This is a genomic window from Planococcus sp. S3-L1 (assembly GCF_030063085.1).
Classification (GTDB): Bacteria; Bacillota; Bacilli; order Bacillales_A; family Planococcaceae; genus Planococcus; species Planococcus kocurii.
On sequence record NZ_JASISN010000015.1, the window covers coordinates 1 to 57,671 of the forward strand.

Below are 57,671 nucleotides of genomic sequence, written 5' to 3' on the forward strand. Positions count from 1 at the left end.
TTTCGTCTAAATGAAAAAGAGTTTCTTCCATTAGTGTCTTCATCTTGTTCAGCGACCTTTCAAGTTTTTGGTATTCCTATACCCGGAAACCAATAAAAAGAAGCATCACCAAAAAAGCGTAAGAACCCTAACAAGTAGACCATTTCACACACAAAACATTGAATAAATTAAAGGTTTCGGGGGTAATCACTGATGAATTTTGTGCTTATATTTGGTCCTCAAGCAGTTGGTAAAATGACTGTTGGCCAAGAGTTAGCAAAAGTAACTGGATTAAAACTATTTCACAACCACATGACCATTGAATTACTTGAGCCATTATTCAACTTCAGTCCTGATATGTGGAGGTTATCAACTTTATTTAGAACGGAAATTTTTAAGACAATAGCTAAGAGTGATTCAGAAGGCTTGATTTTTACTTATGTATGGGCTTTTAACGAACAAGAGGATTGGGATTTTGTAGACGATATATGTGAAATATTTAAATCTAATGGTGCTGATGTTTATTTTGTAGAATTAGAAGCCGATATCGACACAAGACTGCAACGAAATAACAGTCCAAATAGACTTGATAACAAGCCTACTAAGAGAAACGTTGAATGGTCAGAAAACGAACTAAAAGAGTCAATGAAAACCCATAGATTAAACTCCACAGAGGGCGAAATTAGGAATGAAAATTACATTAAAATTAACAACTCCAATTTGAGCGCTTCTGATGTTGCTAGAATGATTTCAGAGAAATTTGAAATATAGTCCTCATGTGAATGATCTTAATCTATTATGGCGACTGTTGAGCGAGCAGTTTCAGAAAAGAATTGCTATTGAGCAAGTGAACACGAAAGAAAGCTTGTATCGAAAATATGAATATTACATAGTGCATCCCAAAAGTTAGAGTTCAAATCTAATTTTCGAGGTGTTATTACATGGAAAAAGTTTCTATAGAGTAAACGAAAATAAATGGTCGGATATGAAAATAGTATCGACAATCCTCTGCTGCTTATACTTACTTTTCCTAAAAAACTGCAGCAATGCTTATTTTTCGACCTTATGAGATATAACGCACTCTAATTGCTATTTTGTTGTGTTTTTCAAATTGATCTTTTTTACTCCGAATCATTCATATTTTCCCTTTATAACAGATTTTTTTGATGAAGTTTTGAAATATAAAGAAAAGAGAAGAAGATTGTCGCCTTCTTCTCTTCATATTAGGAACCATCATTTTTGATAATACAATCTGTACCTGACCACTAATTTTGAAATTCTAGTTGATATTCACGCTTCTCTTGCCTACCAGAATATAAACCAAATATCCGATTATATTAAAAAAAGCAAAAGCAATAATCCAAGCAACATTCAATCGTTTATGATGGTAGGCATTGATCGTTGCCCAAATTGTGAATAGTGTTGCATAGATGGCTAATCCTGAAAATAAAATAATCCCCATCCAGCTGCCGATAAGTCGTGTTTCCATTTCAACGTACCACTTATTTCCCCCACCACTTCCATAAGGATAAAAGTTCGCTAGTAGCCAATCTGGAGACCAAACAGACTTACTGTATTGATACTCAGGTTTTGCATTCTCTACGTAACCAAATACGGAATTTACACCTACACCACTGACATTATAGATTTTAACTTCTGAGATTTGATCTGTTGCATCGATTAAGGCAGCAATTTCTGTTTTCATTGAATCGGTAAGTGAACTTTGGCTTCTTAAAACTTCGTGTACAGCTGTAGCAACTTCGGAATTCTCAGAAGCATTTTCATTTTCGTATGCAGAAATCAATCCAAATGCCACAATACTTAACAGTAGAACTGTTATGGCTAAATATAAAATCCAATTAGCAAATATTCGTTGTGCCTTAAACAATTGACCAACTATCGAACGCATTTCTTGTTCTCCACCAAAACGTTCAATAGCAAGTTGAATTGCTTCTTTCTCTGATTTCCCTTCTTGTTTCAACTCGTGAACTGCTTCTAACAAGTGGCTTTTCATTTCTTTTTTTGATTCATTAATCTCTTTTTTATTCCCACCGACACCCTGATACACTTCCTCAACATATGCTTCTATTTGTTTCATCCCTGTTCTCCCCTTTCTAAAAATAAATCCATAAGTTTTTTAACAAATTCCCACTCTGAACGTTTTTCTTCAAATCCTTTTTCACCTAAAGATGTGAGTTTATAGTATTTTCTTCTTCCTCCTGGTCCTTGTTCGTCGCCCCAGTAAGATGTGATCCATTCCTTTTTTTCTAATCGTTTTAAAGACAAATATAAGGTCCCTTCTTTTAATTCGAATTGATCTTCGCTTTTTTCACGGACGATTTTAGCGATTTCATACCCATACATATCCCTGCCGTGTAAAAGAGAGAGAATTAATGTATCAATATGGCCTTTCAATACTTCTTTATTAATTTCCATTTCCACACCCCTTTACATTATTTTATTTCAAACTACTATATAATACAAGGTATTATTTTTTTCGAGTTTTTTAGTACGTAAGTTTCGAAAATCCTCTGCTTTCATAACCGAATGGTATATTTATAGAAAGCATTCACAAACAGGAATGTTAATGTCATGGCTAACTGGTATGTTGGTTTAACTAACGTTGTGGTTAAGAAAGTTTAAATGACCATTTCCGGACTATATTTGCAACTTGCTTGAGCTTTGAAGGGACACTAAAACGAATGAGGGGCGTGTGAATGGAATGGTCTATCTAGGTGATAAGCCACTACTAGTAGGAAAGACAGTTATTCTTAGACCGTTTAGGGATAAGGACTTTCCTTTTATAGAGGAATGTTTAAAGGACCCAGAAGTATTAAAACTGACAGGGAGCGACTCGGATTTTAATCAGGAAGCGACTCTCCATTGGTACAATACAAGAAATAGACAAACGGATCGCTTGGATCTTGCTATTGTTGATCCATCCCAGGACTTCTTAGTAGGAGAAGTGGTGATCAATGCATACGATGAAAAAAATCATAGTATGAATTTCAGGATTCTCATCGGACCAAGAGGGAGAAATCAAGGGTTGGGAACGGAAGCGACTCGACTGACCATTAATTATGTATTTGAAAATACAACACTCAATCAACTAACTTTAAGCGTTTTTGACTTTAATCCAAGAGCCAGGCATGTATATGAAAAGGTTGGCTTTGTACTATCTAGCATTGATAAAAACGATCTAGAGTTCGAAGGCGATTGGATTGACTCTATTAATATGAAGTTAACAAGAGAGAATTGGCTCAACAGAAAAAAGTGATAACATATTAGCAAAAACTAATTCACTACTCAAGATCTGAAGGAGACGAAAAAATGACAGTATTCCCCAACGATGAAGATGGACAAGTATTAAAAATGTTATCTAAACAAGGCGTTGACTTTACAGAACCACATAATATTGATTTTGTGATTGCAGTTCCAGCTAAAAAGAACGGTAAAGCAATTTTAGAAACTTTAAGAAGTGAAGGATTTAATTGTGAATTAGAACAAGATGAGGAAACTGAAGAATGGACTTGTTACTGTTTTATAACGATGCTTTTGAAATACGAAGAGATAGTTGATATACAAAAACGACTTGACGAATTAAGTAAACCTCATGATGGCTATACAGAGGGATGGGGACTCATGGTTAACTAAACGGCTGTTTAAAAAGAATAGTCGGATAGGTGTGAGCCCTTAAAGCTAAATTTTTAGTTTATGCAGCTAATTGGTTGGCGTGAGCTCGGTATTTCACTGGGATCATACCGGCCAATTTTTGTTGATGCGCTCGGTATTGTAGTAGAAAATGAGATTAGTATCGACAATCCTCTGATTTCTATACTTAAGTGGTATATTTATAGAAAGAAAGTACAAATAGTGTTGTTGACATTATGGATTACTGACATATGAGTTCAAGTAATTATATTATTGCAAAAGTTTAATCTTCAACAAATAAACAAATTTGAGGAGGGAATTTCATCAAAAAGATATATGTAATAAGTTCTTTGATAATTATTGTTCTGGCAAGTACGTTGATTCTCTGGTACAAAAAATATTTCGGGCTAACAAGTGATGCTTATGAAAGTGCATTAAATAGTTTTATAGTGAGTTTAGTAGTTCTTGCTGTTACTGTTATAGTTATTAACTTCTTGTTTAGTCACCATCATGAAAAACTTAATAAAGCAAAAGAAAAAAAAGGATTATCTTCAAGTATTGAAAAGTTCGCATGATAGCTTGGTTAGTCAATTCAAAATTTATATTATTACATTTGTAACTAAAGAAATGGCTGTCACTTCATATGATGAGAATGACAATATAAAGTTCAATATAGAGCTTACTGATTTGAGAAATCAGCTTGATACATATGTATCAAAAGACTTTTTCACAAAAAATATTCTTATTACTACACCAGGTGTAGAGGAGTTATTTACTTTTGATACTCTTAATCAAAGCCATACAGATTGGCTCTCAATTAATAACAAGGTAATTTTAGGTAATATTCATAAGTATTTAATGCTCTATTCTAAATTAATGCCCAATGAAATATTAAAGTTATTAATTGAAATAGAGTTAGCTATAACTCAAAAAGAAGTTTTTATGGTTCCAAATATGGAAAGCCTTCAAAATGAATTAAATACAAGAATGCTTGCGGATAATGCATTAGAAGTAGTCAAAAAACAGCTTGCTGAAATAATTAATAAAATTATTGAATTTGAAAAAAGCGTTTAAAAAAAGAGTGGCCGTGGCTACTCTTTTTGTTTGTGCTATTCCCTTTGCTTTAGGTTTAAGGTGGGGGCAGGTTTCATTTTGTAAATTTATATGGAGTAAGTGAAACCAAACGAAATTTTTGGCGCGGATATGAGAACAGTATCGACAATCCTCTAATACGATTAGCAAAAAGCAGACAGTCAACCCTGTTAGCAGCAGCTTGATTGCTTAATCTAATAAAATAGCGTCAATAAGCGATTTCAATTGATATCATCCAAAATTCAAACTCTCCTTCGGATAGCATTGAAAATCCCACTGCCAGTCTGGCAGTGGGATTGATTTATAGGCTGATAGATCCGGAAGGGGAATTGCTTTGCTGCCCACTCATACGGATGAGAATATCAATCGCGGACAGATCTGGTAAATCAGAAACAAATTTTTTAGCACTTTCGAAGTCACTAAAAGCAAAGGCCTGCAATTCCGTTTCAATCACCCAACCTTCATCTTCCCACGTGATTAAGTAAACACGCACAATGGGCTGGGTAGCCGTTTTTTTATAATTTCCCCCTGCAATAACCACTCCAGTATTTGGTTGCATCGGACTGATCAATGTCTCGATTAACACCAGTCCATCCAGTTCTTTTGGCAATCTCATTTTATTTTTCATAGTGTTCTCCCTTTCTTTGCTGCAGTTGTTTTTAATAGATTACCGAATACAGGGAAAGAGCACAAAAAGTCGTTTTGGATGTTTCAACCGGGCAAACATCACGTTTGAGCGTTTGAATGAGCTTCTTTGCATTGAAAAATAGGTATTACATATGATTTTTCTATCGAAAATACTTTATGAACACAACTAACGAAAGAATAACCGCCTTAAATGATTAATTGTATATGACTAGTTATAGAACCCACCACGCCTCTTCACAATGTGGACCACGGTGGGTCGTTTTATTTCTAGATCTTGGTTTCTATTTTTTTGCATTTACACGTAATTAGTATAAAATTGTAGTATAAACGCAAAAGAAGGTGATCACAGTGTCCTACACAACACAACTCCTTGAATTGATTGATAGGCAAGATGGACTCGTCTTGACAAGAGATGCTGAAACAGCAGGAATTCCGCGGTATTATTTAACGTTATTGGCCCGTGAAGGGATCATTGAGCGCGTAGGTCATGGGGTCTACTTGACCCCTGACACATTCGAAGATGACCTGTATATGCTACAGGCACGAAGTCCACAACTCATTTTTTCTCACGAAACGGCTCTGTATTTACACGATTTGACGGATCGGGACCCTATCTCGTATTCCGTTACTGTGCCAACAGGCTATCATAACCGACTCCTCATGAATAATGACTTACAGGTTTATACGGTAAAAAAAGAATGGCATGAGCTTGGGGTAACAGAATCTTCTACAGTTTATGGCCGGCAGATTCGTCTATACAATGCCGAACGTACCTTATGTGACCTGTTCAGGCAACGGAACAAAGTAGATGCTGACCTATTAAACGACAGCATGAAGCGTTACTTAACGCGGAAAGAAAAAAATATTCCGCAGCTGCTGCGCTATGCTGATCTATTCCGGGTTTCTTCCCCGATTCGAAAGTATGTGGAGATTCTCTTATGAAAAGTTCTAGACAAGTGAAAGACCTCATTAAAAATATGTCCAAACAACGTGGAATTCACGCGCAGCTTCTTTTGCGGAATTACATGTTCGAACGCTTACTGGAGCGTATCGCCCATTCGGATTTCAATCAACATTTTGTACTAAAAGGCGGCGTCTTGGTAGCTTCTATTATTGGTGTTGATTTGCGTTCCACTATGGATATGGATGCAACAATCCAAGGGTATCCCGTGAACCAGGATGCGATTGAGAAAGCCTTCTTGGATATCGTGTCCATTTCCCTCGAGGATGGCGTCATCCTGAGTTTAGAAAAGGTGGAACCGATTCGTGACGAAGCAGATTACAACGGCTTCCGTTTATCTATATTGGCGCAGCTCGATCAAGTTCGGCTTCCCTTAAAGGTTGATTTGACCACTGGAGACAAAATCACACCGAAGGAAATAGAATACCAGTATCAGCTTTTGTTGGAAGATCGGAAAATCGAGGTACTCGCCTATCCAATTGAAACAGTCCTCGCTGAAAAGCTCGAGACGATGATTACAAGAGGCACAACTAATACCCGACTTCGGGATTTTTATGATATTTATGCGCTACTCGAAACCAAAAAAGCCGGCTTCAATAATGACCTGCTGCAAAAAGCATTCCTCTCTACTGCCAACCACCGCGGATCTGAAAGATTGCTAAAAGATGGAGAAGCTATTCTAAACGAAGTCTTTCAGAGCGATTATATGGAACAACTGTGGACTCGGTATCAGCAACAGTATCCGTATGCTACCGATATTAATTGGAAAGCCATCGAAAACGCCGTATTACGGTTGTGGAAAATGAGCATTCAATAAAAATAATGAAAGCTGAATTTCCCTTATTTGAGGAAGAGTTGGCTTTTTTTGAAAATCTTCTTTTGTTCTTTAAGTCATTCCTCTATTTTTATAATCTAATGTTATATTTATGACAAGAATTCGCTGAATTATATAGAAGACTACTAAAATGAAACGACGCTATTTGATGAAGTTGCAATGTGGCTGTTGATGTTATGGATTTCTTAGAAGATAGATAGCTCTAAAACTTACGAAGGTGGAGATTAGTCGTGAAAAAGAAATTCCCAATTATTGAAACAGATAGATTAATCTTACGAGAGGTAATAAAAGAAGATTCAGCTGATATGTTCCTCTATCTATCTGATAAAGAGGTAATGAAACATATGGGGCTAGAACCTTTTCAGACAGAAAAAGAGACACTTGATGAAATTGGCTGGTACCAAAAAATATTCAAAGAAGCCACAGGAATTAGATGGGGAATAACACACAAAGAAAATGGAAGAGTTATTGGAAGTTGTGGTTTTTTTAATACGCATCCCGAGCATTCCCGAACTGAGATTGGTTATGAATTAAGTAAAGAGTATTGGGGTAAAGGCATTGCCAGTGAAGCATTGGAAGCTATCATTCTTTATGGGTTTCAACACTTCCAATTAGAACGAATTGAAGCATTAGTCGAGCCTGCTAATTCAGCTTCATCAAAATTGTTAGAGAAAAACGGATTTAAACGGGAAGGATTACTAAGACACTATGAATTTACTTGTGGTAAATTCGATGATTTGTATATGTACTCTATCTTAAAAGGTGACATCATCAAGACTTACAGTTGAAAAGATATTTTTTCAACTGTAAGAAATAGGGTATTAGATTTGATGAAAAAGTAAATTGAATTACTTCGGTCTCTTTTACATACTTAACACTTGCTAGCCAATGGGTCATCAGCCATCCCCCATCTTCACGAGGAATTTCTACTACTTTAGACAGGAGCTCATCGATAATTTCTTTAAACTGTAAATCACTGTTTAAGCCTTCTAACTCAAGAAACCTATACAATTCATCGATAGGAAGTTCATAGGTTTGATCTTCTTGGTCAGTTTTATTTACCAAACCCGCTACTATGAAAATAATCTTCTTCTCCATTTCAGTCAGCGCATTTCCTTGGTATATTTCCATCATATGTTTTCCTTCACTAGTCATCTGATGTTCCAAAATAAAAACCCCCATTCGTTTCCCCTTTTTTAAAAAACTAAGTTTACCTTGTTTGGTAAAACAAAAAATAATGTACTTCGCTTATCCTACTCTATTTATTCATTTTGAAGTTACTTATAACGTTCAAAAACAAGCTTTAGAGCCGATGTAAGCGACATAGGGGTAACACCCAACAACTCCACCATTTCGTCGAAAGACTTCTCCTGGACCTTATACAAGTCATAAATATAAGCCATCCGAACCTCTTCCGTCTTAAACCGCTCGGGTAGCAGCCTAGTTAAGCCCAAATAAATCTCTTTCATATTGTTCCGCAAATAATCGGGGCCATACTTTTTATCGGATGCAACCAAATAATCGTGTTCTCGAAACAAAGCCCTCTCCATCGCCTGTACAATCACAGCAACTTCCGCGGAATCTTCGAAAATTAGCTGCCAAAAAACATCTTGGGACGTCACAAAATTCATTTCTATTCGATCCCCTAAATCACGAAAATGCCTGCCTTGTAACCGTTCAATCTCCCGCATCCGAAATCCAGCCATCGCAAACAAAAAATAGAGCTTAGCATTCAATGTCAAAGTCGAGTGCTGCAGCACCTTTTTCTTCTCCTTCGCAAAATCTGAATATAAAAGTGTAGCCGGTTGCTTCTCTATCACTAATGCATATTCAAATTTAGGCATAAAATCAACCGGTACTTTCCCTACTTTCCAAAGATAATGAAAATACTGACGAATATGGTACATTTTCCGCTTAACTGTACTCGCCTTTAACCCTTTGTCCTTTTCCTGATCTAAAAATGCCCGAACATCAGCCGGTTTGATTTCATAAGGCTCCAGCTGCTTGTTATTCCGAAGATTAACAAAACGAACAAATGCCTTCAATAATTCCAGTTCAGTCACCAATGTTACAGGAGAAATGCCTTCTTTTAATCGATACGCTTCATAACCACCTAACATCCAGTCTCCCCTGCCTTTCTTTTCATCTAGTTTAACAGGATAAAAGAAAATTCCCCAAATCAATCCTTCAAACGAAAAGAAAATAACAACTGCAAAACAACCCTATAAAATCAAACACGTATACAGATATGTATTGGCAGACTGGACACTTACGAAGAATTGAATTTTTTTCCAGTTAAAGACACGTTCTCAGGGAATTTTGTCAGCAATGTCAACTGATGTTCAAGTTCCCATAAGGCACTAGCATTCTCAGGTGATCCATTTAGTAACGTAAGGGCCTCATAATACAGGGAACGATGTTGTTGGTTGTATTCAAGCGCACACTGAAGAAGCACGGCGACCGAGGTCAATCCGGTCTGTGCACTTCGCCCTTTTCCGATTCGTTTGATGAGAAGTTTCTTGGATTTACGGATAACTTCGTTGAACGTGCTTCGGGACATTCCGATTGCTTCACATACTGTCTTCTGTGTAGTCCATACAATTGGCTGGATCGTACTGGTTTCCGACTGGATATACGCCAGCAGATCATCTTCCCACTCTGCGTAGTGGCTGCGGACCCGATCCTTTCGTTTCTTCTTGAATTTGTGCCAGCCTCCCAGATGATTCGTGACCGGTACTTCCTTTCCTGGAAGCCATGTTTCCAGAAGTTCTTGGATATAGATCTGGCTTGCCCCTTTGAAACGGCCCTTGTAGGCACTCTTAACAATTTTTTGAACCTCACTGTGGCGTACAGGTACTTCCAGGGATGAATTGTATTGATCCAGCAGGTCCAGTGTTTCCCCTACCTCGTTTCCTGCGCTGTAACAGGCCAGAGCAAGCGTATACATAAGGTTGTCACGCCCAATTTGCCCATGACTTCCTTTTACATGACGTGTGGCCACTAATTCCCGGAACCATTCGGTCTGTGTCGGATTCAGCCCCTCCCCTTTCGATTCCACGACAAATAATCCACGGTTTTGGTCATCGTCCTGTCGTTTTGACCAGCCAATCAGGTGGTGCATGGAAAAGACCATGTCTGCGGAAAACCAGCGGACGTTTTCTTCATTGGGCATGCGGAAAAAGCCAAAGTCATTGCAGGATAGATCGACTCCCTGTAGGACCTTCGCCAAACTGCGCCTGATATTCTCAGAAATCCGTTTGGCTACCTTCAGTCCGCGGTAGTCGTTCTGATTGCTGATGAATAGCGGTGTTTCCAGCACAAAATAGACCTGAAAGCCTTTTGGGGTCTCCAGGATGAGTGTGGGGATTCCGACGCTGTGATCGAGCGCAGCGGTTAGAATTTCCGTATACGGTTGTTTTTTCGTATCGATGTCAACAACGAAGGTATTGATTTGCTGTAGGTTCTTTTCTGTGTGTCCCTTGAGGTGCCGTCTTTCAACATCACTGTACCCCAAGTAGTTGTGTACATTGGGAGTCCAATGCGAAAGTTCAACAAAATCCTCCAAGAGAGTCTCTTTCGAGGTAACCACATACCCTCTAACACCTCCTGGTGTCGATAGATCTTCTTTAGATCGGGTCACAGAGATTGCACCTTTTTTATGTTTCTGCGTTTTCTTGTGCTCATTAGTGACTTGAGGAAGGGTTGCGGAAGAATACCTTTGCTTATATGTATGAATTCCTTCATGCAGAAGTAAATCGAAAATATTATTCATCTTTACCACAAAGCATTCCCCTTCCCCATTCAATATCGACTCTACTAAACTTCTCTATAGTTCATAAACTAAAGCAAGGAACCTACTCTGTAAATAGCTTGAAATCAAGTTTTGAGTACATACAAAAGTAGATATTTCTACTTTTCTACCTGTGTGAGAATGAATCCTATTCTCGCATAGGTAGATATTTCTACTTTTCTACCTGTGCGAGAGTGAATCCTATTCTCGCGCAGGTAGATATTTCTACTTCTCTACCTGTGTGAAAATGAACTCTATTCTCGCAGAGGTAGATATTTCTACTTTTCTACCCGTGTGAGAATGAATTTTATTCTCGCACAGGTAGATATTTCTACTTTTCTACCTCTGCATATATAAATTAAAAATAATTTTAAGAAAAATAGATCGAAACATCCATTTAACAGCCTAAAAACAGACCACTTTTTTAAAAGATTATAACAAAAGTAGAAATATCTACTTTTGTTATAATGAATATTAATCTCGCAGAGGTAGATATTTCTACTTTTCTACTTGCGTTAGAACGAACTCCATTCTTGCAGAGGTAGATATTTCTACTTTTCTACTTGCGTTAGAACAAATTCCATTTTCGCAGAGGTAGATATTTCTACTTTTCCACTTTTGTTATAATGAATCTCATTCTCGCAGAGGTAGATATGTCCACTTTTCTACCTGTGTAGGGAACAACCCCTAAATATTACATTTATATTACATTTTATTTTTAATTCTCACAAACTTCTACTTGTGTTATTATCAGAACTATACAGAAGTAGAAGTTTGCTAGGTAGAAGTTTGTAGTAATAAAAAATCTAGGAGGAATAATAATGACAGCTAAAACAATCGTTGTTGGAAATTTTAAAGGGGGAGTGGGTAAAACCAAGGTCTCGGTCATGGTAAGTTGGGAATACGCAACTATACATAAAAAGAAGGTTCTTCTCGTCGATATGGATCCACAAGGGAATGCCAGCACTTTGATTGCTCGTTCAGCAGGAATTGAAGAGATTGGTCAAACCATTTTCGATGGTTTTAAGAACAAAAATCTCCAAGATGTTGTTGTGAATGTTTCTGAAAATCTTGATTTGATTCCCGCAGCCGTATCATTTAAAAACTTTTCAAAGTTTCTATACCAAAACTATCAGAATGATTTAGAACAAATCACTTTATTGAAAACGCTTTTAGAGCCTCTAAAAGCAAACTACGACTATATTTTTATTGATGTGCCACCGACAATTAGTGACTATTCAGACAATGCTATGATGGCTTCTGATTATGTTCTTATAATATTGCAAGCCCAAGAGCTATCATTGGAAGGTGCAGAAACCTATGTATCCTATTTGCAGTTTATGGCAGATGAATACGAAGCCGATATTCAGGTTCTAGGAGTATTGCCAGTTCTTTTGCGAGCTGGGGGACGTGTTGACATAAGTACTGTTGAACGGGCAACTGAACTTTTTGGTGAAGACAATGTTTTTAAGAATGTTATTAAACACTTAGAACGTTTAAAAGCTTGGGATATGACCGGAATTAAAAATGAAGATCACCATGACAGAAAAGCACATCAAACCTTTTTAGATGTCGTCGATGAAATAGAGGAAAAACTCGAAAGGCTAGAGGAGGAAAATATCGATGTCTGAAATCTCAAAGAAAGGTCCTTTAATTAAGAAAAAGACAAGAGCTAATACGCTTGAAAGACCAAAACCAGTAGTAATAAATAGCCAAAACGATTTTAAATTCAATAATACACCATCAACTCCAACCAAACCGGTGGACAAAGAATCTACAACTAAACAAAACATTATATCGGCTCCGTCAATTGAGAATAAGTCGATGATCCCTGTTCCCGAAACAATAGCAAGACAGCCCCGTAAAACAAAGTCCATTGTTGGAAAAAATAATAACGTAAAATCCATTAAAGTTCCACAAGATCTTCACATTCAAATTGGAGTACTTGGAAAGTTCATGGACGAAAATAAAACCTATGCTATTATTTCAGAGCTTGTTGAGTATTATACAAAAAATGAGTTAACTGATCGACAGCAAAAGCAGTTTGAATACATGACAGATTTCTTTAATGAAAATGAAGAGTAATATTATTTAGCAAAAAGAGTTATTCACACACTCATTCTAACAAATATCTACCTAACAAAAGTGGATATTTCTACTTTTGTTAGGTAGATATTTCTACTTCTTTTAGATAATCTTTTAATTAATTAATCTAAAGTATGCTAGCATGCTGATATGCTCGTATATATCTGCTGAATAGTAAAACATATAACTTTGAACTATTAAGTGAACTATTATCTTGGATTAAAAATGAAAAAATTAGAATGAACTTCAAACAAATTTATAACAAACTAAAAGGGCTGAGAATCATTTCTCAGCCCTTTTAGTTTGCTCTATTATTTAACAAATATATATCTGTAAATTTTTACTTAGTCAGCAACGTGTTTAATCTTCAAACATTTTATGATTAAAAAACTCCGATAATGTCATTCCAAAACCATGAGCTATCTTTTTAATGGTACTAATTCGTGGAAACTTAGATCTACCAGCCATGATTTCAGATATGGTTGATTGTTTCACGCCAGAGCGTTTAATCAATTCATTGGTTGTCCATCCTCTTTCAGTCAGTAGCTGCTGGATACGAGTCGTTACGGCCTCATCAATTTGCATACAATACCTCATCTCATTCACATTCTAATCATTATCTTGAATTTTCAGACGCCATAGGATTCGCATGTCATTAAGAAATCTTTAATCCAAGATATTTTACCATCAAACAAGAAGTGCTAACAATGGTAATAGACCTTTTTCAAGAAAAAAGATCAAAAGTTAAAAATGATCAGATGGTCATTGCGAGGGGGGTGTATTCTCCTACTTCCTACACTCGAGAACTTCCTATTTTTAAAAAATTGTTACTTTTAACTCTCTTATCCAATCGTTTCTTTTGCTGAATTCGATAAACAGCTTTCTTCTAAAAATCCTACTAGTATGATTTCCCCCTACTTTTGTATCAGTATACCGATATTATTAACAGTATACTGTTGAAATAATATCGGTATACTGATAGACTCTGACTAATCAACGATGATCCGCATCATACACCAGAAGGGAGGGGGAGTAGATGTCGGTATGGTTTGGCGACTGGATCAAGGAACAGCGGGTGGCACTCGGTATTTCTCAGTCTGAGTTATCTGATAGGACCGGCAATCAGATTCCTCAAAGCACCATCAGCATGTGGGAGCAGCGGAAGAATGAAAACCCGTCCGCTCAAAATGTACGGCTGGTAGTGGAATCACTGGGAATTCCCATAAGGAATTTCCCTTGGGAATCTATCCTCTTCAAGGATAAGAACACGGAAGCGAGGGATCACCAGATGGCAGAGAGGTTTTATCTATACGATTTAGCGTCAGCGTCCAGTTTAAAAACATTCGAGGGAAAAACGTATGAATTGAAGGGGGTAGTCGGTGTGGAGAAAGAATCCGGAGACGTTCGTCATATCACGGATCTCTATTATCGCACGCGCTCAGTGATTTCCGAAAAACGGCTGCTGGCCAAACGAAAGAATCAGCACGATGACTTGATAAAAATAGCAGGCATCAAAAAAATTAAGTAAGTCAGTAGCACACCCTTAAGAACAGTAAGCAACACCCAAACAACTTCATAGTTCGTGTCTGTCGCAGATGGCAACTTGCGGTATGGATATACGACGAAATGGTTTGGCCAAAGTCGCCTAAAATTGGCTGTTGTTCCGTTGCCAGATTATAGTTCTTGGTCACCTAAAAACCTTGTGCGCTGCAGCTATAGGCTGCAGAGAGTTAGCGAATGAACCTGCTATAAATTCGCCGAACATTACTGTTCTTAAGGGTGTGCTACTACCTACCAAATCGAAAGGCGGTTTTAGAAATGGCAGCAACAAAAGAGCAAAAAGAACTGAAGACCAATGCCGAGCACCTTCTTGCTTATAACGGCAAAAATTACGACGATTGGTTAGAGGAGAAACATCAAGAAGTGATTGCTGAAAACATTCCGTTGTTAATGAACCTCTTGAAGAAAGAACGGAAAGCCGCAAGTCCTGGCACAGGTTCACAAAACTAAGAGATAAACGGCAAAGGAGGGGTTCAAATGGATGGATTAATCGAAACGGGTTTAAGTATATTGGAATGGGCCCAACGATTGGGGTTGATTGCTGCAGCTATCGCTTTTTGTATCGGCGGGTTCACGTTGATGCTAGGCGGAGATCGCGGACGTGGGAAAGCCATCGGTTGGTTTATCGGTGCAGCCGTCGGATTGGTCATTGTGATGGGAGCCTACGGACTTGCAGAAGGCATTGACAGTAACATTAAATTTTAATAAATACAGAGGAAGAGCCGCTCCGGAATGAGTGGCTTTTTTCTATTAACTGGCTAAAGGAGAACTGTTCCATGTTAAAGATATTATTTATAGGCGCACCAGCCGACGCCATCGCGAATCATGAAAAGATGGACTTGGGCCAAGCGGTTGCACTGACGCACGAATTGGAATTGACGTACCGCAACGAACAGCGAGAAGCCGCTGCTGAGTTTTTTGTGATTGGGAAAGACGGTCTCGATCTTTATAAGGGCGTGTTCAACTTCGGCTCCTATAATTACCCGAATATTTACCATCAAATCAAAGACAAAACGACAAAAATTCGTGTCGACAAAGAAAAACAGGCGGACAAGCTTTTTTTGCTGGAACAGCTTGAAAAGCTAACGCCAGAAGAATTCAAGAAAGAAGAGAAAATAGATCGCGCACTGATCAACGTCGATAAAGATCGCATTTCTCGATTAAAGAAGTGGCAGCGGGTCACGGTGTATTCACTCACCGCTGTCTTAGGAGTGGGATTGCTGTTCTTCGGAGTTTTGTACTTCCTGCAGAAAGCCCAATATGAGGAGGCTCTAGAGGAAGGGCGTAGCATTGTCAGTCAGCAGGAGGAAACCATTGAAACCTATGAGTACGGTCTTTTAGGAGAAGAGGCGATATTCCTAACATCCCTCGAGGCAAAAGAGGAATTAACCGAAAGTCAAAAACGAATCCTAGCTACTCTTTATTTAAAGAAGAGCGAATTTGAAAAAGCTGTCCAAATCATAGAAGATACCGTGTATGTAGAAACACTCATCCTGAAGAATCTGCAATTGGACAAAGCGGAAAAGATCCAGAAAATCAACGAATTTAACCAACTGTACCCCACAAACGAAGCGCGATTCGATTTGGCTTACTTTGAAGGGGATTACAAACTAATGATGAACCTTCCTTCGATTAACATGACGGTTGAACGTTCTGAAATGAAAACCTACGGTCTCCTGAAGCTCGGGAAAATCGAAGAGGCAAAAGGAGAACTGAATAACAACAACAGCGACGAGTTAAAGCAGAAAATCGATTTACACGAGGTGCTGATTGCCGAAATCAAAACCCTTGAGACCAATTTAGCAGATGCAAAAAAAGCTTCTAAAAAGGATAACAAGGCGATTAAAGCCCTCAGTGCGGAATTGAAAAAGAAAAAAGAGGAACTGGCTGCACTATAACTGAAGAGGGGAGGCAATTAGCGCATGTTCAATAACCGTTTTACCTTTTATCTGAAAAAGATGGGGATTCCATTGTCGATCCTAGCCGGTTCATTCACATTCTTTTTTCTTACACTGAACTTTCTGGTGAATGTGGTGACCGAAGTATTCCAAAAAACACTTGGCACCGGTAATTTACTTGAACCCGAACCGGTCAATCTGGCAACATCCATGATTTACAGCTTTCCGTTCCTGGGTACAACGTCGGTTGTCTATGGCGTGCTTTTCCTGGTTTCATTCACAGCGGCTGCAGTCCTGGTCTTCAAATACATCACAAACTATGGTCAAATTAAGAAAGAACAAAAGGGCAGTGCCCGTTTTACCACGTTTAAGGAAATCCAAGACCAATACCGAGATGTTCCCGAAAAAGAGGAGCGGTTCAACGGGAGTGGCGGGGTGCCCGTAGGTCGCTATAAAAAAAGACTCTTTATCGACGACAGTCCGGTAAACAACATGGTAATTGGGACAACGCGAAGCGGGAAAGGCGAAACATTCGTCTTTTCGGCCATCGACATTTACAGCCGCGCAGAACAACAAGCCAGCATGATTTTGAATGATCCGAAAGGGGAGCTGTATGCTGCATCTAAAGACACCCTCGAAGGGCTTGGCTATCACGCGGAAGTATTGAATTTGATGAATCCGATTCAAAGCATGTCTTACAATTTGCTGCAGCTCACGATCGATGCGTTCATGGAGGGTAATTTTTCGTTATCGCAACAATATGCCCGCTCTGTGGCCTTTATGCTCTATCACGATCCGAAAGCGAAGGATCCCTTCTGGGCGAACTCGGCAACGGATTTATGCACCGCGCTGATTCTGGCGTTATGCGAGCAATGCAAAAAGGAGCAAGAAAAGATCAACATGTACAATGTAGCATTGATGCTCTCGGATTTGGGCACGCGGATGATGAAAAATGAAGACGGGGAGGAAGTCAGTGCCCTGGATGATTTCTTTTCCAAGTTTCCAGAAAATCATCCGGCTAAAATGCAGTACGCCACCATCAACTTCTCCAGCGGACAAACCAGAGCCAGTATTTTGGCCAACGCGAATGCCAAACTTGGTGTTTTTACGCTCGATGGTACGGCTAAACTGACCTCCCGAAATTCATACGACATGTCCAAGATCGGATTTTCGCGCTGGATCAAAGGAAAGGCCGCTCCCGATACACGAATCCATGTGACCTTTTCTGGCAATAAAAGAGCGACGATTCGAACGGATGCGGATGGCATGTTTACGTTATTCCATAAGAACCCGTTACAGGTTGGTGATTCCTTTACGATCACGGCTGAAAAAAAGGTAACCGTGGTGAACATCACCGGATTGATTACGCGAGAACGGAAAGATGAAGTGAAAATTCACGAAGGACTCCTAGAATATGAAGTGAACAATGCGAACGTTGAAATGATGGCCATCATGGACTTCGACAAGCCAACGGCAGTGTTCATGATTGTGCCCGATTACGATGCCACGTTGAATGTCATTGCTTCGCTCTATGTGAAACAAGTCTATACCAACTTGGCCCGCATCGCCTCCAACTCGGAAGGCGGCAAATGCCACCGGGAAGTTATTTTCATCCTCGATGAATTTGGGAACATGCCGGCGATTGAAGGCATGGCCAATATTGTGACCGTCTGTCTCGGTCGGAACATCCGCTTCAACTTGGTTATCCAAGCGTATGCCCAGTTGGAGAACCTGTATGGCGACGATTGGAAGACCATTGACGGAAACTGTGGGAACACGCTCTATTTGTTGACCGCGGATGAATCCACAGCTGAATTGATTTCCAAGAAGCTGGGGGAAGAAACCATCCTCACCAAGTCCCGCTCCGGCCAGACCCTGTCCATGAGTAAATCTAAAACAGAAAGCGTGGATTCTAGAAGACTAATGACGGCTACGGAAGTGATGGGACTGAAAGAAGGAGAGATGATTGTGATCCGCATTATCAAACGGCAAGATAAGGAGCGGAAACGGATCAAGTCTTACCCGATTTTCTTGACGGGCAAAACCGCATTGAAATACCGCTGGGAATACCTGTCGGAGTTCTACAACACCGATAACTCCATTAATGACATCGACATCCCGTGCGAACATTCCATGACCGATCTGAATCAGCTGCGCGCTTCCTTCTACACCAATAACTTTGCTGATAACCTGCAGACGATCAAAACTGGCAAAAAGGATTTACTGAAAAGGCAGGAGGAACAAAAACGGGTGCGAGAAAAACAAAAAACAGTTGAAGCGGAGGTAGCTTCGGCCAAACAGAACAGCAGCTCTTTAAGGCACCAGAAACGAAAAGAAGCCATGCAAAAAGAAGCAGAATTTAATGAGTACGTGAATGAGCATTACAAAGTAGAGCAACTCTTCAATAGCACCTTCCTTCGAAATGTAGACGCTGAACATCCGGAACACTACCTGGACATGGGCATCATCGACTTTCGGGAATTCGTCTTGGCCAATACTCACCAACTCGAAGACAAGTTCTGTTCTGTCATTTTAACGAAGATAAACGGCGTCTTAACGAAACTAAAAGAAGAACAGGAGCGTGTAACCAAATGAATGTGAAACTGGAGCAACTGGACCGCTATTTGTTAACCCGTGAAAATCGGCTCGATGCAGGGGACGTGTTAACTGTTAAACTGATAGATGGAATGTTGACAGTCTATAAAGAAGAGGATCTCGAAAGCGGAAAGAAGAAGCATGTGACATTGGTTGAAAAGTTCGATGATCAATTGGACATGACGATCGAGGACTTACTCGTAAATCAAGTATAGGCAGTGACGCATTCTCATAACTACTATATAGGAGTGATTTTAATGAAAAAAGTTGTTGTTTTACTGGCTATCGTTCTCATATTGGCCGGCTGTGGTGAAAAAGAATACTTCAAGCAGATTTACGTTGAAGATGTAAAAGAATATATGGAAGAAGATAAAGATGGATTTCTTTTGGTCGTCAACAAAAACAATCAAGACTTCCAAGAATATGTGAAGAGTGTAGCAGAAAGTGAAGAAATTGAAATTGGCATGTACAATGCCTACCAATCGGAAAAAGGAGCAGAAGACAATCGTCCTGTATTGCCTTTTGATGGCTTTGATCGTTTCAATGAACTTTATTATATCGAAGACAATAAAGTGAAAGGGAATTTGGATATGGGCAGTTATGAGAATGGAAAGTTAACAGAAGAAATCAAGCACTTTTTAGATCTTCAAAAATGATTTCCTGCGGTTTAATGAGGAGTGAAATTACATGAAAGACGCAGAAATTGTAGAAAAGATTGAAGAATTCAGTGAGTTTTTGAGCATCGGCACCGCAATTAGCGACATGGTTCGCTGGTTGGGGTGGGTGTTTGTTAAAGGACTTGCCTTTATAGTAGATGGACTCGAAAACGTGACAGACGAAGTATTGCTCGTCAAACAATTCTTTCAGAATCCAGAAATTGCGGCGTTCGTTGACACGATACGTCCTTTTTTGTACATTCTTTTAGCGTTCAGCCTGCTTTATACCGGTTACTTGCTAATATTCCAGAAGAAATTTGATCGCGAAGGCATAGCCATGAATTTGTTTATTGCGCTGGCTATTGTGGTGGCGCTGTCTCAAGGGATGGACAAGGCCAACGAATTTACGGATGATGCCATCAACGCCATCAATACGAATGAATTATATGATGAAGGCGAAGGCTCTTTATCTGATAACATCATTTCAAGGCAGCTCACAGATTTATTGGAGTTCGATAAACAAGGATGGGAAACAACCGAACTGGATCCTTCAAACACGTTGCCTCTCTCAATGATCAGACACCTATCCGTTACGGAAAAACTGGATGAAGAACGAACTGAATTAGAACTAACACCACAAGGACAAGACATCGTATCGCATAAACTAACATGGTCTGTAAGTGAAAAAGAGTTAGTGAAGCTGGAAGACAGTACATTGATGCCTTGGACAAACGAATTCTATTACCGCTACAACATCAACTGGCTCACATTATTGACGACCCTAGCTGTTATGGCATTTACGCTTTTCTCAATCGCATACAAACTGGCCAGGCTGTCTTTTGAATTAACGTTTAACTACATCCTGGCCTTACTTGTGGCTCCGGCCGATATACACGATGGACAAAAAACGAAAAAAATCATGCAATCCATTTTGAATACGTTTCTCGTGATTATCTTGATTTTTCTCTCCATGAAGATCTATATGATTGGCACTGCGTACGTAGCTGCTGAATTGGATGGCTTGGCCTCTTTAATTGCCTTAATCGCTTTCTCGGTCGCCGTTATAGATGGACCGAACATTGTGGAGCGCTTATTCGGCATCGATGCCGGTCTTAAAAACGGCTGGGGTGTCTTGGCAGGGGCTTATGCTGGTGGCAAGTTGATTTCCGGTGCAGGCGGAGCGGCAATGAATACCCTGAGCCGATCCCGTGGTTCTGGCAGTTCTGAAGAAGAGAATGGACAGGGCGAGAAACTGGCCGGTCGTCAGAATAAGAATGGAGCAGCTACTGAAAATGCTACATCGCCGAATGACAGTGAAAAAAAAGGGGGGACTCAGATCGAATTGGCTGGTAGTGGAATTTCTGCTGGTTTAGCACATGCTAGTGGGCCAGCTGGTCAAAAAGGGCCCCATATGGAATCAGATGAAAAGAAAGACAGTGAGAAAAAAGGACAGGTACCTTCTCCGAATGATGACAGTGAACTTTCGAAAGAAAATACAACAGGAAGTATGGAATCAAATAAACCTGTTGGAAATGATGGGACTGCTCCTAGAAACACACATTCAGGGAGAGTTATTTTACCAGGCGATGAAAAAGGGCCTCAGGATCCCCCACAAGGTGCGGAAGCAGTTGGAGGACAAATACCTTCGCCAAATGATTTAGAAAGCAGCGATTCTAACGCTTCTGGAGCTAGTCCAAGATTAGTTGGTTCAAGTGGTTCTGCTCCATCGCCAAACGATACAAATCGTACAAGTGGCAAGTCATCACCGGCAAGGGCTGCTGGCAGTATCCAGAACCATCCCATGGAACACCAAACAGCTGGACAAATAGATGACGAACTTGAAAGTATCCATGAACAAAGGGAAGGCAATTTCGCAGTTCGTGACAGCTCAGCAGGGATTTCCACTTCTGGTCCGCGTATGGCAGCAAGTCCGAATCCAAGCAACTCTGCAACGGCTCCAGCGTCAACGGCAGGACCAAACCGCAATGAAACCAGCAGTGGACCTTCTTCGCGTCAGCAAAGCACCACGACCGTCAACCAATCTGGCGGTGATCACACGATGGATGAAAACGTCAAGGTGAACGAAACACAAGGCAACACGACACAAGGCACTAGAAACGTGACCTCGAATACGAGCGGCGCTTCTGGTGGGGGTGGATTCTCTTCCGATACACTTGCTGCGCCAGGTGCTTCGTCCACATCAAGCAGCGGATCTAGCCGGACGATTAATCAAGACAGTGCTTCCCGTGAAACGATCGTGAATGAAACGACGGTCAATCGGAATCATCTGCATGAACCGCAACAAACGGACCAACCAAACGTGAACCATATCCGCAGACCAAGTACGCACAACTTGAACCCAGAAGGTTTAAACACATTGGACCGCATCAAGAATTACCGGAGAGGGAGATAGCTGCTTGCAGCTGTCTCTTTTTTCGTTCCCAAAGGAGCTGACACCATTGAGAATCTACCAAATTCCGAACGAAATCACGACGGAATTGAAAATCAACAAAGCACTGTACCTGTTCGATCTGTTTCTCATCATTGGCTTGATTGTTTTCCGAATGATTGCTTTGCCATTTGTGCATGCATCATTGGTCTGGCCATTCACCGGATTCCTGGTTCTGTTCGGGCTGTTCTTGATCATCCGCCCTACCACGAATCCGCAGAAACGAATGAATCAAGCGATTCTGTATGCCATGGTCCGAAAAAAAGACACGTACAGCGCAATTGACTACGAGGAGGGGAACTAAAGATGGCCCTATTTGATGAAACGACGAAACGCAGGAAAGCCCAAAGCCGAACTGCCTTGCTCGACGAGCGGGACATTGCAGCTGAACGGAAAGCGTACAGCACAAAAAAGAAAGTCTTGTCATCATTTGCGGATATTTCGCCAATCGTTGACATCACCGATTCCGAGTTCTTTGAAATGAGAAACGGTGAATTTATGGAGATTCTTCAAATCACTAGCAAGGACATCTATTCCCTAAACGAAACCGACAAAGACAACGACATCTATTCACTTGCTCACTTTTTCCAAGCGTATTTGCCAGCTGTTAAAGTCATCCCGCTCAATACACCGGTCAATTTGGAGATCCCAAAAAGGCATCTCATGCGGGACATCAGACGAAATCAAAATCCATATTACCTGCCACACTTGGAAAAGAAATTGAGAGACCTAGAATTTCTAGAAAACAATCGGACAGATCGAGAGTTTTTCCTTTTCATCTATGGAAACAATGAAAAAGCCATGTTGGAGAACAAGGTCCATGCGCGGAAGCTAATGGCGCGCAGCAATCCGCTCATTGAATTACAACTGGAAAAGAAGCTAAGCATCCTTTATCAATTGGCCAATTTAAATTCTAAACCACTATCGAACGTATAGGAGGACCCAACATGCTGAACTTTTTAAGTAGCTTACTGAAACCAAAGAATGACGACGAAGTAAAAGCGGAAAAGGGATTCAATCCCTATCTGCTGTCGAAGATCCAACCACAAGGTGGCATCAAATTTGAGAGTGGCTATGTAAAGACAGGGGATGGCTATGTCTCTTGCATTCACGTCTACAAATACCAATCACTGGTCGGCGACTTCTGGCTCGAAGAATTGATGCGGATTGAACATGCGGTCATCACACTGGACGTGGCCACAGCCGACAAAAAAGAGATCATCGAATCGATCAACAAATCCATGGCGGAACAAAATACCCGCTACCAAACGGCAAAAGACAACGTCGACCGCATCGATGCCAGAGCCAGTTACGAAGAGCTCGATGGAGTTTATAAGCAGATTACCAAAGGCGAAATCATGAAACGGATTCACCTTCGGGCTTACGTGAAGGCCAAGACGTTCGAAGAGCTGGAACAGCGCGTGCGGCACGTATTGGATGAACTGGAAAGTCTGAACTTCCGAGGCTCGGTCTTGTTGAATGAGCAGGATTATCTGTGGTCTGGTATCTTTGCCAGTTACGACAATCAATTGCAGTACGTCAACAAGCGAAAAGGAAAAGAGATTCAAGCTTTGTCGATTGCCGGCGGCTATCCATTCCATTACACCAGCCTGACAGACGCGCACGGCACCTATTATGGAACCACTGAGACCAATGGCAGCGTCGTCTTTGACCTCTTCCACAAAGACAAAAACCGCAAGTCCTATAATGCCTTGATGGTTGGAAAAATGGGGTCCGGGAAATCCACGTTATTGAAGAAAACGGTAATGGATCAAGCCAGTAAAGGCAATAAAGTCCGTATCCTAGATGTGACTGGCGAATTCAGAAGCCTCGTGGAAGAGATGGGCGGTAAAGAGATTGCGCTGGACGGATCCTGCGGCATCATTAATCCGCTCCAGGTATTCAAGACCGTGACAAACGAGGAAGATGGCTCCACAAACGAAACGCAATCTTTTACACAACACCTATCGAAAATGAGTGTATTCTATCATTTTATCAACCCGCAGGCCAATGCGACCGAAAGTACGGAGTTTGAAATCCTGCTGCGGAAATTGTACGTGGAACGGAACTTGTGGTCTAAAGATCCGGAGCACATCATTCCGATTACTCAATTCCAAGCGAATGAATACCCAATATTCTCAGACCTCCTTTTTCTAGTCAGAAAGGAACTGTACCAAGACTTTGAACAGCAGATCCGGCATGAGAATTTAGCAAAGGAGCGGGAGCTTCGGCTGTCGAATATCGAGTTGTCCTTAACGAATCTGGTGGACAATTATGGCAGTATCTTTGATGGCACCTCTTCTATTGAAAGTTTCGATGATGAAGGCATTGTGTCGTTCCCTTTGCGGAATTTAACCAACTTAAAACCGGAAATCTACCAGGCGCAGATCTTCAGCATTCTGAACATGCTATGGGACAGCATGATTGCAGAAGGGGCGCCGCAGTTCAATGCCTACAACAAAGGGAAGCTCGCGTTTGAGGACGCGTCAAAGTTTTTGGTTCTGATCGATGAAGGGCATCACCTCATCAACACGCGCGAAGTTTCCCAGCCCGCAGTACTGTACTTAAACAAATTTATGCGAGAGGCTCGGAAGTATTTCGGTGGGCTCTTCTTCGCATCGCATCTCATTTCCGATTTCGTACCGGATGGTTCCAATAATGAATACGCAGAAAACGTCAAAGCCTTATTCGACTTGACGCAATACAAATTCATCGGCCAACAAGACGCCCAATCCTTATCGGCCATCCAGAACGTATTCAAAGGACAATTAACCGAATCAGAGACGCGGGTCATTCCGCACCTTGAAACCGGGAAGGTCGTTCTTTCTATCTCTGGCGATAAAAACATTGTCTTTTCTGTAGATGTATCGAAAAGAGAACTGGCGATGTTTGGTGGGGGTGCCTAAGATGGGACAGTTTCGTTCAAAAGCACAATTCGCCAAGACCGTATTAAAGCTAGCCTTGCTAAAATACAACCCAATCGGCATGCAAGCCAAACTGATCATTGCAGGATCCGCTCTGGCCATCGGTATGCTCCTACTCTTCACAGCCGGCCTCTTTTCCATGTTCTCTAGTTCCGACGATAGCTCTTCGGGAGTGGGGGTAGGCGTTGGACCCGCATTGGTTTCTCCAGAGGTCGCTCAATACCGAGAGCCTATTTCGAATGAGTTGGCTAAATACAATATGGAAGACCAGACCGAATTGTTGCTGGCGTTGATGATGCAGGAATCTGGGGGGAAAGGCAACGACCCCATGCAAGCCAGTGAATCAAAGTGCGGTTCGATTGGCTGCATCACCGATCCAGATGAAAGCATTACTTATGGCGTGAAGCACTTTGTTTCGGTCTTTGAGAGTGCCCAGAAAGACATCCAACTAACCCTGCAAAGCTACAATTTCGGGAGCGGCTTTATTGATTATGTATTGAAAAATGGCGGCTCCTACACCAAAGAGCTCGCCATTTCTTTTTCGCAATTACAGTACCAAAAACTAGCACATACCGGCATCTATAAGTGTCATCGTCCGGAAGCCATTAAGCACAATGCGTGTTATGGAGACATCGGCTATGTGGATGCTGTACTGAAGTATTTGCCGTCTGCCAGCCTGGGGAATTCAGACATGATTGCCGAAGATTTGGCATCGCCCGTCAGCAATGACATGCGCGTCACTTCTCCTTATGGGTGGAGAAATATCGGAGCCGGACCCGAACATCACGACGGTATTGATTTAGGCTGCACCGAAGCCGATTCCATCCATTCCGTTAAAGCAGGAACCATTGTATACGCTGGAACGTATGGCGGTTACGGGAACGTGGTCACCATTCAGCATGCTGCCAATTCGTTCTCTACCTACGCACATTTAAGCCGCATTAGTGTTCAAGTAAACCAAAAAGTAGAGGGCGGCAATCAAGTCGGCATGTGCGGCGATACCGGTCGTTCCTTCGGATCGCATTTGCATTTTGAAATCAAAACACAAATGTGGGGCGGGTACATGGATCCCGCGCCGTTCTTATTTAAGGAGGCCTAACGCATGCAGCTCACTCAAAAGTCATTGGTGATTCTTCTTTCTTTTCTTCTAGTCATTTCATTGGTTGCCAATGTCTATAGCTTTTCTGTCAATGACGAAAAAAGCAATAAAGCGCAAAGTCAGCTAGCGAAATACGAAAGGGGGTTAGTCGAAAAAGAGAACGAACGTGCATCCCTGCAGGAAGAACTCAAGGCAAACGAGGTCACCGCTCCAATACAAGATGAAGAAGTAGAAGCAGTAGCTTCAGAGTCTGAGATCGAACCGGATAAACGCATCAACACCGCTCAACGATTTATCGAATACGCATTTGAAACCCGTCCGGAAACGTATGCTACTCGAAAGAAGTTGGCGCTAAATTACATGACGACAAGTCTTTTTGAAACCTTGTATTCTTCCGACGGTATAGATGAAGAGCAGCAAAAAATAACGGTGACCATCAAAGAAGCCACTGTTTTTCCGAATAACCAAGATGAAAAGGAAGCGATTGTTTTTTACACATACGAAGAAGAAATTCTTTCTTCTGGATACAACGAACAAAAGGAAATGTATGTGAAGCTTTTGTTCACCGTAGAGGGCAACCAATTAAAGGTGGCGGAAATTGAGCCACTTGAAAATGAATACGGGGGGATCTAAATGGCGAAAAAGAAAAAGAAAAACCTAAGACTGAACATGTCGACTCTTTACATCCCGTTGGCCTTACTGTTCATTTTAGGGTTCGGTTTTTTCGGAACGTCGAAGCTGTTCATGGCTGAAGATGTTCCCATCAATCAAACCGAACTGAACGAAGAATTTGATTTGCGGGCGAATGGAACATTCATCGTAAAAGAGTGGACCTACGACAAAGAACAGAGGCTGATGGAAGTCACACTGGTCACGAGCGGTATAGAAGATTACCTCAACAAGCTCGATTTCACTGCCGTCAGTCGGAAGAATCTCTCTGCAGAACTTCCGACAGAAATTGTCTATGACGAAAGCGATATTTACATCATCCACATCAATGAAGTTCCAAAAGACTTCAATCAACTTGCGCTTCGGTTCAACAAGAGCGATAAAAGTTACAACGAAATATTTACGGAAGTTAAGGAAGAAGAAGAGCAAAATAAGGTGATTTCCACCATCTACACGGACCAGCGAATCGTCAAAGAAGAGGCAATCTCTGACCGGAATTTGACGGAATACGCACAAGAAATCACCAGTGAACTGATTGCAGAAGCGGAGCGAGACATCAAATCATTAGAAGACAATAGCCGTATGACAGACGAGGTGATTGCCGAAATCCAACAGGAAATCGAGCAGTTGCAAGCAGACCTTTTGTATCAAACCGTTGATGAACAAGTCGAAACAAACAATGACGTTTTCCAACTGGAGAAGCGCATTGAAGACTACAAACGGGACAAGCAAAAGATCAGTAACGACACCAAAAATATTCGCGCGAAAGTCGAACGCTTGAAACAAAAACAATACGATTTGAACATTTAGAAGGGGCTTCCATATGGAGGCAAATGGCTTTTTTAAAGGCTTCCATATGGAGGCCTTTAGGTGTTTTTCATGATATCACCCAAACCCCAGGCTCCGCCTGGTCTAGCACAGAAAGTGATAGCAGTTTTCCCTTATGCTCTTCGCTACCCATATCCCAGGAACGGCATTCATCAGAATTTTGATACTTACAAACCAAGGAGGTTTTGACATGGATCTATTAATACGGGATATTGATCCCCACGCAGTCAAAAAAATCGATGAATGGGCCAAGAAAAAGAAAATTTCGCGGCAAGTCTACCTAAAAGAATTGATTGAAAAGGCGACGATGCTGGAGATGATTTCGAACGTGGAAGACAGCTTCGAGAAACAGCTTCAAGTCAATACGCTGTTCCTGGAGAAAACATCGGATAGCCTCAATGGCTTGATCGATATCCTGAAGGAGTTGATGGTCGATGACGACTAGACCGGCTGTTGTCATCAAATCAAAATTTATTGTCGGCAGTGGTGGAGGGACTTCATTTAATAACTACTTGAATTATATGGACCGGGCGGAAACACACGACAAGACCAATGATTTTGAGAAGTACCAGGACTACATGAGCAACGAAGAGAAGTCCACCGGGCTCTTTACGATGAACAAAGATAGCCTCAACGATGAGGACAAGGTTTTCTTCAAGGAAGAATTCAAAAAAGCACAGGAGAGTGGCAGCATTTTGTGGCAGGACGTGATTTCTTTTGACAACGAGTGGCTGAAAGAAAGCGGTGTGTTGGAGGAGAAAAACATCGACACGAAGCAGATTCAAGATGCCACCCGCTCTGCCGTACAGGACATGCTGAAGAAGGAAAGCATGATTGATTCAACCATCTGGACAGGTGCTATCCATTACAACACGGATAACATTCATGTCCATGTTGCCATTGTGCAGACAAGGAATTTTAAAGAGCGGGGCAAACGGAAACAAGGTTCTATTGATTCCATGAAATCGAAAGTGGCCAACAACATAATGGACCGCTCCAAGCACAACGAAAAGCTCAATGTGTTTATCCGAGAGCGGGTCATCCATTCTAAGCGAGACGATCCGTTGCTCAGTTTCAAGAATCAGGTCATGAACCGCGAGTTGGTCCGGCAATTTAAGAAAGTTCATCAGTTGCTACCGGAAGACAAACGGATGTGGCGCTATAATATGAACGCCCTTCAAGAAGTCCGGCCGGAGATTGATAAACTGACGACGCTCTACATTGAAAAGAACTTCAAAACAGAATTCAACGACTTCCAGAAGCAACTGGAGAAGGAAGTCGAGATCCATAAACGTATGTACGGAAACTCCGAGAAGTCGAAGAACTATCGTCAGACCAAAATGACCGACTTGTATACGCGGATGGGCAACACCATCCTTAAAGAAGCGAGTGCATATGAAGTGAAACAAAATGAACGCACCAGAAAAAACAACAAAAAGCTAAGCCCGTTTTTTGTTCAGCGCGATCTCAACAAGGCGATCTATCTCGTTAACCGCTACGCCAAAGATGATTTTGAAAATGCTAAAAATCAACGCGCTTATGAAGAACTGCAGAAAGAACAGGAATACGAAAGATAGAAAGAAGGTGACCTCATGGATGAACCTTATCCGCACATTAAGAATCAGCATCGATACCGCATTGATGAGGAGGTGCATCAATACCTCAAAGACTTCGCCATAAAGAATGAGCTGCCACGCGAGAGCAGTTCTCGGGCTTTAGAATTGGTTGTCAACGAACACAAGCAACTGGTCTCTGAAAAGGTCAATGCGAATTTATTGTCACAAGTACTTTCACAGAACATAACGGCCGCTGTCGAAGAAATGATTGGAACGGGCATCGCAAAAGAACTCGAAAAAGTGCGATTGGGAACCAACAACACCGATCGCAATACGCAAAAACTCATTGAATTGGTCCAGGGACTTCTCCAGTTACAGAACATCGACCACATCATGACGACGGATATGAACGCCCCTCCTTTCTTGAAACAGGTGGATGAGTTAATTGAATCTCGGATCACCGAACAGAAGCAGCGAAAAGACAATCAATAGAAAAAGGAGCGGATAATCATGGCAATATTTAGCCACAATTACACACTGGGTTTGATTAAGGAAGTTGGAGAAGAGGATGTATTGATTTCGGTGAACGGGAAAGATTTTGAAGTCGAACTGAAGGAATCTGACCGCGAAGTGCTGCTCCATATGGTGACAGAAAATATTTTCTTAGTGCCCGTGGATTCCGATACAAACGAACTCATCTTGCATAGGGAAGAAGCCGCCGTGCGTGAAGAGTTTCCGGAAATGGAATTAGCCGAGCTGATAGGAGCAACTGACGAATATGACGAGGAAGAGTGAATTTTTTCTAGTAATCAAAAGGAGTGATTGGGGTGGGGGATCGAGTGGACAGAGAAGAAGTTCGAAAAGCCAACGATGTACATGTTCTGGACTATTTGCATTCAAAAGGCGAGAGCTTGGAACGGCAAGGACATTACTACCGACATCCGGAACATGATTCGCTTGTCATCAAAGACAGTGGGCATTGGTACTGGAACAGCCGAAGCAAGGGTGGCTATGGCGCCATTAGTTTTGCCCGGGAGTATTATGACCTGACGTTTCAGAATGCAGTTCGAGACGTGAATTCACACGAACATTCTCAGACATTTGCCAAAGAAGCAGAATGGTACACGGCAAGAGAGTTCGAATATCCCATGCATCATGAGGTTAAAACGCAGGGACACATTTCTCGGTATTTAATCGAGGAGCGGAAGCTGGATTCGAAAATTATCGCCGCTCTCATCCGGAATGATTTGCTTGCGGAAGATAAATTAAAGAATGGTATTTTCAAATGGAAAGATTCTGAAGGCAAGGTTGTCGGGGGCGATCGGCAAGGCACCGTAAAGATGGACAACAAGCGCGGTTCCTTCAAGCAGATACTAGCCAATAGCAAAGAAGACGGAGGATTCCGGTTGGACATCGGCTCACCGAAAAAAATTGCATTGTTTGAAAGCCCAATCGATGCACTCAGTTATTTCGAATTGAAGCGGCCGGAAAACATCCGCCTACTGTCCATGTCTGGACTGAAAGACCAATCCGCGACTACTGGCATTCGAGACTTAATTAAGGACTGCAAGAAACGTGGAGCGGTCGTGGAACAGGTCATCTTTGCGGTCGACAACGATGCAGCCGGTGAGCAGTTCGTGAACCGCTGGTCCAATTACTTAACAAATTTCGAAGTCGATAAGCCAAAAAATAAAGACTGGAACATTGATTTGGTTGAAGCGAAAACTCCTACGAAAAAGAAGGAGCCGAAAAAAGTAGTTGAAATGGAAAGGTGAGGATCTGAATGGCATTCAAAGGGAAAAAGAAAACGCCTGAAGAGAAGATGAAGGAAATTGAAGAGCTGACCGCGGGTATGGATCAGCAAATCGACTCGTATTTCGTTTCCGAAACAGCGATGCGGGAACACTTGGCGTTCATGGCCAACTTCTATAACTATTCACAGCGCAATATGACTTTAATCGATAAGCAATTTATGGGAGCCGAGGCAGTCGGCTCCTTTAATTTTTGGAAAAACAAAGGTGCGGCTGTTCAGAAAGGCGAGAAAGGCATTAAAATTCTCGTCCCGACGCCGGTCCAGTTTTATAAGAAGAACGGCATTGATGTGCCTGTATCGTCCGCCAGTAAACAAGATCGTGAACTGATTGATCGAAAGCAACTGGAGACAACTAAAAAAACGTTCTTTAAGATCGGGCATGTCTTCGAATACACGCAGACCAACGCCCGCGAATTGAATTTGTCGGTTTCTGAAATATTCGGGAAATACCACCGGGACGGAAGTCTTGAAAGCAGCAGAGAAATGATGGCCGCATTGAATAAGATGGCAACTAAGTTGGATTTTATCATTGTAGACGAATCGCCATTCGAGCTGGGAACAGCCAAAGGGGCAGCCGCCCCATCTGAAAAAATAATTGCATTGAATCCGCGGAATACAGAATTCGAGAACGTATCCGTGCTGATTCACGAATTAGCGCACGCCAAAATGCACACACCAGAACGTGCTAAGGAATTATCAACAAGCGAGAAAGAATTCCAAGCGGAGATGGTCGCGTATGTGGTCGCCAATCGATACGACATCGATACAGAAGACTTCACGCTCTCTTATCTAGCAAACTGGACAAACGGAGCAGCGTTGAAAGACAAAGAACAATTATTGAACGAAGTACGCAGCACATCCAGTGAATTTATCGACGAAATAGATTCACATTTTGACCAAGTAAAAGAGAAGGAACAGCTTCAAGAAAAAGAACAGTCTGTTCCTTCTGATTTAGAGATAGAGGCGCACGCATTGAATCGTGGAAAAGAATTGAATGCCAGCGAGCCTGTGATGTATATATACGGCATCAGCACGGAACTACGTCCATTCGGTGAGATGAATAACCTAGACTTCGACCAATACAAACAAGAACAGATTGCCTACTTTGTTGCTATTCCAAGCGAAGGAAAAGAAACTCTTCTAATCTCTAGCCAATATGAAAAAGGTGAGTACATTCATCCGCTCCATCAATTGGAGAAGGAGCAGCTGGTGGACAAGGAATCGGTGGCGACATTGGAAACTAACTATCACGACGAATTATTGAAGCAAGACGATGCCTACATCCAGTCATTCGCCGCTCGTTTGAAAACGGAGATTCACAAAGAAGAGGCTACTGCGACGGATAAAAACAAAAAGTTGTCAAAAATAAATACAATCGAAATCGAAAGGTGAGGAAAAATATGACACAAGAAAAAGCATTACAACGCAAACATTCCCTTAAAATCATGGCATCAAAAGCGTCACAGGGATACGACATTGATGAAGTTGGCATATTTATATTAAAGAATGGAATTACAGGCAAAGAGCACGGTGTGGGGATGTTGGGCGAAGGAATTGAAAATGATTTTTTAACGAACGTTTCTTTGTACACGAATGAACCTGAAGAGATTATCCGATTCACGAGAGAGGGTATGTCGCTTGATGAAGCCGTCTCCAACGCCTTGAATGATTACGTCTTGAGTGACTTGATTAAAAATGAAAAAGAGTTGTGGACAGATATGGAAGACTACGGATTAGGGTTCACGGCAAGCTATGAATACGATATCCCTTTGAGTGAGATGAACGTTGATCTCCATGACTTGATTGTGAAGGAAGAAATCACTGATTTGTTAATAAAAAATGAGAAAGGCGCTTTGATGAAAGAGGACGTTCTTGATTTCGGGAAACTTATTGAAGGTGATGATACCTGCTATGATCTCGGAGACAAATTCAAAGAACCAATTCAAAACATCCTGAAGGAAAACCGTTTCGATGCTAAGGAACTCGCAGTAATAAATAGTGCTTCTCAAACACTTAATGCCGATATCAATTTCAACTCTTTCGTTGTCTCAAAAGAAATTCTACAAAATATGAAGGGGCCAGGTACGATTGATTTCAAAGAAAAAAGTTATCCAAAAGAGTTTCTTGAAAAATTTCAAGAGTTGAACGCCATTGAGCCTGTGATGTATATACACGGCATCAGCACGGAACTACGTCCATTCGGTGAGATGAATAACCTAGACTTCGACCAATACAAACAAGAACAGATTGCCTACTTTGTTGCTATTCCAAGCGAAGGAAAAGAAACTCTTCTAATCTCTAGCCAATATGAGAAAGGCGAGTACATCCATCCGCTTCACCAATTGGAGAAAGAGCAGCTAGTGAATAAAGAAACCTATCAGGTATTAGAGAATGGGTATCATGAAGAACTGCTGAAGCAAGATGAAGTATATATCAAGAACTTCGCAAATCGGTTAAGGGCAGATAGTCATAAAGAAGATAGTCTTGAATTCGGAGAAAACAAGCAGCCCCCTAAAGCAAATAACATCGAAATTGAAATCGAAAGGTGAGGATGAAAAATGGTGCTAGAAAAATCATTAGAACGAAATCACTCTCTTAAAATCATGGCATCAAGAGCACATCAGGGACATGACATAAATGATGTGGGCGCTTTGGTATTAAAGAAAGAAGATGTGTTAAATTTCGGAGAGTCAGTAAAGGGAGACGACGTTAGTTACTCATTAGAAAATCAATTCAAGATGACCTTTCAAAAAATCATTAATGAAAACAAATTTGATGCAAGAAAACTCGAATTTATTTACAGCGGTTCGAAAGTAGTGTGTGCGTATAGTGACTTGAACACTTTTCCCATACCTAAATTGCCTGCGCTGTATCAACCGTGCCTAGCACGAATGGTACAGCGCACAAAGTAGCTCCAAAAGCATTTCTAGTAAATTCTACACAGTTAAGTGCTATCGAACCAAAGATTCTGTTAAACAAAAAGCAAGAAAAGAGACTAATTTTGAAAGGTGGTTTGTTGGAAAAATAGGCGGTGAACTATTCCAGATGAGTTGGTCTATACCTGAGGGAAGCTTATTCAGAAATAGGTGAACCTTACCTCTTGCTCAGTCCGTTAGTAAATAAATAGAAAGATACAAATTGTTCATAAAATAAAATTATACGAACGAAAGCGTAAAATGTTGTGTGTAAATGAATAAATAGAAAAAGATTGAAGGACGCCGGTTGAAAAATATAATGTTCTTGAGAAAACGAATAATTGAGCAGCCGTACTGTTTATTAGTGCAAGAACCATTTGCAGTATTAACTTTGATATTCGTGAAGTTATTGAAGATACACTAAAAGGTTTTTGTTATTTGTTGATTTAGCATGAGGTTGCGGAACGTGGTATAGTGCTAAAATTTTTCAAAATCACTCAACTACAGAATAGTGAGAAGTTCGATAGACGAATGACTTAAATCAAAGGTAGCAGCCTGTCTAGATACCATTTTTTCCAGTCCGTAAATGGGGTATATATCAAAAGAACGTTCGTAAAGTGTTGACACGTTTATGAACGCCTTTTCCAGTCTTTTTAGCTGTTTTTAAACCGTTCGTAAACGTGCACTTTTACGAACGCTTTGAACCAGAAGAATCTACGAATTATAAATGACAGTAGATTAACTATGCTTCGTTAAAATAGAACCTATATTTCAGATACGAATTTTGAATTTATTGATATACTAAAATCTAGAAGAGGAGGAGGTAATTAGGATGAAAATCTTTTCGAAAGCTTTATTAGGAGCAACTGCTATCCACGGCATTTATTTCATGACTACTTTTGCAGTAAGATATGTAAAAACGCTGAATTATAAACCAGATTGGGAAGCTGCTTGGGCAAACGTAGAAAATCTGCAAAGCGAAGTTGCTTTCGGTTATGCACCTTCTTTTTATCTGTACGGAGGTTCGTTTTTAGTAACAGTATTAGCATGTGGAATTATTTTAAGAAGTCATGAAAAATTCTCCTCGAATTCTTCTGAAACAGGGGGATCATAAACCGTTGATTATTAGCGATTCTGAATGTAACTTAAGTGCAGAAAAGTTACATTCAAACTAGCAGAAATCAATTTTTAAATTGAGATGAATCAATTTCATAACTCTGAGCCCTTGCGGCTCTAAGGGTAAAATCCTAAGAAAATAGAGCACCTCCCCAAATCCTGTATAATGAGAGTTACGACACAAACATTAACAGACTGGAGAGTTGCCCTATGCCTATTATACGACAAGAAAGCCTGTTTGACATGCAAGTTTTATATGACTTGGAACCTACCCACCGGTTCAACTCAATTTTATCGGGAATTGATATCTATCCAATTCTTAATGTTGTGACGAAAAAGTCTCGTTTCGGACCACCGCAAACCTTGAATTACGCGGCGATGATCTATTCGCTGATTGTGCGGATCACCGAACGGATTCCCTTCATCAAAGATTTGGTCAAACGCTTGGAAAGTGATTTGCGCTTCAAAGTGGACTGCGGCTTTTTGGTATCGGACGAGATTCCTTCGGAAGCTTCTTATTCACGTATGATTACGTTGGTCAGCGAATCGGATGCCTTGGAAATTGTCCAGGAACGCACTCTTTTGATGGCCATGTCTGAAGGGTTCATCTCAGATGAAATTGTTGCCATAGACGCCACCCATGTCGAGGCACGTGACTGTGCGCCACAAAAGAAAGAAGCGGTCGAAAAAGAACCGAAAAAGCGTGGCCGCAAAAAGAAAGAAGAACGGGAACAATGGCTGGCGGAAAAGGCGGAAGAAGAAGCGAGTCTTCCCTTATATGAAAAAAAAATTGCCGATCAGCTGGATATTCTGCTTTCGGAACTGCGAGCTTCAGTTCCCATACACCCCGAATGGGGAGTGAAAAAGAATAGCGAAGGAAAGAACGTGTTCTGGTTTGGATTCAAAATCCATCTCGCCGTTGGGGCAGAAAGCCAGTACATCCTTCAGTCTCTATTTTCTTCGGGCAATCTGAATGACGGAAAAGCCGCCATCCCGCTGCTTAAAGGAATACAGGAACGGTTGGCTTCGCTCAAAATCGCTTATGCCACGATGGATGCCGGATACGACTACGCTCCGATTTACGAACAAGTTTACCGGATGGGCGCCCAATCAGTCATTGCCTACAATAAAAAGAACGAACCAGAACCGATTGGATTTGATCGTCATTTTGCGCCGACCTGCGTCCGCGAACATAGCTACCGATATGACAGTTTCGATAAAAAGCACGAAACCCTTAAGTATACGAGGCCAAGCGAATGCGCGGACTGTCCGTTAGCCCACGACAGCTTGTGCCAAAAAGTATACAAAAAGAAAATCACGGACGATCTCCGCAAATACACAGCGCCGGCAAGAGGCTCGCTGAAATGGAAACAGCTCTACAAGGCACGAAGTGCCGTTGAAAGGGTCAATGCCTATTTGAAAGGGTATTTCCTCTTAAATCAGATTTATCATCGCACTGGAAAGAAAGCCAAATTGCATGTCGATTTGGTTCAGTTAGCGTATAACGCATCCAAACTCGCCATCGACCGTTTAAAAGTTCTTCAAACAATCGCAGCGTAATTCACCATTTCATTCGTTTTTTTAAGGAATCATCGATTTTCGGCTCTTCTATGATTTTTTAAAAGTGCGCATTATGAAATTGATTCAGATACTAAATTATATAAAAGTTTATTGAAATGAAGGTGAAGACAAATGAATTATGATTTCTACAATAACCCCGATCATTGGATGGATGGATTTTACGAACTATCAATTGAATATCACCCATATGGGGACGATAAAAGGGTAAATGAAGCACTTGTTGCTTTGGAGGAAAGTCTTTACTTCAATGGGTTCTGGGAAGAGAAAAAGGATTTCCAAAAGCATTCAATTTCTCTGCCGATAACGATCGAAGAAGAAAGTGTGAAGTCATTTTACGGCAGCCTATCCCTTCACAATTCCACTAAAGAGGAGCTGCCTTGTCTGATTACGGTCATCAGGGTAAACGGCGAGTCGGACTGGTTAGATATTTCAATTCCATAGGCTGCATTTGAGAAGGTGTTTCCTTACCGCTATCCTCTCACCACCGAGCTGAATCCCTGGTTAGAGAAAATCAATGAAGTGTATGTACGGTTAGCAGAGAGTATCTACTACAAATCCCCTTTCGATTTTGCGATGATCGGCGAGGAAATTTCTGGGGAGACCAATCAAGCAGAAATTACGATAGAGCTTATACAAAACAAGCCCTATATGACCTGTGTCCTTCCCAGTCCATTGCTAGTCCGGCTTAGACTCAATGGAAAAGGAACAGCGCTGTCAAATCGACTCAGGTTATTTTAATTTCTTCAAAACGAATGTAACTTAATTTGAATTAAGTTACATTCAAAACCGAAACTTTACAGCATTTTTAATTTGAAGTTTAGTAGTGGAGGTTATAAAAATTGAAACTAAGTGGTCAAGAACTCGAAGAGAAATTAATGGCTACTCACTATATTGATTCAGAATTAAAGGGTTTAAACTATGATCATACCAAGCATTTAGTGACAATGAAATATATGGGTTTAAGCGATGTTGAGGGCGAAGAAAGAGAGTATACCGTTCTGTTTAAAGAATGTTTTTCAACCATCTTCAATAATTGGCTGGAAGGGGCAAAAGGAGATATTCCACAATCCCCCAATGACTTAGCTTTCTATTTTCATGACATCTCAATTGGAGAAATTTTAGTAGAAAACGTCCATCTTTATCAAGTTAAAATGGTTATCCCTATGATGGATTGTCAGATTACCTGTAAATCAATTGAGATATGTTAGAAGTTGAGAACGAATGTAACTTATTAGCAATTAAGTTACATTCATTTATAAGTTTAAGTAGGAGGGACGCAATTGAAAAAGCAATATTTTGTTCAATATTCAGATACTAGTTTGATAAATGATTTTGTTCTTCCGAAAGGCAGGTTTGAATCAATTGCAGTTGGAATTAGGAACATGGAGACTGATTTTCTTTTTACGATGATCAAAAATATTAGTAGCTTTCCTGTTTTTTTCGTACTGGAATCTGTGGTTTTTGAACATATAGAAACGAATATTTCTGAGAAGAATATCTCTCACTATAAATTTTCTTCGGACGGTTATATCATCAAAATTGATTCGACTGACATATTAGAATGGGTTTGCACTAATACGGTTGAATTAGTTTCGAATGGATTGGAAGTTTTTATTTTCTTTGGAGAAGATATTTTTGAAGTGGATCTAGTCCCAACAAGAAATTGGGAAAGCCCGACTGAATTTAAAAATCTTAATTTTGATAAAGTCGAGACATTCATTGATGTATATGAGGTCGGCCTTACGATATTTACGAAGAATGAAAAATACAACTCACCTAAAAAAGTTACACCATACATATCAGCAGATTACTCGCTTGATTTAGAGAGTAGTGACACTGAATAGTAAAAGATTTTTAGTGTTAGCAGTACTTGTTTTATTCTAGTTTGAATGTAACTTAATACTAAATAAGTTACATTCAAACTCTCGTATAACTGCTTACTTTAAAAGCTTTAGAATAGGCAAAGAAATAACGTATCCAACTAAAAATCCAATGTTGTATAAGAAAATATCCGAGAGATCAAAAAGGCCGAAATTAAATTGGAACTGCAGGTACTCAATTAAGAGAATAAATAGTTCGAAAATGAGAAGTCTGGACCAAAACCCCTTAAAAAGGTTGGCGTAGGCTAACAAGAAATAAAAAGGGACAAAAATTACTAGATTGATGACCATGACGTAAAAAGAAGCCTCGTCGCCCGATATATCTGAAATAAAACCAAGTGGATTTAACCCGATCTCGCCAGTGGCGTACCGGTGCTGTGGGTCAAGGCGCAATAACCCTAAAATTAAGACCAATAAATAAAGACCTAGAAGAACATATCTTTCTTTTTTGCTATCGATTCTAAGTAAAATCAGCAGCAATACGTAGGTAGTAAGAACAATGATCAAAACGGCTAAAATGTTCTTTTCGATATTTTCCATATTGCCGAAAAAACGAGGCAATAAGTTCATAAAAAAGCTTACATACAACCAGCTTCCGATTAACAAACTCACCAAAAATAATAAGGTTTTTACTAACTTCTTAGATTTCAATGTCTTGAACACGATTTCCCTCTCTCTTAGTGTTTTCACACCTCTTTTTTTATCTACTAATAATCTCAGATGATTATACCAATATTTTTCCAGTCAAGTTCCATTTTTTATTAAATGTGAATGTAACATAAGTGTAAGTAAGTTACATTCAACATCACCATTCCATTGACTTCACAAAAAAACAACGAAACTGAAAATATACAAAAAATGATACGTTCAAAAGGGGTTATTCTAAGGCTCTATGACCGTATTTTTGAGTGAGTAAGAGTCTATATATCGGATCTTATCAACAGATAAAAGGCTAAAGTTTGAGCTCCTTATCTTTTAGTTTGATAAAGAATAATTTTACGAATACGTCAAATAATTAAATGAGAGAAAAATCGCAATGCACTTTCCTTCTCAACTCCGGTTTCTTTAATTGGCTTTTATAAAAATTATTCATTTACTGTTGGGACTTACTAAATAACTTATGACTGTTGAAAGGTATCAACCATCTTTTTGATTTGATAGATAACCTCTTTTGGAGAGTCCAAGTGGACAGCATGTCCAGCTTTTTCTAGAATGACGTGTTGACTATTGGTACTTAACTTCGCCAAATCCTGTTGGAACAACATCCAATAAGTCCAAGATTCCGATGTATGGTGCGGTTGGCTTCCACCTGTAACGACAATAAGAGGGATATTTCCAAGTGATTTATATTTCCTGATTTGTTCCAGACTTTCTTCAAATTCACTTAGTGTTCCTTCGACGGTAAATTGACTGAAATACCCTTCCTGCGTTTCGTAAGAGAAGAGTGGGACCATGAGCTTATTCTGATCTTCATGGCAGGAATCTAAGAGAACAAGTCCAGCTATTTCTTCCGGATAAGTAGCTGTATATAAACGAACATTTACGCCACCAAATGAATGACCGACCAAAATATAAGGCGGTTTTATTTCTGCTTCTTTAAGCAACCTACGCAAATTTTCTACGTTTCTCTGACTATGGCGGGGTTCTCCTGTGTATTCACTTTTTCCTAGTCCAGCCCGATCATATATGAACACCCTTGAAAAATAGGCGATTTCGTTTTTTATTATGTCCCAATTTTCTTTCGTCCATCCGTATCCAGAATCGAAAACGATAGTAGGTAATGAGTTAAGTTCATCTGTGTATTCGCAATAAAGTTGTTGATTCCCTATATCAATAGAATATTCTTTAAAATCGTTCATGACGTAAGTTCTCCAATCTAAAGTAATTTTACTCTAACTAAGTAGAGTTCCGTTCCAATTTTCAAAGTCCTATGTGGCTTCGAAAAGGCCAGAAGTCTTCGTAATTAAGACAAGCTCTTATTCTCTTCGCTTTTCACTAAAATATACATAGAGTATTTGTAAAATTATAACACTTTAAATTCTAGCACGAACTTTCATTGAATTTATCTTTTCTTTTCTTTATATTTCCAAGTTAATATATAGCTATTATAGTTGTATTATGACTAGTTTACATATCGCAGCTTATCGGAAGCTACTTATATTGCAAAGGAGAGAAGAGGCTGTAACCAACACATCTTTTCTCCTTTTTGTTCGTGAAAATGTACTTTTACGAATGCGTGGCTACACTTTAAGTATATCTTACAGATGGAAATTAATGTTATTATAAGAATATTAAATACTTTGCTTAAATAACAGTGCTTTTAGAAGACCCAATATATTTTATAGGGGGGCCAAAATGAATAAAAAGTTAAAAGATTGGAAAGATCCAGCCATACTGCTGACTTCACTTGGCATTGCTGGCATCGGTGACTTTATTTACCTGGTCGCCATCAATATCATTGTTTATCAAATGACTGGTTCTGCTGCAGCAGTAGCCGGACTTTGGATCATTGGACCGATTGTCAACATCTTGACGAAGTTTTGGACTGGAAGCTTTATCGATTACCGCAGCAAGAAGAAAGTCATTATCGCAACTTATCTTTTAAGGGCAGGATTTATCGCATTGATTCCCTATGCTCCCAACATCGTTGGCATTTACGTGATTCTCGTTTTCCTGAGTATCGCTAAGTCTTTTTTTGGTCCTTCTTCGACCACCTATACAACCATGCTAGTGCCGAAACTAAAGAGAAAACGTTTCAACTCCATTCGTTCGGTTACTTCTTCTGGTGCATTTATCATCGGTCCCGCCATTGGCGGTACGTTAATTCTGCTTAGCTCGATTCAGGCCACCCTTTGGATCAATGCAATTTTCTTTGTGATTGCAGCACTGCTGCTTTTGGGACTTCCAGAGCAAGAAGAGATTGACCGTGAGACGATTCCTAAGATGACCGTTGCTCAAGTATGGAGTGATTTTACAGTGGTTAAGCAATTCCTTTCTGAAAACAAATACATCGCTATTATTTACTTGAGTTTTATTCTGGTCATGATTTTTTCGTTCGCCATGGATGCCCAGGAAGTCGTGTTTACCCAACGGGTAATCGGTCTTTCCGAAGTAGACTACAGCTTGTTAATCAGTATCACCGGCATTGGTTCAGTTAGTGGCGGCGTTCTGCTTACCATCTTTTCGTCAAAGTTCTCTTTACGGTTTATGATTGTGCTCGGTGTGGTGATGACGGCGGTCGGCTATGTCCTGTATGCTTTTTCTTGGTCATTCCTCACCATTACAGTCGGCTTCTTGATTTTAGGTTTTTTCAATGTCTTCATGAATACTGGCATGGCTACGTTTTACCAAAACAACATTCCGGTTGCGCTGATGGGAAGAGTCACCAGCATTTTTCAATTGGTGCAGAGTGTCGTACAAGTCCTATTCATCTTAGGAATCGGTATCTTGGCAGATGTAATTTCCCTGCGAGTCACTATTGTTGGACTGGCCAGCATTATGCTGCTGGCATCAATCGTCTTTTCCTATTTTGTATTGAAACCACAACAAGCTGCATTTTACCGAGAAGAGGAGGAAGAGGTCGAAAAGGAAGTGTTGGTTTAATGACTCTATAGACTCAATTCTTGTAGAAAGGAAGATGCCAGATGAGCGAATATGATTCGAATCCACGGAATGATTTAATTGGAGACATTTTAAAGGAATATACTAAAACAGGAGGAATGGATGATTTGCCCGGTACTGGAAAGCCTTTGTCAGCGGAATATTTTTCAGGAGATCTTTTTCAGCATTTTCAGCGCGTAGCAAATGAGGCAGGGCATAAACCCCATTGGCTGAAGCTCCAGCATGATATTCGGGATGGGATTCAAGATGCGATTCTTCAACTTAGCAAAGGAAAGAGAAGCGATGTGCAATTAAAGGTTGCGTTGCTCAACGATAAAATTCATGAATTTAACCAAATTTGTCCGATACCTCTTCAAAAAGGATCAGTGAGGATGGAAAATTTAGATGCGGCCATGGAACGTTGGAGATAATGGTTTAATTTCATATACAGGAATTGTGAGAGGATGCAAAAAAAAGAGGGGAAGAGGTGAACTGAACCCCAGGTGATAGACAGTTAAAAAGTGATACATTAGTGGCTCAGTTCAAATTATGAGTTCGTTGTCTTTTTAGTTTGCAAAAGTGTACTTTTATGAATGCTTATATGTCTCTCCAATTTTAATACACCACCGGAACTTTTTTGATAGTGAGCAAATGGCCTTCAGACAAAAATAATTCTTCAGAAGACTTTATTTTATGTAAGAATACTTGTTTTTTCTCTAGGACTTTAAATGGCACTCTATTAGAATTAACCAGCTTGGCAACTTGAAAGCTACATCTTTTGTGATTCTCAGCTTTTTTGTGAATATACTCAAACAGAATATCCACTTCTTCTTTTGTATTAATACCATTATCAATTTCAAGCCGGATAGGAAAGTCGAATCCTTTAATCCGTTCATTAGATCTTTCAAAATATAATTCATGTTCTTTATAGATTTCCGTGGTCAACTCGATATCGGAGGCAATGTAATAAAAATAGGTCATCAATAAATCTCCTTTCAATAATTAGAGATAGTAAGGGAGCATCCTTTTTAGAATGTTAGAACATATATAACATATTAGATCGTATTTTGAATAGACATGAGTTTACATATCATGAGTTATCGGAAGCTATATCAATCAAAGGTACTAACCAATCATGGTAATTATTATTGACTTAATTTTCAATCTCAATTAATCTGAATAAAATGCTACTATCAAGAAATTGGTAATTTTAAGGACCAGTAAATGATGCATACTTTCTCAGAGAGGATATCGAAAGCTGCGAGATATCCAAAGGGTGTTCATTGAACCTGCCTTTCATATACTGTATTGAAAAATACAGCGGCTTATCCCGTTATCGATTCAGAGAGTAAAGCTTTGCTTTAAATAAGGGTGGTACCACCTCAACGGTCCCTTTTTTAAAGCAGAGCTTTTTTGATTTCCAATCCCATTAATTAAATAGATGGAGGGTTAATAATGAAAAAAATTCGATTGGTGAAGCATCAAGAAAAATATTGCGAAGAAATTTTCAGGCTTTCTTCCGCACTTCCAGTGAAAGAAGCTTTGGGTTTACCGGATGGAACGATTGAAGACACAAAACGCTTCGTTCAAAGAATCATGAAAGAAGAGGAGGCAGGAAAAACGGTTCCTCGCGTGATTCTGAATGAAGAAAATATACTGGTTGGCCTCACTGACTTAATGTTCATCAACTACCAAAAGAAATCTTGTCATATAGGTACGTGGATTGGTCATGAATATTGGGGACAAGGATTTAATAAAGCTTCTAAGATCGCTATCTTGCAGATTGCATATGAAGAACTAGGGTTGGATCATGTCTTTGCCGGTGCAAGAGTAGTAAATATCCGTTCACAAAAAGCACAGGAAAAACTGCCGTTTATTCGCTTGCATGTGGAATCTAAATTTAAGGAAGAACATAAGGCATTGGAAAACAAGGAAAAGCAACCTTGTGTTTTAAATGTTTTTAATAAAGAAGATTTTTTAACTTATATAGACTGAAACAAGGGAATCACTCTTTCTCATTAATGTATTTAAAGGAATTAGCTTGTATTTTTAAGTCCTCAAAGTAAGGATGAAAATAATAAAAAAGTTAACATATGACACTTTATCGGCAGCTACTTATAGTGAAAAGGAGAGAAGAGGCTGTACGTAGTGTATCTTTTCTCCTTTTTGTATGCGAAAGTGACCTTTTACGAACGCTTAATATCATAACTCTAACGTCGTAATGACGGTAGTTGGACTAATTATTAAAAGTGTCCTTTTTTTAGCCGATACGCCTTATGATAAACTCATGTTATCAAAAATTTCCAAAAGACTAAGTGAGGGAAATACTTCATTAAATAATTTCAAAAGATTACCTCCTAAACAGCGAGGAATAAAGGGGAAGCTAGATATGATTGAAAATGACGACCTTCTAATTAGACTTATGAACCGAAATGATTTTGAGGTAATGGTTAAATGGCTAAATAATCAGAGAGTACTGGAGTTTTACGAGGAACTACCTTCAAACTTTGATAAGGTGGAGAAGAAATACGGTCCAAGGATTGAAGGAAAGCACTATGTTACTCCTTGTATTGTTGAATACAACAATCAACCTTTAGGCTATATACAATATTATGAAATTCAGGAAGATGGATTGAAAAAATACGATTTTACTTCAAATCAAAATATCTATGGAATAGACCAATTTATTGGAGAAACTACATTATGGGACAAAGGAATAGGTACTTCAATGATCTTAATGATGATAAATCATCTTAGAAGTAAAGGTGCCTCGAAGATAGTTTTAGAGGTGAAAAAAGATAATATTCGTGCAATTAAAAGCTACAAGAAATGTGGTTTTAAGAAGACCAAAGAAATTACCAATGAATTAAACTTGATGGAATACAATATGAACGGTGTATTGCATTGACAAGGGACTATATGAATCTTTCTAGTTTACATATTTCAGATTATCGGAAGTTAGATTTCAAAAAGGCTGAAGCTAACGGGACTACGTCTGCTTCAGCCTTTTTGATCTATTCTTAGTCTTCATATTAAGGTTAATAGAAATGTAGCCATCATGGTTAAGATTAAAGATAGTTGATTCTTTTTTCTTTTGAAATATGTCCCTTTACTTTATGTGCAGGCTACATAATCAAAGGTCGGCGAATTCAGATTTTGTGTGATAACGTCCTTTGGGAACTGCAAAAGGAGAGCCTGAAACTGGATCTTTTATCACCATGCAGTCAAGATCAAAAATATCCTTAACTAAAGGACTAGTAATGACTTCAGAAGGCAGACCCTCTACAATCAATTCTCCTTTTCGTAATCCGAAAATATAGTCAGCATAGCGAGCAGATAAATTGATATCATGAAGAACCATAACAATCGTTGTCCCGTGTTTGCGATTTAGATCCGTTAGTAAATCAAGAATTTCGACTTGGTAGGTGATATCCAGAAAAGTAGTTGGCTCATCTAAAAACAGAATATCTGTTTGCTGAGCAAGTGCCATAGCAATCCAAACACGTTGCCGCTGACCACCAGACAGCTCATCAATATTACGGTTAGCAAGCTCCGTGATATCCATAATCCGCATCGCTTCAGCAACTGCTTCGTAATCTTTTTTGGTCCAGCCACTAAACAGCGATTGGTGAGGAAATCTGCCTCGTCCAACTAAGTCTGCAACCGAAATACCTTCTGGCACGATCGGTGATTGGGGAAGCATCCCCAAAACGCGCGCCAATTGTTTGGGTTGAATTTTACTGATGGGTTTTCCGTCTAGAGTGATTTTTCCAGAAGTGGGCTTGATAAGTTTTGCTAACGTCTTCAAAAGTGTGGATTTACCACAAGCATTTGCTCCAATAATAACACTTATTTTATTGCTGGGGATACTAAGACTGATACCTTGGATAATGGGTTTATTGTCATATCCTGAAACAAGATTTTCAGCTTGAAATACATGTTTTTGTGTCATCATAATTCTCCTCTTTGATTCATACGAATTAGCAGATAAATCAGGTACGGAGCCCCAAGAATTCCGGTAATGATTCCTACGGGGTATCTTGCCACGAAAGCAAATTGTCCGATTAAATCTGCTAATAAAACCAAATTGACTCCAACAAGCCCGGCAGGTAGGGCACTAGAGAAGCCAGTTCCAACAAGTCGTTTGGCAATCGGTCCAGCTAAGAATGAGACAAATGCAATTGGACCAGTTGTAGCAGTTGCTATAGCAATCATACAGACTGAACTGAATATTAACGTGACTCGAGTCTTATCTGTGCTAACACCTAGAGAAGTAGCAGCTTGTTCACCAAGTTCTAAGATACTCAAATGTTTTCCAAGTATTAAAATGATAGGAGCGAATAGAGCAACAGACAAAATCAAAGGCGGTAGTTCGCTCATTTGAGCGCCATTTAAGCTTCCACTAAGCCATCTGAATGCTGCTGGAAGATCTTGTTCAGCACCAATCAATAGCATATAAGATATTAAAGCGTTTAGCATAGCCTGTATACCTATTCCGATAAGAATCAGTCTTCCGATAGAAAAGGATTTTCCTCGGGATAGAAAGTAAATGAGCAAGATGGTTGCGAGACCTGCAATGACAGAAGCAATTGAAACAACTGTTCCACTTGTATGCAAGATGACAATGCAAAAGACAGCAGCAGCGCTCGAACCAGTAGTGATGCCGATGACGTTCGGATTAGCGAGTGGATTACGCAACATCGTTTGGAACGTATGACCAGCAATCCCAAAAGCAAATCCAGCCAACAGACCAGCTAGCATCCTAGGAAGACGAATCGTCGAAATCGCAAAAGATGCACCTTGGATTTGTTCTCCAGAAAGAACTTTAATGACGTCCATTACCGGATAAATCGTATTGCCCATTAATAACATCGCTAGGCAAAGAACAATGGCTAGACCAGTCATAGAAATTGTTACAATCAGCCAACGACGGTATCGTTGGCGTCTGCCTGTGACAATAAATTCAATAGATTGATTGTTCATAGCGATCTCACTTTCGACTTCATCGTCAGTAAAATAAGTATTGGTGCACCGATGAATGCCGTAACGACACCTACTTCAAGCTCTCCAGGGCTGCCAATAAGTCGACCACTAACATCGGAAAGAGTCAAAATAATAGCACCTGCGACAGCAGACATCGGAATGACGAAGCGCAGATCTGGTCCTAAAATTAGCCTCATCACGTGAGTTGAAAGTAATCCGATAAAGCCGATTGGACCAGCTAATGCTGTAGCTGCTCCGCACAAAAGAACGGCACCAAGAGCTGCCGTCATCCTTAAAACACCTGTCCGGACACCAAGGCCACTGGCCACATCATCTCCTAAAGCTAAAGCATTTAATGCGGGTGCAGAAGCAATAGCGATAATTATACCTACAATCAAAAAGGGTGAAAATGTGGAAATGGAGCTCCAGTTTCCTGAGCCGACACTGCCAACTTGCCAAAATCTAAATTGGTCCATGACATTAGACCGTGAAATCATAATAGCCATAACCAATGAAGAAAGAGCCGCACTTGTTGCAGCCCCTGCCAACACGAGTTTGAGTGGTGTAGCGCCACTTCGTCCCATAGAGCCGATTCCGAAAACAAAGAGCGCAGTAAGTGTTGCTCCGATTAAAGCCAGTACGATATATTCATTTGCCGTACTAATATTTAAAAATGCAATCCCACAGACAACGAATAAGGCAGCCCCTGTGTTAACGCCCAATATGCTTGGGTCAGCAATTGGATTTCGTGTAACAGCTTGCATGAGTGCTCCCGAGACGCCAAGAGCTGCACCGCACATCAAGCTAAAAACTGTACGAGAAATTCGCTTGCGGACGATGTTTGCTTCATAGGAATTGATATCTGGATGGAACAAGGCGTCCATCATATGATGGACGCCAACAATTCGTGATCCAAATGCAAGAGAAGCAGCAGCACAAAGAGCAAGTAGGAGTAAAGAAATCAATAGCATTTTCGTGAAATGTTTGGGAACATGGAGACGTGAATCCTTAACGCTTGAAATCGCACTGCTATTCATCTAATTTACTGATGGCTCCATCAATCAATTCGAGATATTCATCTATTGAGTAAGCGATTGAGAGTGGATTTGGATTTCCAGAAGCAGCTAAAGGTGTATTGTCTCCAATGAATACAACAGACCCTCTTTTAATCGCAGGAATTTCTCCAAGTAAAGGATCGGCTTTTACAGCCTCATATAGACTTTCATCACCGTAACCAATTAGAATATCAGCATCGTTTAAGGCATCAGCATTTTCAGTACTTAACGACAAGGAATAACTTGTCGGATCTGTGATTAGTTCTGTAATGCTTCCCGGATACTCCATACCCAGCTCAGCTAGAAAAGCACCACGTGGATCTGCGGGTGTATAAAGGTGCAACTTGGACATATCATTTGCTGAGAAATTGACCCATGCTACTTTCTTACCTTTCATATCGGGATAGTTGCTTGCACTTTCTTCGATTAATTTTTCTGTATCGTTAATCAATTGTTCGCCTTCATCTTTCATGCCCATACCAGTTGAGTTCAACAAAATTTGGTCACGCCACGTAGTCGACCATGGAGCTTCTTCATATGCTACAACTGGTGCGATTTCTGTTAGAATATCGTAATCTTCTTGAGTAATACCGGAATAAGCTGCAAGAATAACATCGGGATCTGAATCAGAAATAGCTTCGAAATCTAAGCCGTCGGTGTCTTGGAATACATTGGGATCATCTTCACCGAGTTCTTCCAATTTTTCAGCGGTCCATGGCAATAGGCCACTGTCGTCCTCGACACCATAGTTTGCTGCAGAAAAGCCAACAGGTACAGTGCCGAGTGCAAGAGCTACGTCGTGATTGGCCCATTGAATTGTAGCTACACGCTCAGGCTTTTCTGTAATTTCTGTTTTACCAAAGGCGTGTTCGATGACCAGCGGATATTCAGAACTCTCATCTGAAGATCCCGTCTTATCTGTTTCAGTTGTTGATGTGGTATCTTGGCTTGAACAGCCTGCTAACGCCATAGCAGCAAGAGCAGAAAGTAGTATGGTTGGCAGTTTCTTTTTGTGGATAATAGTCATGTATTTATCTCCCTTTTCATCATTCAATTTTTTTATTGCTTGAAACTTTAAAGAGATAAATTATTAGCTCTTTTAGTATGTATGTTGATTAGAATTGTCAAATGTAGTTCTGTGAAGGTAGAAATTGTGATACTTGCAAAAATCGGAAAATTGTATTGATTTCATATTATCGATCTATCTAAATGATAACAATTATCATTCTCACTTACTTAATTTATAGTTCTTTATGTATATTGTCAATGGAAAATGTAGAAATTCCTTTTAGTTGGAGCAAAAAACTAAGGTAAGTCTACATATCCTCTTTTTATCGAGAGCTTAAAATATCTTATGTAAATGGAATAGAAGAGAGTTCTGATCAGGTACTCACTTTATATATTACGGATTATCGGAAGAAGGATAAGTTGAAAGCGTCTGTATGTCTTTTAAAACAATTCTCAAAATAGCAAAAGTTGGCTACGTTGACAACAAGTCGAGGAAAGCGTTAAGTTTAGCTGGAAGATACCTGGAGTTTAGAAATTGCAGGAAAAGAATCCGATACTTTGCTATTCAAAGTAGAAACAAATTTGTCATGAGAAGGGAGCATTTCATAATGCAAAAGAAAATTTTTATTTCACCGAAAAAATATATTCAAGGTGCTGGCGTTCTTAGTCAACTGGGTGAAGAAGTTGCTAAAATTGGAGAAACACCGTTCGTTTTATCCGACAGCACTGTTTGGGGGATCACGGGAGATACAGTTGCAGAAAGCTTCAAAGCTTCGAATACCTCTTATATTTATGAAAAGTTTACAGGAGAAGCTTCCAACACAGAAATTGATCGTCTTTCTAAAATAGGGAAAGATAAAAAAGTTGACGTTGTCATCGGGTTAGGCGGAGGAAAAACGATAGACACAGCGAAAGCCGTTGGGGATTCCCTTGGAGTCGCTGTCGTGGTTGCGCCTACAACGGCATCTACAGATGCTCCGACAAGCGCGCTTTCCGTGATTTATTCCGACGATGGCGTATTTGAAGGCTATAAATTCTACACCAAAAATCCGGATTTGGTGTTAGTCGATTCAAAAGTAATCGTCAATGCACCCGTGTTTCTTTTGGCTTCAGGTATGGGAGATGCGATGGCCACATTTGTAGAAACTAGAGCTTCATTGAAACGGAATTCAAACACCATGGCTGGCGGGAAGGCAACTCTTGCTGGACAGGCAATTGCAGAAAAAGCTGAAGAAGTGCTGTTCGATCAAGGTATTGCTGCGTACAGAGCTGCGAAACAAGGATTGGTCACACCGCAAGTCGAAGCAATTATCGAAGCGAACACCTTATTATCAGGGCTAGGATTCGAGAATGGCGGATTGGCTTCAGCGCATGCAATCCATAATGGCTTTACTGCACTTAAAGGAGAAATCCACAAATTGACTCATGGCCAAAAAGTAGCCTATGGTGTCTTAACTCAATTAGTACTAGAAGGATACTCAGAATCTGACATTTTACGTTATGCAGACTTCTTCAAAGAAATTGAGTTACCAACAACACTGAAAGACCTTCATTTAGAAAATGCGTCATACGAAGACTTACTTAAAATTGGCGAACTGGCCACTGTGGCAGGAGAAACATCGCATAACATGAATCCAGAACTTACACCGGAACAAATTGCAGATGCCATTTTAGCGGTAAATGCAATTACAACTGCTTAAATTTTGTTGAGATAAAGTATATTTAGATTGAAGCATACCTAAGAGGAAGGTAACTCGTTAGCATCGGTTATCTTCCTTTTTTCATATTATATGTTCGCAAAATATTAATTTAACGAACATATAAAGTAGGCATGTGATAAAATAAGTCTAATAGCTTAAATCAATCGAATTTTATAAGATTAGGCTAAATTCTTAGTTCTGTTAGATGTTAGGATTAGCTTTCTTATTGAGTTATTAAAGTCATTAATGAAGTATAGATTCTTGAAATTACATGGAATAAAGGTGTGGTTATATGATTACCAGAGGATTTCCCAACTATTTAAAAGATGACGTTACTAAAGTTGTTAAGTTGTTGTCTACCAAATTTTTCTTAACTGTCACTCCTAAGGTCTCTCAGGAAACTATTGAATATTATCAAAACAATCATGTAATTAGTTTTCCTAATCGCATCTACTGCAAAGATAACTCGAACAAGTTTATAGATAGTTTAACTGAAAGACAAAAGATGATTCTGCATTGCATACTTTCTAGAAATAATGACGGATATATTCGCCAAGAGCATATACGTTCGTTGCTTCAGATGGATTACGAAGATTGGACTATTCCTTACATTGTAAAAGTATGCGATGAATATGTCGTAGAAATTGTAGAAATGACTTATGAGTTTTTGAAAGAACGAGATACAGTGCGGATTAAAAATTTCTGTAGTGAAAATAAAGAGGAATTTTGTAAAAGCTACAGTAGAATGATTAGCTATTGGAATGAATATCACAGACATACATACGGCGAGTTTCACCAATACATTGGTAGAAAGCTATTTAGAGAATGTTTTGGTTACTCTCGATCCATGGAATTTAAGAAATAAGTTAATGATTGCGGATTCAAGCGAAAGAAATGACATTAACTTATACCATGATTTCATGAATTACTTATATGAGTTTGAAGACAATCAATAGAAGAATCTATTCTTCGATAGTCACCAGCTACCCTAGAATATTTAAAGCATAAATTCCTTCAATCCTTGAAAAGCAGGTGCTAGTAAATGAACAATTTTAATCGCATTAACGAATTAAAAAAGGAATTGGATCAACACAGACCGCTTCCAGTAGCTGCTGTGAAGAACCTGCGCGACGTGTATCGTGTGGAATGGACGTACAATTCGAATGCCATCGAAGGCAATACTTTATCGCTGATTGAAACCAAAGTTGTCATGGAAGATGGCTTAACGATTGGTGGCAAACGGCTTCAGGAACATTTCGAAGTCATCAATCACGCTGAAGCCATCAGCTTTATTGAGGAGCAGGTCACTCAAACTGAACCGTTGGATGAGCGAACGCTAAAGACGATTCATCACTTGATTTTAAAGAACATCGACGATGAAAATGCCGGTAGATATCGCTCGATCAACGTACGAATCTCCGGTAGCCAGCACGAACCGCCGCATTTTTTGCAGGTGGCGAATGAGATGCAAGCGCTTTTTGCCTGGTATGACCAAGAAAAAGACCAAATGCATCCAGTAGAGCTGGCCGCATTGTTCCATTTTAAGTTCGTATATATTCACCCATTCGCAGATGGCAATGGCCGGACGGCGAGATTGTTAATGAACTTGATCCTCATGGGTCATGGCTTCCCTCCTGCTATCGTCAAAGCTGAAAACACACAGCGCTTAACGTACTATGAAACGTTGGAAACAGCGAGCATACAAGGGAATACGCAGCCCTTCGTTGACTTGATTGCAAAGTGTGTGGAGGAAAGTTTAACCACCTATTTAAAAGCGATTTTATAAGAGTGCTGTTTACTTACTCATTTTCTAGAAAAAATACTTACCACCTCTATATGTTCGCTTAAATTACATTTTGCGAACATATAGAAATTCATCTTCAAAGGAGGTCAACATCATATGGCGATGACACCTGAAGAATTACAAGTCCTCCAACGGATTGAAAACCAATTAAACAGTATGCCTTTCTATGTGGTTGAGTATATTCGTTCCAAAAAACGTGCTGGCCTTTCAGCGGATACCTTGCTTCAGTACCTTTACCGTTATCAGCACTTTTTTCAGTGGCTGCTTCGAGAGAATTTGACGGAAGCTACAGAAATTTCTTCAATCCCCTATGTAGTATTAGCCGAAATGAAAAAACAGGATATCGAGCTGTACATTGAGTTCTTAAGAGAGGAATCAATCATTCACGAGAACAACAGCGTGAAAAGGCGCGGTCCTGCGGTCGTTACCCTTTCGGTCAATGCATTAAAATCACTTTTCAATTACTTGACGAAAGAAACCGAGACTGCAGATGGAGAATCCTACTTCTACCGAAACGTTATGAGCAAAATCGTACTGCATACAAAAAAAGAGACGGCCAGCCGACGTGCGCAGAAAATCAGTTCCGCCATTCTGAACGAACACGAAATCAACGATTTCTTGCAGTTTATCGAACATGCATACGAAGCTACGCTGGTAAGCGGACTTGCCCGACAACGGTTCAACCGAGACAAGGAACGGGATTTGGCCATCCTTTCCCTCTTCCTCGGAAGCGGCATTCGCCTTGGGGAAATGGCACGCATTCTCGTGAAGAAAATTAACCTCAAGAAGCAATTGATCGACATCAAGCGGAAAGGCTCGAAAGAAGATACCGTCCGGGTGATGGACCAAGCGATTCACCACTTAAAAGACTACATAGAGATTCGGGAAGCTCGGTATAGCGGGTCAAAGGAAGTTCCCTTCCTGTTTGTGACGCTTTACGGGGGAACGGTTCGTCCCTTATCGAGACGAGCGATTGAGAACTTGGTGACCAAGTATACTGCAGCCTTCGCTCAAGGAGAAGGCATGAGTCCACATAAACTACGACATAGTTTTGCGGCGGACTTTATTCGGAATGGCGGTAATATCGTCCTTTTACGTGATCAGCTGGGTCACAGTAATATCGAAACTACTTCCCTTTATACTAACCTCTCTAACAAAGATAACGAACAAGTATTAACCCGCATGGAAACAAATCGGTTAAAGCGTCCAGATATTGAAAGTTAATATAGACGCACAGTAAAAGGACAGACAGCCTATACATAAGCTGTCTGTCCTTTTGATTGGTCGCGTTTAAATATCTACTTTAAATTGAGATTTTGCAAACATATAGAATTTAAGCTTGAGAAAGATAACCTATATTGGCTACCTTCCCTTTTCATAATTCATAATTTATTAGTTCCGATAATTCCGGAATATGTAAACTTGCTATACAGCTTTGTCTTAGAATGCTATTTTTCTGTAAGAAAGGAAATATTCAAATCGAAATTCCCCCTTCACACTTCTAATCTATATTGTATAAGCAAGCCAATCATTCCTAAGTATTCTTCACTTCCTACTCTGCTGATTTCTTTAAAACCAATCTTTTTAAGCATTTTTCGTGAACGCAAATTTGCTTCATTTGTTTCTGCTTTAAAAATCCTAATTCCTAATTGATCTGCTGCAAACTTCATTATACATTTGGAAGAGTTATATCCAATTCCTTTTCCCCATAATTCACTGTTCCCTATTGCAATACCTAACTCCGCCGTATAATCCTTAATATTAGCCAAATCTGCATATCCGACTAAATTCCCGTCATATTCTATTCCCATTCGAATAAAGTCGTTTGATACATTGTTAACACAAAGAAGCCACCATCTATACAATTCTTCAGGATTTCTGTTTATCTCCCATCCATTAGCCAAACAAAAGGAGTCGTCTTTGCTCCATTTTAAAACCCTTTCATAATCATGTATAGCTATAGGTCTAAGTTGAATGCATGATGAAAGGTTCTGTTTTTCATTCATTTCTGTTTCCCCGAACTTTTTTTATTTAAATCGTTCCTTTTATAAATTCTTGAAGCTTATTTTTCACTTCTAAAAAAGGAGTATGATTACTTTCCTCGTTTAACTAAATATACTCAGAGCTTTGAATAATAGCTAGATAATTTTGGAAACAGAAACGTTCGCAAAAGTACACTTATACGAACGAAAAAAGGGAAGAGACTTCATAGAAAGTCTCTTTCCCACCGATAATCTCTTGATATGTAAACTTACTTAATCATTGGAAATTGAGTCTCGTTAAACTTCTCTTTAAATCAATACAAGAATAAGACTCCAATTCTTTACTTCAACGGGAGTCTTATTCTTATGAGTTATTATTCTCTGTACGAATCATGATTAGGAACAAATATGTCTTCTTCAACGTCTCTAACAATCGAAAAATGATCCACATTGTAATGACCATGAAGCGTTTCATTATGATGTTTTATGATTTGCTCTGCATTCAATGACTCACTGTCTTTAGTTGAATGTCCGTTACCCACCAACGTTACATCTAGACCACTAATAGTAGCTGTTCTAACTGCACTGTCTATGCAATGCTGGGTCGCACACCCCATGATAACCACATGTTCAGTTCCTTCAATTTTCAAGTAATCTAGAAGTCCGGTGCCATGAAAGGAATTTGTTGCAGCTTTATCAAAAATATTTACATCCGCAGGCACATAAATATTTTTATGTACTTGAAAGCCGTCGCCTTCTCCTCCAGCAACATCTAAATCTCTAACAAAAACAATTGGAATATCAGATGTTAATGCCTTTTCAACTGCTAAATTGATATTACTGACAAGCTGTTCTTTATTAAAGACAGCTGCTTCCTCCTGATTTCCTTCAATTAGTTCTTGTTGTGCATCAATAACTAGTAATAGTTGCTTCAAATAAATTCCCCTCTCAATTTTTGGGGAAACTATAACTAACTAGACTTACTCCCCTTTATGTTTGTTAAACGAAAATTCAATTTGCTAATCATAATAACAACCTCCTATGTATGAAATCATCTTCTTCTGAATGTCGAATTTTCAGACAACTTAATTATAACATAACTGCAAACTGGAAGAGTTTGTATTAGTTATTCAACTAAATCATGGGAAATAATTAATAAAAGGGCTCGTAAAAGTACACCTACACGAACGAAAAAAGAAGATGCTTAGGACCAGCACCTTCTCCAGTTTGTTTTTATAGACTTCCGATAAGCTACGATATATAAACTATTACCTCTCAAAAATACAATTTTAAAGCCTCATAATATGGCCTTTTGAATGTTTTTTTTTCTAACAAACTCACTTACCCTTTTAGTACTGCTAACTTCTTTAAAATAGGAATTCTAAATGTAACTTAGTTAGACTTATGTTAGATTCAAATACCTGATTCATTATTGGTATATTATTCCTGAAACGCCTAGAAAAGGGCAATGATAAATGCTATAGTCAAAAGGCTCGGATATTTCATTAAACGGGCCATAGCTATTTGAGGAGGCGTTTATTATGACAAACAAAATCACTGTTACCATCAATGAGTACAAGGGGATAACGCTTAATTAACTTTTCTATTTCGCGTTCCCCGAAAATCGAAAGGGGAAAATTATGAATACAGAAAATGTGAAAATCGTCGAATTAAACATAGAAAACTGGTATGACTGCTGTAAATTAGAGGTATCAGAAGAACAAACGCCATACATGGAACCAAATGCCGTATCGATCGCTCAATCAAAGTTTGAAACTAGCTTAAAACCTTATGCCATCTATACAGGCGATAAAGTGGTTGGTTTTTTGATGTATAACTCTGTCCCGGAGGAACTTGACGGCTATTGGGTATATCGAATAATGGTAGACAAAGCCTTCCAAGGTCAAGGAATCGGGAAAGCTGCAACTAAATTGATGATTGCAGAGATGACCAAATCACTAAATGCCACAAAAATTGTGGTCGGCTATCATCCAGACAACTTGAATGCCCATAATTTATATGCGAGTTTGGGATTTGAGGACCATGGAGATCGGTTTGGCAAAGAAATAGCCGTTGTAAAACAGCTAATCGATTAATGAATTAAAACCGTATTTTAGTGAAAAGGACCTTTCTTAAGGTCCTTTTTCTTTTATAAAAAATCAGTATTTCCTTTGGTCTGAATGTAACTTAATTAGCATTGAGTTACATTCGGATTCTTAGTTTTTCACAATATTTTTTCTCTGTCAGGTTCTTTCAGAAAAGCATCTTCACCTTCATCAAATCCTTCCGGGCTCCAATGATTTTCCGACAATCTACTTTCCTCAAACATTCCCCGGAGCTTTCGAATGGCTTCATCCCAAGACGAAAACACTTCAAAAGCATAAGGTGGTTCTTCCTCGTCATCATTCCACACAGCCCATTTTTTATCAGGAAGCTGTGTTGCATGGTACCAAGTATCTCCTTCCATTTCATAAATACCAAAAGTATTTTCCAAAGCAATGTTCCAATTCGGATAACCTAATTCCTCTGCAAATTGATCGTGTTTTTCGAAAAACAGTTTGTGCAAAAACTTTTTTAAACGTCCCATATCATCATTTCCTATTCTTCTAAAGGAATGTAACTTAACTATACGTAATTTACATTCATTTTCTAGTTTTCGTCCCAAAAAGTTAATTGTTTAAGGTCAATTTTTCTTTAAAATGCACTTTTCTTTTTTTGGTCATTACTATCTTAAATGCACTTATCCCTAGTAATAAGAATGTTAATGAACCTATTAAGCCTACAGGTCTTATTGAAGTTAATTCAGCGGTCAAACCAATTATTACGGTTAGAACAATAATAAAAAATGCTTCAACAATACTGAATAAACTGCTAAACCTTCCCATCATTTTCACCGGCACGTTGTTCTGATAGAACGTCAAATAACCCGTATTGGCAAAAGTGATGGCAAATCCAATCA

63 protein-coding genes and 1 other annotated feature (1 of these 64 running past the window's edge) are annotated in these 57,671 nt (G+C 39.8%); of the genes, 45 read left to right on the plus strand and 18 right to left on the minus strand.

The window, feature by feature from the left end; all coding sequences use genetic code 11:
* Window positions 1-192: 192 nt before the first annotated feature.
* Entirely contained in the window at window positions 193-750 is a 558-nt protein-coding gene (locus QMF37_RS13135; RefSeq protein WP_283478486.1) for an AAA family ATPase, read from the plus strand.
* A gap of 508 nt (window positions 751-1,258) precedes the next feature.
* Here QMF37_RS13135 and QMF37_RS13140 read toward each other — a convergent pair.
* The gene (locus QMF37_RS13140; protein ID WP_283478487.1) at window positions 1,259-2,077 is read right to left on the minus strand and encodes a permease prefix domain 1-containing protein; all 819 of its coding nucleotides are present in this window, start codon (window positions 2,075-2,077) and stop codon (window positions 1,259-1,261) included.
* Window positions 2,074-2,415: a PadR family transcriptional regulator gene (locus QMF37_RS13145; RefSeq protein ID WP_283478488.1), complete on the minus strand. Its 342-nt coding sequence runs from the start codon at window positions 2,413-2,415 to the stop codon at window positions 2,074-2,076. Before QMF37_RS13145 ends, QMF37_RS13140 begins: the two co-directional genes overlap by 4 nt.
* Before the next feature lie 286 nt (window positions 2,416-2,701).
* Here QMF37_RS13145 and QMF37_RS13150 point away from each other — a divergent pair, with 286 nt between their 5' ends.
* From QMF37_RS13150 to QMF37_RS13160, 3 genes are all read left to right on the plus strand, one after another.
* Complete coding sequence (locus QMF37_RS13150) at window positions 2,702-3,256, plus strand: GNAT family N-acetyltransferase (RefSeq protein WP_283478561.1); 555 nt, start codon at window positions 2,702-2,704, stop codon at window positions 3,254-3,256.
* 53 nt (window positions 3,257-3,309) lie between these two features.
* Window positions 3,310-3,633, plus strand: coding sequence for a ribonuclease E inhibitor RraB (locus tag QMF37_RS13155; protein WP_283478489.1), 324 nt, complete (start codon window positions 3,310-3,312; stop codon window positions 3,631-3,633).
* 507 nt (window positions 3,634-4,140) lie between these two features.
* Window positions 4,141-4,704 carry a hypothetical protein gene (locus QMF37_RS13160; protein WP_283478490.1) on the plus strand — a complete coding sequence of 188 codons (564 nt, stop codon included), beginning with the start codon at window positions 4,141-4,143 and terminating at the stop codon, window positions 4,702-4,704.
* 319 nt (window positions 4,705-5,023) lie between these two features.
* On the opposite strand, the gene QMF37_RS13165 is transcribed toward QMF37_RS13160, so the two are convergent.
* Complete coding sequence (locus QMF37_RS13165) at window positions 5,024-5,350, minus strand: hypothetical protein (protein ID WP_283478491.1); 327 nt, start codon at window positions 5,348-5,350, stop codon at window positions 5,024-5,026.
* A 368-nt stretch (window positions 5,351-5,718) separates the two neighbouring features.
* Here QMF37_RS13165 and QMF37_RS13170 point away from each other — a divergent pair, with 368 nt between their 5' ends.
* From QMF37_RS13170 to QMF37_RS13180, 3 genes are all read left to right on the plus strand, one after another.
* Window positions 5,719-6,312 carry a type IV toxin-antitoxin system AbiEi family antitoxin domain-containing protein gene (locus tag QMF37_RS13170; protein ID WP_283478492.1) on the plus strand — a complete coding sequence of 198 codons (594 nt, stop codon included), beginning with the start codon at window positions 5,719-5,721 and terminating at the stop codon, window positions 6,310-6,312.
* Window positions 6,309-7,148, plus strand: a complete 840-nt coding sequence (locus QMF37_RS13175; protein ID WP_283478493.1) for a nucleotidyl transferase AbiEii/AbiGii toxin family protein — start codon at window positions 6,309-6,311, stop codon at window positions 7,146-7,148. Before QMF37_RS13170 ends, QMF37_RS13175 begins: the two co-directional genes overlap by 4 nt.
* Before the next feature lie 248 nt (window positions 7,149-7,396).
* Window positions 7,397-7,954 (plus strand): GNAT family N-acetyltransferase, encoded by a 558-nt coding sequence (locus QMF37_RS13180; RefSeq protein WP_283478494.1) that lies wholly within the window; start codon window positions 7,397-7,399, stop codon window positions 7,952-7,954.
* On the opposite strand, the gene QMF37_RS13185 is transcribed toward QMF37_RS13180, so the two are convergent.
* The 3 genes from QMF37_RS13185 to QMF37_RS13195 all read right to left on the minus strand — a co-directional run bounded on the left by QMF37_RS13185 (window position 7,938) and on the right by QMF37_RS13195 (window position 10,938).
* A complete protein-coding gene (locus QMF37_RS13185) occupies window positions 7,938-8,333 on the minus strand; it encodes a replication initiation protein (protein ID WP_283478495.1) in 396 nt (131 codons plus the stop codon). The genes QMF37_RS13180 and QMF37_RS13185 overlap by 17 nt on opposite strands.
* A 110-nt stretch (window positions 8,334-8,443) precedes the next feature.
* Window positions 8,444-9,286 carry a site-specific integrase gene (locus tag QMF37_RS13190; RefSeq protein ID WP_283478496.1) on the minus strand — a complete coding sequence of 281 codons (843 nt, stop codon included), beginning with the start codon at window positions 9,284-9,286 and terminating at the stop codon, window positions 8,444-8,446.
* 149 nt (window positions 9,287-9,435) lie between these two features.
* Window positions 9,436-10,938: a primase C-terminal domain-containing protein gene (locus QMF37_RS13195; protein WP_283478562.1), complete on the minus strand. Its 1,503-nt coding sequence runs from the start codon at window positions 10,936-10,938 to the stop codon at window positions 9,436-9,438.
* A gap of 839 nt (window positions 10,939-11,777) precedes the next feature.
* Between QMF37_RS13195 and QMF37_RS13200 the strand changes: the two genes are divergently transcribed.
* Together QMF37_RS13200 and QMF37_RS13205 are read left to right on the plus strand one after the other, a co-directional pair.
* The gene (locus QMF37_RS13200; protein WP_283478497.1) at window positions 11,778-12,587 is read left to right on the plus strand and encodes a ParA family protein; all 810 of its coding nucleotides are present in this window, start codon (window positions 11,778-11,780) and stop codon (window positions 12,585-12,587) included.
* Entirely contained in the window at window positions 12,580-13,041 is a 462-nt protein-coding gene (locus QMF37_RS13205; RefSeq protein ID WP_283478498.1) for an SH2 domain-containing protein, read from the plus strand. The genes QMF37_RS13200 and QMF37_RS13205 overlap by 8 nt, the downstream gene beginning before the upstream one ends.
* Window positions 13,042-13,401: 360 nt before the next feature.
* Here the strand turns inward: QMF37_RS13205 and QMF37_RS13210 are convergent, their stop codons facing one another.
* On the minus strand, window positions 13,402-13,626 hold the full coding sequence (locus QMF37_RS13210; protein WP_049694982.1) for a helix-turn-helix domain-containing protein: 225 nt from the start codon (window positions 13,624-13,626) through the stop codon (window positions 13,402-13,404).
* A 451-nt stretch (window positions 13,627-14,077) separates the two neighbouring features.
* On the opposite strand from QMF37_RS13210, the gene QMF37_RS13215 reads away from it, so the two are divergent.
* From QMF37_RS13215 to QMF37_RS13345, 27 genes are all read left to right on the plus strand, one after another.
* Window positions 14,078-14,569, plus strand: a complete 492-nt coding sequence (locus QMF37_RS13215; protein WP_283478499.1) for a helix-turn-helix domain-containing protein — start codon at window positions 14,078-14,080, stop codon at window positions 14,567-14,569.
* Window positions 14,570-14,859: 290 nt separating this feature from the next.
* Window positions 14,860-15,051: a hypothetical protein gene (locus QMF37_RS13220; protein WP_283478500.1), complete on the plus strand. Its 192-nt coding sequence runs from the start codon at window positions 14,860-14,862 to the stop codon at window positions 15,049-15,051.
* Window positions 15,052-15,078: 27 nt separating this feature from the next.
* Window positions 15,079-15,306: a hypothetical protein gene (locus tag QMF37_RS13225; protein WP_049694980.1), complete on the plus strand. Its 228-nt coding sequence runs from the start codon at window positions 15,079-15,081 to the stop codon at window positions 15,304-15,306.
* A gap of 71 nt (window positions 15,307-15,377) precedes the next feature.
* Window positions 15,378-16,499 carry a hypothetical protein gene (locus QMF37_RS13230; RefSeq protein ID WP_283478501.1) on the plus strand — a complete coding sequence of 374 codons (1,122 nt, stop codon included), beginning with the start codon at window positions 15,378-15,380 and terminating at the stop codon, window positions 16,497-16,499.
* Between the two features lie 24 nt (window positions 16,500-16,523).
* A complete protein-coding gene (locus QMF37_RS13235; protein ID WP_283478502.1) occupies window positions 16,524-19,094 on the plus strand; it encodes a VirD4-like conjugal transfer protein, CD1115 family in 2,571 nt (856 codons plus the stop codon).
* Window positions 19,091-19,309 (plus strand): hypothetical protein, encoded by a 219-nt coding sequence (locus QMF37_RS13240; protein WP_283478503.1) that lies wholly within the window; start codon window positions 19,091-19,093, stop codon window positions 19,307-19,309. Before QMF37_RS13235 ends, QMF37_RS13240 begins: the two co-directional genes overlap by 4 nt.
* A gap of 42 nt (window positions 19,310-19,351) precedes the next feature.
* Entirely contained in the window at window positions 19,352-19,750 is a 399-nt protein-coding gene (locus QMF37_RS13245) for a hypothetical protein (RefSeq protein WP_283478504.1), read from the plus strand.
* 31 nt (window positions 19,751-19,781) lie between these two features.
* On the plus strand, window positions 19,782-22,163 hold the full coding sequence (locus tag QMF37_RS13250) for a pLS20_p028 family conjugation system transmembrane protein (RefSeq protein WP_283478505.1): 2,382 nt from the start codon (window positions 19,782-19,784) through the stop codon (window positions 22,161-22,163).
* A gap of 46 nt (window positions 22,164-22,209) precedes the next feature.
* Window positions 22,210-22,503 carry a DUF5592 family protein gene (locus tag QMF37_RS13255; protein ID WP_283478506.1) on the plus strand — a complete coding sequence of 98 codons (294 nt, stop codon included), beginning with the start codon at window positions 22,210-22,212 and terminating at the stop codon, window positions 22,501-22,503.
* 2 nt (window positions 22,504-22,505) lie between these two features.
* Complete coding sequence (locus QMF37_RS13260; RefSeq protein WP_283478507.1) at window positions 22,506-23,135, plus strand: hypothetical protein; 630 nt, start codon at window positions 22,506-22,508, stop codon at window positions 23,133-23,135.
* Between the two features lie 11 nt (window positions 23,136-23,146).
* Window positions 23,147-25,105, plus strand: a complete 1,959-nt coding sequence (locus QMF37_RS13265) for a VirB4 family type IV secretion system protein (protein ID WP_283478508.1) — start codon at window positions 23,147-23,149, stop codon at window positions 25,103-25,105.
* A 1-nt stretch (window position 25,106) separates the two neighbouring features.
* A complete protein-coding gene (locus QMF37_RS13270; protein WP_283478509.1) occupies window positions 25,107-26,222 on the plus strand; it encodes a lysozyme family protein in 1,116 nt (371 codons plus the stop codon).
* Between the two features lie 3 nt (window positions 26,223-26,225).
* Window positions 26,226-26,855: a hypothetical protein gene (locus QMF37_RS13275; RefSeq protein WP_283478510.1), complete on the plus strand. Its 630-nt coding sequence runs from the start codon at window positions 26,226-26,228 to the stop codon at window positions 26,853-26,855.
* Window positions 26,856-27,701 carry an AAA family ATPase gene (locus tag QMF37_RS13280; protein ID WP_283478511.1) on the plus strand — a complete coding sequence of 282 codons (846 nt, stop codon included), beginning with the start codon at window positions 26,856-26,858 and terminating at the stop codon, window positions 27,699-27,701.
* 208 nt (window positions 27,702-27,909) lie between these two features.
* Window positions 27,910-28,164: a hypothetical protein gene (locus tag QMF37_RS13285; RefSeq protein ID WP_283478512.1), complete on the plus strand. Its 255-nt coding sequence runs from the start codon at window positions 27,910-27,912 to the stop codon at window positions 28,162-28,164.
* Entirely contained in the window at window positions 28,154-29,296 is a 1,143-nt protein-coding gene (gene mobP2 / locus QMF37_RS13290; RefSeq protein ID WP_283478513.1) for a MobP2 family relaxase, read from the plus strand. The genes QMF37_RS13285 and mobP2 overlap by 11 nt, the downstream gene beginning before the upstream one ends.
* 15 nt (window positions 29,297-29,311) lie before the next feature.
* Entirely contained in the window at window positions 29,312-29,767 is a 456-nt protein-coding gene (locus QMF37_RS13295; protein ID WP_283478514.1) for a hypothetical protein, read from the plus strand.
* An 18-nt stretch (window positions 29,768-29,785) separates the two neighbouring features.
* Complete coding sequence (locus QMF37_RS13300; RefSeq protein WP_283478515.1) at window positions 29,786-30,070, plus strand: hypothetical protein; 285 nt, start codon at window positions 29,786-29,788, stop codon at window positions 30,068-30,070.
* Between the two features lie 32 nt (window positions 30,071-30,102).
* Window positions 30,103-31,050, plus strand: coding sequence for a DUF3991 and TOPRIM domain-containing protein (locus QMF37_RS13305; protein ID WP_283478516.1), 948 nt, complete (start codon window positions 30,103-30,105; stop codon window positions 31,048-31,050).
* Between the two features lie 8 nt (window positions 31,051-31,058).
* Window positions 31,059-32,480: an ArdC-like ssDNA-binding domain-containing protein gene (locus QMF37_RS13310; protein WP_283478517.1), complete on the plus strand. Its 1,422-nt coding sequence runs from the start codon at window positions 31,059-31,061 to the stop codon at window positions 32,478-32,480.
* Between the two features lie 8 nt (window positions 32,481-32,488).
* Entirely contained in the window at window positions 32,489-33,637 is a 1,149-nt protein-coding gene (locus QMF37_RS13315; RefSeq protein ID WP_283478518.1) for a hypothetical protein, read from the plus strand.
* A gap of 9 nt (window positions 33,638-33,646) precedes the next feature.
* Window positions 33,647-34,000: a hypothetical protein gene (locus QMF37_RS13320; protein WP_049694964.1), complete on the plus strand. Its 354-nt coding sequence runs from the start codon at window positions 33,647-33,649 to the stop codon at window positions 33,998-34,000.
* Window positions 34,001-34,835: 835 nt separating this feature from the next.
* Window positions 34,836-35,117 (plus strand): hypothetical protein, encoded by a 282-nt coding sequence (locus tag QMF37_RS13325; RefSeq protein ID WP_283478519.1) that lies wholly within the window; start codon window positions 34,836-34,838, stop codon window positions 35,115-35,117.
* Between the two features lie 212 nt (window positions 35,118-35,329).
* Complete coding sequence (locus QMF37_RS13330) at window positions 35,330-36,679, plus strand: transposase (protein ID WP_283478520.1); 1,350 nt, start codon at window positions 35,330-35,332, stop codon at window positions 36,677-36,679.
* A gap of 132 nt (window positions 36,680-36,811) precedes the next feature.
* The gene (locus QMF37_RS13335) at window positions 36,812-37,141 is read left to right on the plus strand and encodes a hypothetical protein (RefSeq protein WP_283478521.1); all 330 of its coding nucleotides are present in this window, start codon (window positions 36,812-36,814) and stop codon (window positions 37,139-37,141) included.
* A gap of 398 nt (window positions 37,142-37,539) precedes the next feature.
* Window positions 37,540-37,908 carry a hypothetical protein gene (locus QMF37_RS13340; protein ID WP_283478522.1) on the plus strand — a complete coding sequence of 123 codons (369 nt, stop codon included), beginning with the start codon at window positions 37,540-37,542 and terminating at the stop codon, window positions 37,906-37,908.
* A gap of 72 nt (window positions 37,909-37,980) precedes the next feature.
* Window positions 37,981-38,544 carry a hypothetical protein gene (locus QMF37_RS13345; protein ID WP_283478523.1) on the plus strand — a complete coding sequence of 188 codons (564 nt, stop codon included), beginning with the start codon at window positions 37,981-37,983 and terminating at the stop codon, window positions 38,542-38,544.
* A gap of 93 nt (window positions 38,545-38,637) precedes the next feature.
* On the opposite strand, the gene QMF37_RS13350 is transcribed toward QMF37_RS13345, so the two are convergent.
* Complete coding sequence (locus QMF37_RS13350; protein WP_283478524.1) at window positions 38,638-39,243, minus strand: VanZ family protein; 606 nt, start codon at window positions 39,241-39,243, stop codon at window positions 38,638-38,640.
* A 455-nt stretch (window positions 39,244-39,698) separates the two neighbouring features.
* Window positions 39,699-40,439, minus strand: coding sequence for an alpha/beta fold hydrolase (locus QMF37_RS13355; protein WP_283478525.1), 741 nt, complete (start codon window positions 40,437-40,439; stop codon window positions 39,699-39,701).
* 496 nt (window positions 40,440-40,935) lie between these two features.
* Here QMF37_RS13355 and QMF37_RS13360 point away from each other — a divergent pair, with 496 nt between their 5' ends.
* On the plus strand, window positions 40,936-42,183 hold the full coding sequence (locus QMF37_RS13360) for an MFS transporter (protein WP_283478526.1): 1,248 nt from the start codon (window positions 40,936-40,938) through the stop codon (window positions 42,181-42,183).
* A gap of 41 nt (window positions 42,184-42,224) precedes the next feature.
* Window positions 42,225-42,611 carry a DnaJ family domain-containing protein gene (locus tag QMF37_RS13365; RefSeq protein ID WP_038704963.1) on the plus strand — a complete coding sequence of 129 codons (387 nt, stop codon included), beginning with the start codon at window positions 42,225-42,227 and terminating at the stop codon, window positions 42,609-42,611.
* 184 nt (window positions 42,612-42,795) lie between these two features.
* Here the strand turns inward: QMF37_RS13365 and QMF37_RS13370 are convergent, their stop codons facing one another.
* The gene (locus QMF37_RS13370; RefSeq protein ID WP_283478528.1) at window positions 42,796-43,161 is read right to left on the minus strand and encodes a hypothetical protein; all 366 of its coding nucleotides are present in this window, start codon (window positions 43,159-43,161) and stop codon (window positions 42,796-42,798) included.
* 218 nt (window positions 43,162-43,379) lie between these two features.
* Window positions 43,380-43,577 (plus strand) — a binding site (T-box leader).
* A 58-nt stretch (window positions 43,578-43,635) separates the two neighbouring features.
* On the opposite strand from QMF37_RS13370, the gene QMF37_RS13375 reads away from it, so the two are divergent.
* The gene (locus QMF37_RS13375; protein ID WP_283478530.1) at window positions 43,636-44,175 is read left to right on the plus strand and encodes a GNAT family N-acetyltransferase; all 540 of its coding nucleotides are present in this window, start codon (window positions 43,636-43,638) and stop codon (window positions 44,173-44,175) included.
* Window positions 44,176-44,569: 394 nt separating this feature from the next.
* Entirely contained in the window at window positions 44,570-45,088 is a 519-nt protein-coding gene (locus QMF37_RS13380; RefSeq protein WP_283478531.1) for a GNAT family N-acetyltransferase, read from the plus strand.
* Between the two features lie 225 nt (window positions 45,089-45,313).
* On the opposite strand, the gene QMF37_RS13385 is transcribed toward QMF37_RS13380, so the two are convergent.
* Genes QMF37_RS13385 through QMF37_RS13400 form a run of 4 tightly spaced genes read right to left on the minus strand, consistent with a single transcriptional unit; the run spans window position 45,314 to window position 49,245 of the window.
* Window positions 45,314-46,132 (minus strand): ABC transporter ATP-binding protein, encoded by an 819-nt coding sequence (locus QMF37_RS13385; RefSeq protein WP_283478563.1) that lies wholly within the window; start codon window positions 46,130-46,132, stop codon window positions 45,314-45,316.
* Entirely contained in the window at window positions 46,132-47,163 is a 1,032-nt protein-coding gene (locus QMF37_RS13390) for a FecCD family ABC transporter permease (RefSeq protein ID WP_283478532.1), read from the minus strand. Before QMF37_RS13390 ends, QMF37_RS13385 begins: the two co-directional genes overlap by 1 nt.
* A complete protein-coding gene (locus tag QMF37_RS13395; protein ID WP_283478533.1) occupies window positions 47,160-48,200 on the minus strand; it encodes a FecCD family ABC transporter permease in 1,041 nt (346 codons plus the stop codon). Before QMF37_RS13395 ends, QMF37_RS13390 begins: the two co-directional genes overlap by 4 nt.
* Window positions 48,193-49,245, minus strand: a complete 1,053-nt coding sequence (locus QMF37_RS13400) for an iron-siderophore ABC transporter substrate-binding protein (RefSeq protein ID WP_283478534.1) — start codon at window positions 49,243-49,245, stop codon at window positions 48,193-48,195. Before QMF37_RS13400 ends, QMF37_RS13395 begins: the two co-directional genes overlap by 8 nt.
* 589 nt (window positions 49,246-49,834) lie before the next feature.
* Between QMF37_RS13400 and QMF37_RS13405 the strand changes: the two genes are divergently transcribed.
* The 4 genes from QMF37_RS13405 to xerS all read left to right on the plus strand — a co-directional run bounded on the left by QMF37_RS13405 (window position 49,835) and on the right by xerS (window position 53,954).
* On the plus strand, window positions 49,835-50,926 hold the full coding sequence (locus QMF37_RS13405) for a glycerol dehydrogenase (RefSeq protein WP_283478535.1): 1,092 nt from the start codon (window positions 49,835-49,837) through the stop codon (window positions 50,924-50,926).
* Window positions 50,927-51,218: 292 nt separating this feature from the next.
* Entirely contained in the window at window positions 51,219-51,791 is a 573-nt protein-coding gene (locus tag QMF37_RS13410; RefSeq protein ID WP_283478536.1) for a hypothetical protein, read from the plus strand.
* A 177-nt stretch (window positions 51,792-51,968) separates the two neighbouring features.
* Entirely contained in the window at window positions 51,969-52,712 is a 744-nt protein-coding gene (locus QMF37_RS13415) for a Fic family protein (protein WP_283478537.1), read from the plus strand.
* A 114-nt stretch (window positions 52,713-52,826) separates the two neighbouring features.
* A complete protein-coding gene (gene xerS, locus QMF37_RS13420) occupies window positions 52,827-53,954 on the plus strand; it encodes a tyrosine recombinase XerS (RefSeq protein WP_283478538.1) in 1,128 nt (375 codons plus the stop codon).
* Between the two features lie 269 nt (window positions 53,955-54,223).
* Here the strand turns inward: xerS and QMF37_RS13425 are convergent, their stop codons facing one another.
* Window positions 54,224-54,736: a GNAT family N-acetyltransferase gene (locus QMF37_RS13425; RefSeq protein ID WP_283478539.1), complete on the minus strand. Its 513-nt coding sequence runs from the start codon at window positions 54,734-54,736 to the stop codon at window positions 54,224-54,226.
* A gap of 350 nt (window positions 54,737-55,086) precedes the next feature.
* Entirely contained in the window at window positions 55,087-55,647 is a 561-nt protein-coding gene (locus QMF37_RS13430) for an isochorismatase family protein (RefSeq protein WP_283478540.1), read from the minus strand.
* Between the two features lie 705 nt (window positions 55,648-56,352).
* Here QMF37_RS13430 and QMF37_RS13435 point away from each other — a divergent pair.
* A complete protein-coding gene (locus QMF37_RS13435) occupies window positions 56,353-56,808 on the plus strand; it encodes a GNAT family N-acetyltransferase (protein ID WP_283478541.1) in 456 nt (151 codons plus the stop codon).
* A 128-nt stretch (window positions 56,809-56,936) separates the two neighbouring features.
* Here the strand turns inward: QMF37_RS13435 and QMF37_RS13440 are convergent, their stop codons facing one another.
* On the minus strand, window positions 56,937-57,299 hold the full coding sequence (locus QMF37_RS13440; RefSeq protein WP_283478542.1) for a hypothetical protein: 363 nt from the start codon (window positions 57,297-57,299) through the stop codon (window positions 56,937-56,939).
* A gap of 82 nt (window positions 57,300-57,381) precedes the next feature.
* Window positions 57,382-57,671, minus strand: partial view of an MFS transporter gene (locus QMF37_RS13445; protein WP_283478543.1) — the end only. Its footprint extends 934 nt past the window's final position; 290 of the gene's 1,224 nt are visible here — the last part of the coding sequence; its start codon lies off the right edge, out of view; its stop codon occupies window positions 57,382-57,384.

Coding starts and splice junctions, on each gene's coding strand:
- QMF37_RS13295 (WP_283478514.1), top strand. CDS start 29,312: ATGGATGAACCTTATCCGCACATTAAGAATCAGCATCGATACCGCATT.
- QMF37_RS13165 (WP_283478491.1), bottom strand. CDS start 5,350: ATGAAAAATAAAATGAGATTGCCAAAAGAACTGGATGGACTGGTGTTA.
- QMF37_RS13220 (WP_283478500.1), top strand. CDS start 14,860: ATGGCAGCAACAAAAGAGCAAAAAGAACTGAAGACCAATGCCGAGCAC.
- QMF37_RS13265 (WP_283478508.1), top strand. CDS start 23,147: ATGCTGAACTTTTTAAGTAGCTTACTGAAACCAAAGAATGACGACGAA.
- QMF37_RS13375 (WP_283478530.1), top strand. CDS start 43,636: ATGAAAAAAATTCGATTGGTGAAGCATCAAGAAAAATATTGCGAAGAA.
- QMF37_RS13385 (WP_283478563.1), bottom strand. CDS start 46,132: ATGACACAAAAACATGTATTTCAAGCTGAAAATCTTGTTTCAGGATAT.
- QMF37_RS13195 (WP_283478562.1), bottom strand. CDS start 10,938: ATGAATAATATTTTCGATTTACTTCTGCATGAAGGAATTCATACATAT.
- QMF37_RS13190 (WP_283478496.1), bottom strand. CDS start 9,286: ATGTTAGGTGGTTATGAAGCGTATCGATTAAAAGAAGGCATTTCTCCT.
- QMF37_RS13440 (WP_283478542.1), bottom strand. CDS start 57,299: ATGGGACGTTTAAAAAAGTTTTTGCACAAACTGTTTTTCGAAAAACAC.
- QMF37_RS13330 (WP_283478520.1), top strand. CDS start 35,330: ATGCCTATTATACGACAAGAAAGCCTGTTTGACATGCAAGTTTTATAT.
- QMF37_RS13160 (WP_283478490.1), top strand. CDS start 4,141: ATGAAAAACTTAATAAAGCAAAAGAAAAAAAAGGATTATCTTCAAGTA.
- QMF37_RS13415 (WP_283478537.1), top strand. CDS start 51,969: ATGAACAATTTTAATCGCATTAACGAATTAAAAAAGGAATTGGATCAA.
- QMF37_RS13270 (WP_283478509.1), top strand. CDS start 25,107: ATGGGACAGTTTCGTTCAAAAGCACAATTCGCCAAGACCGTATTAAAG.
- QMF37_RS13200 (WP_283478497.1), top strand. CDS start 11,778: ATGACAGCTAAAACAATCGTTGTTGGAAATTTTAAAGGGGGAGTGGGT.
- QMF37_RS13315 (WP_283478518.1), top strand. CDS start 32,489: ATGACACAAGAAAAAGCATTACAACGCAAACATTCCCTTAAAATCATG.
- QMF37_RS13235 (WP_283478502.1), top strand. CDS start 16,524: ATGTTCAATAACCGTTTTACCTTTTATCTGAAAAAGATGGGGATTCCA.
- QMF37_RS13365 (WP_038704963.1), top strand. CDS start 42,225: ATGAGCGAATATGATTCGAATCCACGGAATGATTTAATTGGAGACATT.
- QMF37_RS13275 (WP_283478510.1), top strand. CDS start 26,226: ATGCAGCTCACTCAAAAGTCATTGGTGATTCTTCTTTCTTTTCTTCTA.
- QMF37_RS13205 (WP_283478498.1), top strand. CDS start 12,580: ATGTCTGAAATCTCAAAGAAAGGTCCTTTAATTAAGAAAAAGACAAGA.
- QMF37_RS13230 (WP_283478501.1), top strand. CDS start 15,378: ATGTTAAAGATATTATTTATAGGCGCACCAGCCGACGCCATCGCGAAT.
- QMF37_RS13240 (WP_283478503.1), top strand. CDS start 19,091: ATGAATGTGAAACTGGAGCAACTGGACCGCTATTTGTTAACCCGTGAA.
- QMF37_RS13145 (WP_283478488.1), bottom strand. CDS start 2,415: ATGGAAATTAATAAAGAAGTATTGAAAGGCCATATTGATACATTAATT.
- xerS (WP_283478538.1), top strand. CDS start 52,827: ATGGCGATGACACCTGAAGAATTACAAGTCCTCCAACGGATTGAAAAC.
- QMF37_RS13335 (WP_283478521.1), top strand. CDS start 36,812: ATGAATTATGATTTCTACAATAACCCCGATCATTGGATGGATGGATTT.
- mobP2 (WP_283478513.1), top strand. CDS start 28,154: ATGACGACTAGACCGGCTGTTGTCATCAAATCAAAATTTATTGTCGGC.
- QMF37_RS13285 (WP_283478512.1), top strand. CDS start 27,910: ATGGATCTATTAATACGGGATATTGATCCCCACGCAGTCAAAAAAATC.
- QMF37_RS13370 (WP_283478528.1), bottom strand. CDS start 43,161: ATGACCTATTTTTATTACATTGCCTCCGATATCGAGTTGACCACGGAA.
- QMF37_RS13300 (WP_283478515.1), top strand. CDS start 29,786: ATGGCAATATTTAGCCACAATTACACACTGGGTTTGATTAAGGAAGTT.
- QMF37_RS13150 (WP_283478561.1), top strand. CDS start 2,702: ATGGTCTATCTAGGTGATAAGCCACTACTAGTAGGAAAGACAGTTATT.
- QMF37_RS13320 (WP_049694964.1), top strand. CDS start 33,647: ATGGTGCTAGAAAAATCATTAGAACGAAATCACTCTCTTAAAATCATG.
- QMF37_RS13225 (WP_049694980.1), top strand. CDS start 15,079: ATGGATGGATTAATCGAAACGGGTTTAAGTATATTGGAATGGGCCCAA.
- QMF37_RS13245 (WP_283478504.1), top strand. CDS start 19,352: ATGAAAAAAGTTGTTGTTTTACTGGCTATCGTTCTCATATTGGCCGGC.
- QMF37_RS13355 (WP_283478525.1), bottom strand. CDS start 40,439: ATGAACGATTTTAAAGAATATTCTATTGATATAGGGAATCAACAACTT.
- QMF37_RS13140 (WP_283478487.1), bottom strand. CDS start 2,077: ATGAAACAAATAGAAGCATATGTTGAGGAAGTGTATCAGGGTGTCGGT.
- QMF37_RS13390 (WP_283478532.1), bottom strand. CDS start 47,163: ATGAACAATCAATCTATTGAATTTATTGTCACAGGCAGACGCCAACGA.
- QMF37_RS13260 (WP_283478507.1), top strand. CDS start 22,506: ATGGCCCTATTTGATGAAACGACGAAACGCAGGAAAGCCCAAAGCCGA.
- QMF37_RS13135 (WP_283478486.1), top strand. CDS start 193: ATGAATTTTGTGCTTATATTTGGTCCTCAAGCAGTTGGTAAAATGACT.
- QMF37_RS13360 (WP_283478526.1), top strand. CDS start 40,936: ATGAATAAAAAGTTAAAAGATTGGAAAGATCCAGCCATACTGCTGACT.
- QMF37_RS13280 (WP_283478511.1), top strand. CDS start 26,856: ATGGCGAAAAAGAAAAAGAAAAACCTAAGACTGAACATGTCGACTCTT.
- QMF37_RS13175 (WP_283478493.1), top strand. CDS start 6,309: ATGAAAAGTTCTAGACAAGTGAAAGACCTCATTAAAAATATGTCCAAA.
- QMF37_RS13395 (WP_283478533.1), bottom strand. CDS start 48,200: ATGAATAGCAGTGCGATTTCAAGCGTTAAGGATTCACGTCTCCATGTT.
- QMF37_RS13325 (WP_283478519.1), top strand. CDS start 34,836: ATGAAAATCTTTTCGAAAGCTTTATTAGGAGCAACTGCTATCCACGGC.
- QMF37_RS13215 (WP_283478499.1), top strand. CDS start 14,078: ATGTCGGTATGGTTTGGCGACTGGATCAAGGAACAGCGGGTGGCACTC.
- QMF37_RS13380 (WP_283478531.1), top strand. CDS start 44,570: ATGATTGAAAATGACGACCTTCTAATTAGACTTATGAACCGAAATGAT.
- QMF37_RS13210 (WP_049694982.1), bottom strand. CDS start 13,626: ATGCAAATTGATGAGGCCGTAACGACTCGTATCCAGCAGCTACTGACT.
- QMF37_RS13400 (WP_283478534.1), bottom strand. CDS start 49,245: ATGACTATTATCCACAAAAAGAAACTGCCAACCATACTACTTTCTGCT.
- QMF37_RS13155 (WP_283478489.1), top strand. CDS start 3,310: ATGACAGTATTCCCCAACGATGAAGATGGACAAGTATTAAAAATGTTA.
- QMF37_RS13310 (WP_283478517.1), top strand. CDS start 31,059: ATGGCATTCAAAGGGAAAAAGAAAACGCCTGAAGAGAAGATGAAGGAA.
- QMF37_RS13405 (WP_283478535.1), top strand. CDS start 49,835: ATGCAAAAGAAAATTTTTATTTCACCGAAAAAATATATTCAAGGTGCT.
- QMF37_RS13410 (WP_283478536.1), top strand. CDS start 51,219: ATGATTACCAGAGGATTTCCCAACTATTTAAAAGATGACGTTACTAAA.
- QMF37_RS13435 (WP_283478541.1), top strand. CDS start 56,353: ATGAATACAGAAAATGTGAAAATCGTCGAATTAAACATAGAAAACTGG.
- QMF37_RS13250 (WP_283478505.1), top strand. CDS start 19,782: ATGAAAGACGCAGAAATTGTAGAAAAGATTGAAGAATTCAGTGAGTTT.
- QMF37_RS13425 (WP_283478539.1), bottom strand. CDS start 54,736: ATGAATGAAAAACAGAACCTTTCATCATGCATTCAACTTAGACCTATA.